This is a genomic window from Acinetobacter sp., from assembly GCF_041919735.1.
Lineage (GTDB): Bacteria > Pseudomonadota > Gammaproteobacteria > Pseudomonadales > Moraxellaceae > Acinetobacter.
Window position 1 is genome coordinate 57,672 of record NZ_JAYRTF010000009.1, and the last position, 54,555, is coordinate 112,226.

The window sequence follows — 54,555 nt, forward strand, 5'->3', positions numbered from 1 at the left end:
AACTGGGCAGGATGGTTTGGCCTGCTTCTTTGTCCCGCGCTGGCTGGAGGATGGCAGCAAGAACACTATTCAGATCCAGCGTCTTAAAGACAAAGTTGGCAACCGCAGTAACTCCAGTTCCGAAGTCGAATTTAAAGAGGCGTGGGGCATCATGATTGGCGAGGCGGGACGCGGCATCCCGACCATTATTGAAATGGCGAATTACACCCGTTTAACCTGTTCTGTGGGTTCAAGCGCGATGTTGCGTCAAGCCTTGGTGCAATGCATTGCCTATACCCGCCAGCGCAAAGCTTTTGGCAAACATTTGGCAGAACAGCCGTTAATGCAAGCTGTACTGGTAGACCTAGCTTTGGAAAGTGAAGCCGCCACTCAGCTCAGTTTCCATTTGGCACAGTGCTATGCACAAGATGATGCGCTGTCTGTGGCATGGAAACGCATGATGACGCCGGCTTCAAAATTCTGGATTTGCAAACGCGCGGTGGAATTGAGCGGCGAAAGCATGGAGGTTTTTGGCGGCAATGGCTATGTCGATAACGGCATCATGGCGCGCATTTTTAAAGAAGCGCCAGTGAATACCATTTGGGAAGGTTCAGGCAATGTCATGTGTCTGGATGTGCTGCGCGCGATTGCGCGTGATCCTGAATCAATAGAGGTGTTGTTTAAAGATTTGGCCTCGACCGCGCTGGAGGATGACACCTTGAAACAGGAACTGCAAAGTTTATTTACGTTGTTTCAGCAATCGCCAGATGACTTACAGTTTATGGGGCGCAGCTTGGTCAGCCGTTTAACGATTTTGGCACAAGCCGTTTTATTAAAACGTTATGCGCCTGAATTTGTGGCGGCTGCGTTTATTCAAACGCGTTACAGTGCTTTTCATGGCCGTGTGGTGGGGATGATTGCAGCTCAGCAGGTGGATGTGGAGCGATTATTGGAGCGAGCATTGGCTTCGGACTAGACCTTTCTCTTTGCGAAGTCGTATTTTCATCCTCTGAAAGGAGAGTATTTATTGGATTTAGCTTTGCCTCTTTCTAGTTCTTCTAAAAAGAAAAGGACAGTAGAGGCAGCTAAGTTTTCATCTCTAAAATCAAAGAAGGCCAGCATGTGTTGGCTGGCCTTCTTTTTTCCGAAACGGCTTGAGTTAAAGCTCAAGCTTGAACGGTGTAATCGAAATTACTTTTGTTTTTTCAGCTTTTTTTGGAGTTTTTTCAATTTACTTTCGTGTTTTGAAATCTTATCCAAACGCGCTTTGATTTTTTTCTTTAAAGATTTAACTTGCTTTGACATCATGTTACTCCTTTGTTTGAGTATCCGCTGGCTGATGTTTTTTGATAAAACTACGGATAAATTTTCTTAATTCACGCGCTGCACTGGTGTCCAGCATGTCGCAGAGCTGGACAAATTCATCCCGCTCAGCACTGTTAATGCGAATCAAGAGTTGGCCATCTTTTTTATTCACCTTGGTCTTTTTGGGTAATTCAGCCATAACGTATCTATCGCCCAAAGGCGATGATTAAAAATGTATATACAATGTATATGTGTTTTAAAATTAAAGCAAATTTAAATGATTGAAAATATTTAATAATTTTGTATTTTGTTGAAAGTGTTTGTAAGAAAACTAGTTTTTTGGTCAATAAACTGTTGTTATCCCGATCCTTATTTTTATATTTTTGATTGACGTTTTTAGGTTTGGATGGATTTTATCTCAGCAAAATTTAAAGATCGAAAATAACTTTTTATCTCAAACTCGTATTAATCTGCTTGTAATTTATGCAAAATAGCCCAATATAGGCACTGCATCAACCAGATGCCTAAACTGAAAAGAGAGCGGCGAAATGGCGAAGAAAAAAGCCCTGCCAGAAGTTGAAGTTCGCAACTTTGTGGCAAAGCACATGAACGATTTTAACAAAAGCCAGACTTTTGTAGATCGAAAGAAAGATGTAAAACGCGGCTACAGCAAGCACAAAAAAGGGAGATACTCAAATGATTATCTCCCTTTTTTAATGGCGGCATAAAGGCTGGCGCGTTTATTTCTTATTGCTGAATAAATTATTGAATAACTTGTTTAAATCTTCTTTTTTAAATTCCTTTCCTGAGCTTTTTTGCGGCTGTGCTGCGGCATCCATTTGCTGGGCTGCTTTTTCAATCTGCTGTCCAATTTTATCCAAAAATGAAGGTGCGCCGGAGTGCGCATAGCGCTGTTTGGCGCGGTTGGCCGCCAAGACCGAGGGATCATTTTTTCCTAAACGGCGCTGCTGTATGGGGGTAATCTCAATGCCGAGCAGCACTGGCGCGCTGGGCCGAGAAGGTGAGTGAAGCGCGCTGTCAACAGCAGGCTGCCTATGGGCCGGCGGCTTCGGCTGGTTATGCTGCACTGAGTCCTGCTGCGGTATATTTTGCGGCGCCCGGTTTGGAATCGGCTGATGGCGCCCAGCTTGAGCGTGTGCCTTGGCCCGCTTAAACGGTTTATTGCTGATGATAAAAATAATGCCAGCAAAGAGCAGAAATAAAATGAAATCCATACATACCTCCTCAACAGGCGGCAAGCCTTAAGTTCATGCGCGGTCAGGATTTGTCATCTTGTCCATGCCGATGCAGCGTTAATAGCAGGCTGCCCACAGCAGGATCAGGCGCTGACCACCCGCGTGGACGCCTTCACCATATCGCCGAGACCGTGGGTCTTAAAATAATATTCCATCCAGCTTTTCACCATCAGCGGATTATTCGTTTTCAGCACATGCTCCAGCAGCTCTTGCGCATCGCTCATCGGCACATGGCAAATGGCTTTGCGCACCCGCAGAATGTTGCTTGAACTCATCGACAGGGTATTAAAGCCCATCGCCATCAGCAGAATGGCAGACAGCGGATCTCCCGCCATTTCCCCGCAAATGCTGACGGGCTTATCATATTTATGGCACTCTTTGACCAGGCGTGTCAGCGCGCGCAGCACTGCTGGATGCAGATGCGAATAGACATTGGCGACCCGCGGATTGTTACGGTCGACCGCCAGCAGGTATTGGGTCAAATCGTTGGAGCCGACAGAGAAGAAATCGACCAGCTCAGAAAATTCCTCAATCTGCAGCAGAATGCTCGGCACTTCCACCATAATGCCGATTTTCGGCTTGGTGATTTTGACTTGCTCTTCTTCCTGCACGGCTTGCCAGTCGCGGTCGAGCAAATATAACGCTTCCTCGACTTCACTGACGCTGGTCACCATCGGCAATAAAATATGCAGGTTGTTCAGACCGATGCTGGCTTTCAGCATAGCGCGGATTTGCGAAGAAAAAATTTCAGGATGATCCAGCGTGAAGCGGATGCCGCGCCAGCCGAGCGCCGAGTTTTCTTCCTCAATCGAGAAATACGGCAGGTCTTTGTCTGCGCCAATATCGAGGGTGCGCATCACCACCGGCTTGTTGGCAAAATGGCTCAGCTGCTGGCGGTAAATCAGGCGCTGTTCTTCTTCGCCCGGAAAACGGTCACGCAGCATGAATGGAATTTCTGAGCGGTACAGCCCGACCCCTTTAGCGCCGCGCTGCACGCCGCGCACCACATCAATCATTAAGCCGGTATTGACATACAGTTTAACGGCAACGCCATCCGGGGTAATGGAATCTTTGGTTTCGTACTGCTTGAGGTCTTTGGCCAGCAATTCTTCTTCTTTTTGAATTTCTTTGTATCGGCTGCGCAGGCGGCGCGGCGGATTGATAAAGACGCGGCCTTGGTGCGCATCGACAATCATTTCCACATCATCCAGCGTATTGATCGGCAGCTCAGTGACCCCGACCACCGTTGGAATGCCGAGTGCACGCGCCACAATCACCATATGCGAGTTCATCGCGCCTTCGGTGGTGACAATGGCCGCAATTTTATCGACAGGCAGTTCGACCAGCGCCGCGGTGGAAATATCATCGCCAATGAGAATGCTTTCATTGGTAATCTCTCGGTGGCTGGCGTCAGCTTCCTGTAAAAACGCTAAAATGCGGCGGCCTAAATCTTTCAGATCCGAGACGCGTTCACGCAGATAGTCATCTTCCATCTGCGCAAATAAGGCAATGTGCTTATCTATGACAATGCGCACAGCGCCTTGCGCCCAGTTGCCATCGCGGATTTCGCTTTTAATTTCGGCTGGCAGGGCATTTTCATCCAGCATGCGCAGGAACACGCTGAACAAGGCGCGCTCTTCAGCCATCAAAGCATCCTGCATTTTATCATCTAGAGACTGAATCTCTTGACGCACGGATGCCAGTGCATTGTCCAGCAGCTCCAGTTCTTCACTGATGTCATCCGCTTCGCGGTCAGGCACGGCAGCTAAATCGGCTGGAGGATACAGAATCACAGCGCGGCCGAGGGCAATGCCGCCGGAACCGGAAACCCCTTGGAAGGTTTTATAGGCCGGCAGATTGCTTGGCTTGCGGAAGACATCAATATTGCCGACCGCATGCGCATGCGCGATCACGCCAGAGAGCTGCGCGCACAGCGTGACCAGAAATGACTCTGCGGCTTCGCTGAAGTCTTGCGGCTCTTTGTTTTGAACGACAAGCACGCCCATGACTTTGCGGCGGTACATAACCGGCACGCCAAGGAATGAATTATAAAGTTCTTCGCCTGTTTCAGGGAAATACATGAAGCGTTCATGTTTTGGCGCATTGTCGAGGTTGACGATTTCCTCGCGCTGGCCGACCAAGCCGACCAGGCCCTCGCTGGTGTGCAAAGAGACATTGCCGACCGATTCAGGGTTCAGGCCTTTCGAGGCCATGAGCAGGTAGCGGTGGTTGCGTTCGTCCAGCAGGTAAATCGAGCAGACATCGACATGCATGGCCTCAGCCACTTGCTTGACCATAATGTCTAAAGATTCATGCAGGCTGGCGGACGCATTAATCTCTTGGACGATGCGTCTTAAGGTATCCAGCTGCATATTCGACATCGTGTCTGCTCCTGCTTAAATATTTTGCGGCTAAGGTTTAATGTATAACTAATTTATAGCAATAGTTATCTCAAAAATCTGCATTTTTTATGCGATTTTTTTATGTTTTCTGCGGCAGCTGCGTGCACAGCTCCGTCATCGCTTTGCGGTACACATCGCGTTTGAAATTGACCACTTGACCCAGCGGATACCAATAGCTTACCCATTGCCATTGATCGAATTCAGGCGGATCTGATAAATCCAGCTGAATATGCTGCACTGAAGCGGTCAGCTTCAGCAAAAACCACTTCTGTTTTTGACCTATACATACGGGGTCAGAGTCTGGCCGTATATATCGATTTGGCAAACGGTAACGCAGCCAACCTTTAGTTTGCGCGATAATCTCGACATGTTCGGGCAATAAGCCAACTTCTTCTCTCAGTTCACGGAAAAGTGCCTGTTCGGGGGTTTCACCATACTGAATACCTCCTTGCGGAAATTGCCATGCATTGTGACCAATGCGTTTTGCCCATAAAACCTGACCGGATTCGTTTGCCAAAATGATCCCGACATTGGGTCGGAAACCTTCTGAGTCGATCATTTGGCTACCTAAATATTGTGTAATTTATGACTTTGCATCCGGGGATTGTTATTTCTGCATCCAACTCGGATAAAGCAAAGTGTAAATAATGTTAAAATTGCTATGATCTTAACGAATTTCTATCGACTAGCGGAGATAGATTTACAAATTTTTTCTTAAATTTAAGCTTTTACGAGTATTTTCATGAAATTGGCGCTGTTTGACTTAGACCACACCTTATTAAATACCGACTCGGACCATTCTTGGGGGGAGTTTTTAGTCAATGAAGGCCTGGTTGACCCTATCCGCCACCGCGCCATGAACGATAAATTTTATGAAGATTACAAAGCTGGCCAGCTCGATCCGATTGCCTATAATGAATTTGTTTTTGAATTTCTAACTCAGCATGACAACGCCTATTTGACTGAGCTGCATCAATTATTCATGCAAAAAGTGATCCGCCCGCAAATGCGCCCTGAAGGCTTTAAAGCGATTCAGCGCCATCAGGAAGCGGGCCATGCTTTGGTGGGCATTACAGCCACTTCGGATTTTATTACCGCGCCGATTTTCCGTGAATTCGGCATTACCGAAATCATCGCCACCAATGCTGAAGTGGTGGACGGCAAATACACCGGCAAAGTGATTAATATTCCCTGCTATCAGAAAGGCAAATTGGCGCGTTTGGATCAGTGGCTGGAAGGCCGTGATGTGACAGAGTCTTGGGCCTATTCAGATTCCATCAATGACCGTTTCCTGCTGGAATATGCCAACCATGCAATTGCCGTGAATCCGGATGAGCGGCTGGAGGCTTTGGCTCAGGAACAAGGCTGGGCCATTCAGGACTGGTCGATCTGAACCTGAAAGCGTGGGCAACGCCTTTGAGGCGGCTGCCGGCCGCAATCTCTTGGTGTGATGATTTAAAATGATCCGTGAAAATTGATCTGCAGGACGTTCTGAAGCGGAATGGACTGCATTTTTTATGGGCCCGCGCGTTTCCTCTTATTTGAATCTTCCGCAAAATGGTGGACTGGCATTCAGCTGGGCCGGATTCCGAATCTGATCTTGGGCGGTCTAGGCATGCTGATGATGCTGACTATGCCTTTTTTGAAATATTGAGCGTTGATTTAAGCAGTTGAGCGCCGTGCGCATCCATGTTATATCCTTAAGTTAAAACATAATTGCCAAGCAATCATGAGTAAAGCAGAAGGAGATGAGCAATGAGTGTACGCCCAAGAATGACCAACCTTTTTGAACAGCTGGGCTTGGATTCGAGCGAGAAAGCGATTGAGCTGTTTATTGCAACGCACCAGCTGAATGCGCAAACGAAAATTACTGAAGCGGATTATTGGACGGAAAGTCAGCGCCAGTTTCTAGCGGAAAAAATAAAATCGGATGGCAGCTGGGCAATTATTGTCGATCAGCTCAATGAATCGCTGCATGAAGATTCATTGAATTAATCAGCGCATGCATGCAGCCAAAGCTGCCGGACTGTGTTCGGCCGTAAAAAAACCGCCTCAAGGGCGGTTTTTTATTTGCATTGCTGCGGTTTTTACAGCGATTTCATGCTGTCGACCAGCGCTTCTGCCGCTTTAGACTGCGTGCGTCCCGGATGCCAGACCATGCCCAGCTGGCGGTTCATTTCTAAATTAATATCCAATTGCTTTAAATCCGGATTCAGCAGGGTTTGAGGCAAGACCGACCAGCCCAAGCCAATTGAGACCAGCATGCGGATAGATTCCAGCGGGTTATTGCTCATGGTGATTTTGGGTTTGACGCCTTGCTTTTCAAATTCCGCCAAAGTGATCTGGCTGGTATAGGTTTGCGAAGCCGGCAGCAGGCTTGGATACTGGATTAGATCTTCCAGGCTTAAATTCTGTTTTTGCGCCAGCGGATGAAAAGGCGCGGCCACAAAAACCAGCGGATCATTCCAAATGGTGACATATTTCAGGCGGTCATCCAGCTGCGGCGGCAGGGTGAGGAACGCCAGTTCTAAATCGCCGGCCAGCACTTGCTCATGCGCCTGCTCAGAATCGACAAAATGCACATCCAACGTGACTTCAGGATAATGCTGCACATAGCTGCGCAAATGGCTTGGCAAATGATGCAGGCCCAGATGGTGGCTGGTGCCGATTTTCAGCTTGCCGCGCACTTCGCCTTGTTCATGGCTCAAGGTATTGTGAATATCCCCCAGCTCATTCAGCCAGTTTTTGACTTTCGGCAGCAAAGAGTGCGCAGCATGCGTCGCCTGCACGCCGCGTCCGGCAGACTCAAACAATTTGACGCCAAAATATTCTTCAAGGCTGTGAATGCGCTTGGTGACGGCAGGTTGGGTAATAAAAAGCTGATCGGCGGCCAGAGAAATCGATCCTGTTTCCATGACTTTTACAAAGGCTTCAAAGGCGGCGAGATTCATCTTAAATTACCTATAAAGATTTTTTATGGTAATTTTATTATTCAGAAATTTTAAGAATTAATCAAAGGAAATGTTGTATCTATTGATGTAAATATAAGCATTTACGGCTCATTCATGCATTTGGCAGCTGAAGGCCGGCAGAAACCGCATTGATGCAGGATGCTGTGTCAAAAATCTTGTGATGCATTTCAGATCAAGGGCTTGCAGTATGATCATCCAATGCCGTATGAATGCCGTTGCTGAGCGCATGAGAGGGAACTGTGTAAAAATCAGCGTCTTGGCCTTAGACTAAAATCGTATCCTGCAGCGCCGGGTTGAAAGGCTGAAATCAAGCATTATATTCCAGTCCGTCCGTAAATCGGGCGGCCGAGGTCAAAGCAAAACCGCCCGCAGGCGGCTATAGAGGAACTGCAGTAAGCATGCAGCCATGGCAGCTGAACGCGTACGGTTTTACTGCGCTGCTTTACGTTCCCAGAGTTTTTCGTGAAAGAAAAATGCCACGGCCTGTACGGTCGGTTCCAGCAGGCTCAGGGCAATCGCCATCGCTAAACTGCCTGTTACAAAGTAGCCTACCAGCATGGCGACAGTGATGTGCATAATGTAATAACTGAAGGTCTTTTTTAAGGTTTTTTGGTTGCAGTCAACAAACTTTTGAATATTCGCCATAGGTCGTTCCTCTATCATTGCTTTAGAATGCTTTTAAATGATAATAAGTCTCATTATAAAAGTAAAAGCGGAATTTGGATTATTTTGCATCGGTTTCATAAATGCTGAATTTGGGGGAAAGGGTGCGGTAAACGCTCTTTCCTGCAGGGTGAGTGCAATGGATATCAAACATGTTAAATATCTTTTAGATATATTCGAAGGCACAGTCGAACGGCGTTCCGCTGTGTATGAGCTGGCGGATGATGAAGACGATGAAAACCAGGCGGCTGCAGAATGCGGCGCCGCCAAGGCTGAACTGATTCGGGCCATTGAACAGCTGGCAGGGCATCAGGAAGATTCATCGGTATAAAGCCGGTGTTGAGGCTGTACGGTGCGCATGCTCTAAACCGGCTCTTCGATTGAAATGCATTTGGCGCAGTTTCAGTGCTGTGCGGGTTCTGCTTGCCTGAAGTTAAGGCGGCATGGCTGATGAACTACCAAAAAACCGCAGCCATCGCTTGCGCATGAGCAAGCCCGTTCTGGGAAATTTGCCTGTTCCAAGGCATGGGCGAATGCATGGTTTTTGCGCCGGTTGAAAGGCTGGAAAACCAATAAAATTGCAGGCTCAAAGAATGCCATGCAGAACGATGCAATTGTTTTTTGAATGCTTAAATTGTAATTCCAAAAAGTTTTCAAACTAATAAAAATGATAAATTAGATTTATGTGAATACGTGGTTATAATCAATTTAACGAAAGAATTTACCCAGTCCAGTGGAGCATATCGACATGGCAGGCGAAACCCCAAAAGCAGAAATCCAAACTAAAAAAACCTTATACGATAAATTGTGGGATGACCATTTAGTCAAACAGCGGGATGATGGCTCTTCATTATTGTATATCGATCGTCATTTATTACATGAAGTGACTTCACCACAAGCGTTTGAGGGTCTTCAGCTTGCGGGTCGCAAACCTTGGCGCTTAAGCGCTAACGTGGCAACGCCTGACCATAACGTACCGACTTCTAAAAAAGAACGCTCTGAAGGGATTGCCGGAATTGAAGATGATACTTCTCGTATTCAGGTACAAACTTTAGATGACAACTGTAAAACTTTTAATGTGGTGCAGTTTGATATCAATGATGTACGTCAAGGGATTGCACACGTGGTTGGGCCTGAGCAAGGTTTAACCTTGCCGGGCATGACCGTTGTTTGCGGCGACTCACATACCGCGACACACGGTGCATTTGGCTGCTTGGCGCACGGGATTGGCACATCAGAAGTTGAACATGTATTGGCAACCCAATGCTTAGTTCAAAAGAAAATGAAAAACATGTTGGTACGCGTAGACGGTAAATTGGGTCAAGGCGTCACCCCGAAAGATGTGGTTTTGGCCATCATTGGTAAAATCGGTACTGCAGGCGGCACCGGTCATGCGATTGAATTTGGCGGTCAAGTGTTCCGTGATATGTCGATCGAAGGCCGTATGACGGTCTGCAACATGGCGATTGAAGGCGGCGCGCGTGTCGGCATGGTAGCAGTAGATGAAAAAACCATTGAATACGTGAAAGGCCGTCCTTATGCACCGAAAGGCGAGCAGTGGGATGCCGCAGTGGCCTATTGGAATACCTTGCATTCAGATGAAGATGCGCACTTTGACACAGTCGTTGTATTGCAAGGTGAAGAGATTGAGCCGCAAGTGTCTTGGGGCACTTCACCTGAAATGGTCATTCCTGTTTCTCAGGCCGTGCCAACCTTAGAACAAGCCAAAGATGACGTGCAGCGCAATGACTGGACACGTGCGTATCAATACATGGGTTTAACTGCGGGTCAGGCGTTGGCAGACATTCAGTTAGATCGCGTATTCATTGGTTCATGTACCAACTCACGTATTGAAGATATCCGCGCGGCTGCTGAAATTGCCAAAGGCAAAAAAGTGGCGGCAAGCATCAAACAGGCGATGGTCGTGCCGGGTTCAGGTTTAGTGAAAGCGCAAGCGGAAGCGGAAGGCTTGGACAAAATCTTAATCGAAGCCGGTTTCGAATGGCGTGAACCAGGCTGCTCAATGTGCTTGGCAATGAATGCCGACAAATTGCAGCCGGGTGAGCACTGTGCTTCAACGTCGAACCGTAACTTCGAAGGCCGTCAAGGCAATGGCGGACGTACGCATTTGGTCAGCCCAGCGATGGCAGCCGCAGCAGCGATTGCGGGTCATTTTGTTGATGTGCGTACATTCTAGTTTAAGCCCTCATCCCAGCCTTCTCCCAGAGGGAGAAGGAGTTTCCTATCTTCGTAGGAGATGAGCATCCTCAGAATAATTCTGAGTTCGCAAGGGAGAGGTTACGGATTCAGTGAGAAATAAACATGAAAAAATATATCGTTGAACAAGGTATCGTTGCACCCTTAGACCGTGCCAATGTCGATACAGATTTAATCATTCCAAAACAGTTCTTGAAATCAATCAAGCGCACCGGTTTTGGTGATAACTTATTTGATGAATTACGCTACTTAGATGAAGGTTATTTGGGGCAAGATATTTCAAAACGTCCTAAAAATCCGGATTTTGTCTTGAACCAAGCACGTTATCAAGGTGCGAGTATTTTAATCTCACGTGCAAACTTTGGTTGTGGTTCAAGCCGTGAGCATGCACCTTGGGCCTTAAATGAATACGGTTTCCGTACTGTAATTGCACCAAGTTATGCCGACATTTTCTTTAACAACAGCTTTAAAAACGGCATGTTGCCAGTGATTTTATCTGAAGAGATTGTTGATCAATTATTTAAAGAATGTGCAGCAACGGAAGGCTATCAGCTAACTATTGATTTGGACGCGCAAGAAGTGCGTACCCCATCAGGTGAAGCCTTTAAATTTGAAGTTGATCCATTCCGTAAACACTGTTTATTGAATGGTTTAGATGACATTGGTTTAACTTTACAAGCCGCAGATGATATTCGCGCTTATGAAGAAAAAACCAAAGCAGCGCGCCCTTGGGTATTTGCTGAAATTAAAGGCTAAGTGTTTGACGCATTGAGCTATAGTCAGGCTGAAGAAGACTTGCTAATATCAGGGAATAATTATAGTCACATATTGCCAGATTTTGTCAGGTTGGATTCCGGTCATGAATAAGCGTTTTGGACGATTTGCTTTGCTCGGGGCATTGGCGGCTGCATTGGCAGCCTGCCAAAGTGTCAACACTGCACGGTTAAACAATGTAAAAGAAACCGAAATTACAAAAAATCATGCGTTAATTTTTTGTGCGGGGCCATCGCATTGTGAGTTTGAGCGTTTGGATCAATTAACAGTGATTGATGCAGACAGACATCAAGTGCAGCGCGGCGCCATAAAAGCCGGGATTGTCCGTTTAAGCGGGCATTCGCTTTCTGAGCCTAATCCAGTGTATCTCTCTGTGCCTCCGGGCCAGCATGAAGTGGTGATCCGCTTTTATCCCATTTCACAGGATAAAGCAGAGAGCCTGCATGTGATTCACAATTTCAGGCCGAAGCAAGCGTACAGTTTTAACATGTACCGTGATCGTTCGAAGCGGCAGGGCAGCTTATTGAATGTTTCTGCGCCGGATCCGCTGTGTGTGGATTTGATGCAGGAAAAGAAAATTATTCGGCGTTTTTGCAAACCGTACAATGTTTTGAATGGACTTGGCGAGTTTGTAGAAAAAAAATTGTAAAAAACTAGTTGGTCAATACTGGCCATTATAAATGGAACCCCTCATGTCAAAACAAATCTTGATTTTAGCTGGCGATGGCATTGGCCCTGAAATTGTTAAAGCTGCAGAGCAGGTGCTGACCCGCGTAAATGAAAAATTCAATTTGGATTTGACTTGGGAACAAGGCTTGCTGGGCGGTGCGGCAATTGATGCGCATGGCTCACCTTATCCAGCTGTGACTGCTGCGCAAGCAAAAAAAGCCGATGCGATCTTGTTAGGTGCTGTGGGCGGTCCAAAATGGGATACGATTGAACGCTCAATCCGTCCAGAACGTGGCTTGTTGAAAATCCGTTCAGAATTAAACTTATTTGCCAACTTGCGCCCAGCAATTCTTTATCCGCAACTTGCAGATGCTTCAAGCTTGAAACCTGAAATTGTGTCGGGCTTGGATATCCTGATTGTCCGTGAATTGACTGGCGGTATCTACTTCGGTCAGCCGCGCGGCATCCGTGAGCTTGAAAACGGCGAAAAACAAGGCTTCAACACAGACGTTTATGCTGAATCAGAAATCAAGCGCATTGCCAAAGTCGCGTTTGAAATGGCGAATTTGCGCGGCGGCAAAGTATGCTCTGTGGACAAAGCCAACGTGCTTGAAGTGACTGAATTGTGGAAGCAAACCGTAACGGCGCTGAAAGAAGAGCAGTATCCAGAAATCAACTTGTCTCATATGTATGTGGACAATGCGGCAATGCAATTGGTGCGTGCGCCGAAACAGTTTGACGTGATCGTAACCGGCAACTTGTTCGGCGATATTCTGTCAGATGAGGCGGCAATGTTGACCGGCTCAATCGGCATGCTTCCATCTGCCTCTCTCGATGAGAACGGCAAAGGCATGTATGAGCCTTGCCATGGTTCTGCACCGGACATCGCAGGTCAAAATATTGCTAACCCATTGGCGACGATTCTGTCTGTGGCGATGATGCTGCGCTATACTTTCCGTGAAGAAGCGGCAGCGAAAGCGATTGAAGATGCGGTGGGCAATGTCTTGGATCAAGGCTTGCGTACTGCGGATATCATGTCAGAAGGCATGCAGAAAGTCGGCACAGTGGAAATGGGTCAAGCTGTTGTTGCGGCCTTGAACTAAGCCCGAACTGAACGGAAAAACGCAGCATTTCAGCTGCGTTTTTTTATGCTTAAAATCATGCATGCTCAGCGCGGAATCAGCAGGTCCGGCCGGTGAGCCGCACATCAGTGGCAATGCTGTTTTTTAGACTGAATTCAATGATGCAGCTGAGATCCACGTCATAGCTGTTTGCGCTGCTCGGAATCGGCACAGCTGAGCCGCTCCCGAGCCCGAGGGCGGGATTGTCAGCCATCGGGATAGGAATGCTGATCGGGCGCGCGACACGGTAAGTCAGGCGGTCAGGCGATAATTTTCCAGCACTGATGTTCTGATAGCCCAGCTGGCTTAAATTAAGCTGGGACTGAATGGTTTCGCTTGATTTGCCGATAAACGATTCCAGATAGCGCTGACGCTCAAATGCGGAGCTTGTGGGTGCCGTGGTGCAGCTAGCCAATATGATGGCGCTTAACATGGATAAACATCCCAATTTAAGCGTGAAATGCATTTTGCTTAATTTCATGGGTAAATTCCTCACGAAATAAGTTTAGTTTAAGCAGATTCTCCGCAGTAATACTGTAGTCATTTGATACACGGTGAATCAGTCGGATCCATTCAATATCTTAAATGCGGTTTGATCAGCAGGCCTTTCCGGCAAAATGGATCGATTCAACCCGGTTATCCCGGAGCATGAAGTCGATTTGATATTTCAGATCAATAATCAGATGGCCATGGGATAGCGTAGGAAGAGGCGCGCCCATGGCTGTGCTGGTGCCTAGATTGGGCGTTCCGATCGGAAGAGGCATATTGCGCAAAAGGGTATAGCTGAGCTTTTCTTGAGTCTGTACGGGGGCGCCGGAAACTTTATTGCCCAGCTGATGCAAATGAAGCCGTTTGAACCTGATCTGCAGATTGCCCGATATCGTGCCGCAGTGATCGGCTGAGTTTATTCGGGCTGCTTGTCGAAAAGGCGCTGCACAGGATTGGCGCAAGCAAAACCAGGGTTTTCATATTGCTGAATTTCATTGTTATTTGATTTTGAATTCATTGAATTTTTATGATTTTACCCTGTAAATGAAAGCGGATTTTGAGTCAATTTTTCATCCTTATTTTCAAAAGGGCATAAAAAAAGCCACTTGATCAGCGGCTTTTCTGCTTCTGCTAAAACTTAACGCGCACGATAAGTGATGCGACCCTTAGTTAAGTCATAAGGTGTCATTTCAACTTTAACACTGTCGCCAGTCAAAATGCGGATATAGTGTTTGCGCATTTTGCCAGAGATGTGAGCAATCACTTCATGACCGTTTTCTAAACGTACACGGAACATAGTATTAGGAAGCGTCTCGGTGACAACGCCTTCGAACTCGATGAGTTCCTCTTTATTGGCCATAGCCTACCTGAATGAATAAATTGGAAAGGCGCAAATTATAGTCAATTTTTTTGCTAAAAACAAGATGAAATGGGCGTCAGAATAATCATCTGTGAGTAAAATTGCGAACACAACGGTTAAACTTTTTCTACAAAAAAACGCTTAAGCATGTTGTCAGTTCGGTCAATCGCAGTTAATCTAATTTGAATCTTTTTGGGTATAAATGAAGTACATACAAGGAAGGTTTTTGAGTGAGTCAGCTAACCGATGCATCCGTAGTACTGCGATTGGGTTACCAGGCGATTCGTCGAGCCGGTTTGCCAACAGAAGAAATATTAACGAAAGCAGGCGTGGCCTTAGGGCAAGTGGAAGCCAATGACCGTACGCCTTTAAATGCGCAGTATGCGTTTTGGGTGGCGGCTGAAGAAGTCAGTAAAGACTCAGATATCGGCCTGCATTTAGGCGAGCACCTGCCGCTGTACCGCGGCCAGGTGATTGAGCATCTGTTTGTTTCATCTGAAAACTTTGGTGAAGGGCTGAAACGCGCTTTGGCTTATCAGCGCCTGATCAGCGATGCTTTTCATGCCACGCTGGTGGTTGAGGATGACCGTTGCTATTTGACCAACGGCATACAGCCGTGGTCAGAGAATTTAGTCAATCGCCACTTTTCTGAATGCGCGATGTCAGGCGTATTGCGCTTTTTTAAATTCATTACCGAGGGGCGTTTCCAGCCGCTGTATATCGACTTCAACTACAGCCAAGGCGCGCCGGATGATGAGTATTTCCGCGTGTATGAATGTCCGGTCAGCTTAGGGCAGAAAGAAACCCGCCTGTACTTTGATCCAAGCATTCTGGAATACCCGCTGTGGCAGGCGGAGCCTGAGCTTTTGCAGCTGCATGAACAGCTGGCGATTGAAAAGCTGCAGGAATTGGCGCGTTATGATTTGGTCGGCGAAGTGCGCCGTGCAATTGGTTCAACACTGGAGAGCGGTGAAACGACTTTGGAAACAGTGGCTGCGCAGCTGAGCATTACGCCGCGGCGCCTGCGTACGCAGCTGTCGGAAGCCAACACCAGTTTTCAGCAGATCTTGTCGGATTACCGCTGCCGTTTGGCGAAAAAGCTTTTGGCCAATACCAGTGAAAGTGTCGAGCGGATTGTATATTTGACCGGCTTCTCAGAGCCAAGCACTTTCTATCGGGCCTTCAAGCGCTGGACCAATGAAACACCGGTGGAATACCGTAAGCGCAAGCAGCGTTAAAAAATCCCTCCTAAGCTCCCCTTTAAAAAAGGGCGGAATTCCCCCTCCTTTCAGGAGGGGTTCGGGGAGGTAAATATTATGAAAATAAATTACTCAGGCATATTCAGCCAATGCGGCCCCAAAGGCACTTTCGGCAATGCATACTGTTCAGGATAGTCGGCGTGAATGAAGTATAGGCCATCCGGCGGAGCGGTAATGCCGGCCGCTTTGCGGTCTTCAGCTGCGAAAATCTCGTCAATATGGTCAATGCCATACATGCCTTGGCCGATTTCCAGCAGGCATCCCATGATGTTGCGCACCATATGATGTAAAAAACCGTCTGCCTGAATATCCAGCACCAAATAGCAGCCGTGGCGGATCAGGCGGCAGTGGCGGACATGGCGGACAGGCTGATTGGATTGGCAGGCCGCTGCGCGGAAGCTTTCAAAATTATGCGTGCCTTCAAATTTTTTCGCCGCTTCAATCATTTTATCGACATCCAGCGGATAGTAGGCGTGAGTGACCTGCTTATGCAGCAGCGCCGGGCGCTGCGGATTGTTGTACACCACATAGCGGTAGCGGCGCGCCTGAGCCTTAAAGCGCGCATGGAAGTCCTGATCCATTTCCTTGATCCATTGAATGGCAATGTCTTTCGGCAGGGTGCTGTTGGCGCCCATCAGCCAGCCGCGGATCGGGCGGATGGCTTCAGTATCAAAATGCGCCACCATATTGGTGGCATGCACGCCCGCATCGGTGCGGCCTGCGCCATGGAGAACAATGGGCTCATTGGCGATTTTGCTGAGGACTTTTTCGAGAGTTTCCTGCACGCTGGGCACGCCCGGCTGCTGGGTTTGCCAGCCTTTATAGCGCACACCGCAAAACTCTATCCCAATCGCAAAACGCTGCATATTTACCTCAGTTTGATTTTAATCTTGCCAATGCAGATGCCATTGCTCTGCATCATCGTATTGTAAATACATTTTTAAAGCTTTTGCATAAAGATCTGCATGGCTGCGGCTATTGCTGAGCAAAATTTTCGCCTCTGCCATCCATTGGCTGACGGCATAGTGCTGATTCATGCTGCCAAAAGGGACTTGGGTGGTGACAATCACTGCGCAGCCGCGCTGCGGCAATTCACGCAGCAGGGTCGAAATTTCGGCATTGACAGCAATATTGCCCGTGCCAAAGCCCTGCAGAATCAGCGCGTGCGGAGGACGGGCCGCAATCGCCTGCAGATTGTGCAGGAGCTGCTCTGGCGCAACCGGCTGCATCATGAGGCTCAGGCAATTGAAGCTGCGCGCTTTGGCAATATGCCGCTCATTCACGATAAAGGGCTGTCCGAGCGGTTCCAGCTCCGATTCGACCGTTATTCCTGCAAAGGCATTGAGTTCTGTCGTATGGGTTTTCAAAGCCGTAGAGGCATGCAGCAGCTGATGGTGGAAGGCTAAATACACGCCAGCAGGGGCTTTGATCACCGAATCCAAGGCAAAGTTTAAATTGTCGATGGCATCGGTAAATTCGCGGCTGTCGGTGCCTTGCGCAGTTAACAGCGGGTATTGGCTGCCGGTCAGCACCACATGCGCCGATTGGCCGATGAAGCGCGATAAAACGGCGCTGGCATAGCTGAGGGTGTCTGTGCCATGAATGATCACAAAATGCTGATACTGCTGCAGCTGCAATTGCTGAATTTGATCCAGCAGCTGCAGCCAGTCGCCGGCGGTGCAGGCGCTGCTGTCGCGTATGTCAGGCGCAGTCAGGCATGTGATGCTGAGATGCACGGGCAGAAGATGCTGCAGCTGAGGAATGAACTGTTCAGCGGGCATTGGGCTGAGCGGCTCACCAATGCAGCCAAAGGTGCCGCCCATATAAATCAAGGCTATTTTTTTCATCATAAAAAAAGCAGTCAAGGATGACTGCTTCAGTGTAAAGCGATTCGGATTAAGAAGCGATTTGATTCAGTAACAGATCCGCTTGCTGGCGCTGTTCGGTGGAATATTCAGCCTCTTTTTCAGCCAGCAATTCGCGGGCGGCATCATAAGCGCCCAATTTAATGTATTGCTGAGCCAATTCCAGATTGACTGCAATTTCAGGGCATTCAGACAGTTCCGGGAAGGATTGAACCAGCGGATCACTGCTGTCTGCAGGCGCTGCAGCGGATGCGCTGGTGCTGCTGATGTTGAAGCTCACCCCAGTAGATGCAGGCACAGCCGGTTTTTCCGCTGCAGGCGTGTCTACTGCAGGTGTAGCAGAATCAAGCGAACTTAAATCAAAACTCAGTGCCGGTTCGCTGGCTGGCTGTTCAGCCGGCGGCGGCGCATCTAAAGAGAACGAGAAATCCAGAGGCTTGATGTCTTCTGGCGCCGGAGCTTCAGGCGCGGCGGCATTTTCCGGTGTCAATTTCAGCGAGAAATCTAAAGGCTGAATTTCTTCCTGTGCAGGCGCTTCAGAAACAGCTTGGGCTGCCGGTTCCGCTTCTTCTAAAGAGAATGAACCGAAATCAACAGATGGCGCAGCGTCTTGAACCGGCTCAGCAGTTTCAGTTTTTGGCGCAGTGTCAAAAGAAAGATTAAATTCCAGCGGTTTAATTTCTTCCGCAGCGGGCTGTGCTGCAGGTTCAGCTGCTGCTTGCAATTGCTCAAAAGCAAGATCGGCTTTAGGTGCAGCGGCAGGTGCAGAAGAATCAGCCATCAAGGCGTCAAAATCAGCATTATTCTGCGCTTTAGGCGCCGCCGCCGGCTCTGGCGCAATGACAGGGCTGACAAAGTCGATAACGTCATCAGACTTTTGCTGTGATGCTTCGTACTCTGATTTTTTCGCTTCCGCCTGCTCTAGAATGTCTTCCAGTTCCAATGAACGCACATGGTTCAGCAGCTGGCTGATGGCAAATTCATCTTTTTGCAGAATATGAATATCTAAAAGATACAAATACAGTTCGTGCTGCGAGTTGTCTTTTTTCAGCGCCTGATTAATCTGCGCTTCAGCAGAGAAAAAATTGCGCTCTTGAATGAGGCTTTCAATTTTATTGCGGATATCAGCCGAAAGCGCAGTGGTCTGCTTTTTTTCAACCGCAGCGCTTTGCACGGCCTGTGTTTTATTCGGGGCAACTTTGGCTGATGAACTGGCTTTTTTGGCCTTGTTTTTTTGTGTTGCCGCGGCTGCAGAAGATTTTTCAGAACCTTGAGCATCTTGACGTTTTTTCAGTACGACCAATACGATCAGCAAGATCACAAATGGAATTACATACAGCATGTTTTTACCCCTTGAGGATAGAGCATAGAGAAATTGCGCTCATCCTTTTCAATCATCATATGTAACGTTTTAGTTGATTGGCTTCTTCTCTGCCTGACGCGCTTTCAGCTGCTGCTCAAGTTGCGCAAGACGAGTGTTTAATAATTGAATTCTATGATCCTTTTGATTTAGCGCCAATTCTAATTGGGTTACGTTTCTCTGTAATTTAACGGTTTTTTCGCGAGATGTCATAATTTTTAATGACAACTCTTTCGAGGTTTTGTTTTTTTCTGTGCTTTTGTTGGCGGAAGCTTGATCTGAATCTTGCGCTTTCTCCGCCACGAGGCTCATTTCTGCGTCATTGATGCGGTATTTGATTTTGCCGGATTGAGTGGACGGCGTATTTTTCAAGGCTTCCGCAGAAATTTTTGCGCGCTCTTTTGAGATGGCGGCGCTGTTTAAATTGAGGGCTGCGCCGCGTTTTAAGCGGTTAGCATCCCCCTGAATAAAAGCATGTTCATTGTTGGCCTTGATCTGCTTCATGACATCGCCAACAGGACGGTTTTCTGAAGCCGCAATACGGGCTGCAATGGCCCATAAGGATTCATTGGATTGCACCACATATTTCTGTGCAGTACTGCCCGATGCCGGTTTGGCTGGGGCTGCTGAGGAGGGTTCCGGCTGATGCTTGGCGGCAGGCGCCGGCGCTGCGGAAGCGGATTGCCGCGCTGCCTGTTCAGCGGCATATTTTTGCGCCAAAGGATCGCGGGAGCTTTGCGCGTTTGCGGCAGACTCCTGCGGCATGGCCTGCGCTGGACTGGCCAGTGAAGACGCAGCAGCGGCACTTGAAAAGGCTGCAGGGGCGGCCATCGCTGCTGGCGCATGCTGAGCGCCTAGAGCAGGCGGCAATGCTGGATTGACCGTCAGCAGCGTTTCTTGGGGTTTTGCGGCTGGAGCCGCTGCGGCAAATTGGGTGCTGACTGGAAGATTCAGCGCAATATCTTTTTCATTGCTGATAATAATCGGTGACAGTGCGCGTTCGTTGCGCGCGGCATTCATTTGCGGACTCTGCGGCATGCTGCGTTTCAGTGGGGTTTTAATATGCTGCAGGCGGGATGAATTGCCTTCAGTAATTTTAACAATGACATTCAGTTCAGCATCGGTGAGCGGGCGCGAAGAGGTAATCGTAATCACGCCTGAGCCTGAACCGTCTTTACGCGTAAAGAAGTTTAAATGGCCTGGCGGCTGATGGCCGGCCCCCATGCTGATCAAGTCTTCCGCAGACGCTAAGCCGGCACGGATAGAGGCATTGGGATCCGCATTGCGGAAATTGATTTCTGCATACAGCAGCTCCCCAGGCGCTGACTGAATTTGAATTGGGTCAAGCGTAATCGCATGAATGTTCTGCGACGCAATAATGGCTAAAATGGCAAACTTTAATTTATTATATACATTCATCTTAATCTTTAGCTCAGGCGAGGCCGCATAGCGAAAACAATAGATTAACGGTATGTTGAAGAATTGTAAAACAATTACAAGACTGCTACACAAAAAAGCCGATCAATTGAGATCGGCTTTTCAGATTTTAAAATGTCTGCATCACATTAAGCAGGCAAATTAAGGATTTTTATAGTCAATCAGAATGCGCAGCATGCGGCGAAGCGGTTCAGCAGCGCCCCAAAGCAATTGGTCACCCACGGTAAATGCGCCCAGATATTCTTTACCCATGTTCAGTTTGCGCAGGCGGCCCACTGGAACAGATAAAGTGCCTGTGACAGCCACTGGAGTCAGGTCAGTCATGGACGCTTCGCGCGTATTTGGCACCACTTTGGCCCATTGGTTCGCGCTGCGCAGCATATCTTCGATTTCATCCAGCGGCACATCTTTTTTCAGTTTCAATGTCAGCGCCTGTGAGTGGCAGCGCATAGCGCCGATACGCACGCAATGGCCGTCGATCGGCACGATTTGCTGATTGCCCAGAATTTTGTTGGTTTCAACTTGGCCTTTCCATTCTTCTTTTGACTGGCCGCTTTCCAGCTGCTTGTCAATATATGGAATCAGCGAACCAGCTAAAGGCACACCGAAGTTTGCAGCAGGGAAGCCTTCACTGCGCTGCAGCGCGGCAATTTTAGAATCGATATCTAAAATTGGCGATTTCGGGTCATCCAGCAAATCTTTGGTATTGTTGTACAGGTAGCCCATGCCGTTGATCAGCTCACGCATGTTTTGCGCGCCGGCGCCAGACGCCGCCTGATAGGTCATTGAAGTTGCCCATTCCACCAAATTGTTTTGGAAGAGGCCGCCTAAGCCCATCAGCATCAGTGAAACCGTGCAGTTGCCGCCGACAAAAGTTTTTGTGCCTTTTACCAGACCGTCTTTGATCACGTGCATGTTGACCGGATCCAGCACGATGATCGCTTCATCATCCATGCGCAGCGTCGATGCTGCGTCAATCCAGTAACCGTTCCAGCCTTCAGCTTTCAGCTTAGGGAAAACGTCAGTCGTGTAATCGCCGCCTTGGCAGGTAATAATGACATCCATTTGCTTCAGACTGTCAATGTCTGATGCATCCATAAGTGCTGGGGCGGTCTTGCCGCCAAACGCAGGCGCTTCACCGCCAGCATTACTGGTAGAAAAATAAAATGGCTCAAAATGAGCGAAATCATTTTCTTCAACCATACGTTGCATAAGGACGGAACCAACCATCCCGCGCCAACCGACCAGACCTACTTTCATGTCACTTTGCCTCGGTGCGTTAAAAAATAAAAAGGGGGTTCGAGTGTATCAAAAGAGCGCATAACTGCAAGCGCTGCAGAATGAAAACAGCAATTATATTGTGCAATATAACTTGTTTATGTTACATGCAAAATTGATATAAATTTATGAATCAATAAAAAATTAAGAATATAAAACGGAGGCGCGGATGATTTGGATAGAAGTGCTGTCTGCCGTTGTGATTCTGCTGAGCGTGTGGTCATTGATCCGGCGCTATGAATGGTGGTTCCGCGGTGCGGATTTTCTCCGGCTGCAGATTTTGGCGCTGGGCCTGCTGGCCTTGGTGCTGATGCTGTTCTGGCCTGGGCCTTGGGATATTGGGCGCACTGTCATTTTAGCCGGGCTGGCCGCTGCGGTTGCCTTTCAATTGAAAATGGTGCTGCCTTATACCTTTGTCTGGAAAAAGCAGGTGAAGAAAGTCCGTGGGCATCAGCTGAACCCTGAACGGCAGATCTCGGTGATCGTTTCCAATGTGCTCACGCCTAATAGCAAATATCATCTCTTGATTGCCGAAATTGAAAAATATCAGCCGGATGTGGTGCTGACGCTGGAATCGGATGAAGCCTGGCAAAAAGCGCTGGGCGTGATCGAAGACGATTATCCCTACCGCGTTGCCGTGCCGCTGGATAATTTGTACGGCATGCATTTGTTCAGCCGGCTGCCGCTGCATGATACGCAGGTCAAATTTATTTTAAGCGATGAGATTCCGTCGATTCATACTGCGGTAACCTTGCGTTCCGGTGAGACTGTGCAGCTGCATTGCCTGCATCCGAAACCGCCGAGCCCAACCGAAGCCAAAGATTCCACCTTGCGCGATGCGGAGCTGCTGATCGTTGGCGATTAGCTCAAAGACCGGGATCAAAGCTGCATTGTGATGGGGGACTTGAATGATGTGGCCTGGTCACGCACCACGCGGCTGTTTCAGCGCATCAGCGGGCTGCTGGATCCGCGGGTCGGGCGCATGTACGTCAACACTTTTCATGCGGATTATCCCTTGCTGCGCTGGTCGCTGGATCATATTTTCCACAGCACCGATTTTGCTTTGGTGGAGATGAAGCGCTTGCCGCATGTGGGCTCAGACCATTTTCCGGTCTATGTGGCGCTGCAGACCGGCCAGATCTTTGAACAGCTTCAGCCGGAGCTGGAGCAAAGCGCTGTCGATGAAGAAGACGCGCAAGAGGCGATCCGGGACGGTATTGAAAAAGCGGAGCAAGAAGAAAAACCGGTGACGGATGACCTTGCGCAGGATTATAAAGAAGATTCTAAACAAGAGCATCAACAGGATGGGAAGGCGCAATGATGGGCGGAGCGCCGGATGGACGCGATTTAAGAGAAAAGTGTACGAAATAGCTTACATTGATTTCGGCTGATGGCGCATAGGCAAGCTGAGGAAAACAGCCTATTCTACATTCATCGGCAAATGGAACAGGGAACGGATTATCCCACTAAGGAAGACGGCGCTGATGGTAATCATCAAGGAGATGATGCAGGAAAGGAAAGCCACCCGAAAAGAATAATAAGACTTGTGAAAGCACAACCTCATCAACCCGAGTTTTGCAGGATGCAGAACTCGGGTTTGGTTTATCTGACGTTTACAACTTTGATTTTGCATGGTCTGCGCGGCATTGTAGAGCAGCGCGCAGAACAGCAATGCATCTTAAAAAATAAGAGAGTTTTATGGGCACTTCTATGCTGTCTGAATGGCGCAATACTTTTCTGCAGGCTTCTCAGCTGCCGCATGATGCGCTGCTGATTTACAGCGGGCTGCTGATTTTTTTTATTGCGGCGCTGCTGCATCAGCGTCAATTAAAATCCAATTATGCCATCGGGGCCGTGGTGGTGATTGCTGTTGCTGCTGAATTGTTCGGCGCGCGGCATGATATTTTGGACCGGGGCTATTGGCGCATCGGCGCCAGCCTGCGCGATATGCTGAATATGATTGTGCTGCCGCTGCTGCTTTGGCTGACCGTCAAGTACCGGGTTTGGAAGGGCTGACAGATAACTGAACAAAGCTAGATGAAAATGATCTCTAGCTTTGAATATTAAAAAAACTCTGATCTCAGTTCATGACTTTAGATGCAATTTTGATAACGGTGCCGCCGCCAGGGACAACAGTGCTGGCTAATTCAGCCGTTAAATCAATCAGATTGTCACGAGTGAATGTTTGGTCGAAGGTATTCTTGAACCAATTGCCATTTTCAATAATTTCCCCAGTTAAACCATCGACTTCTATCACACCAATTTTGTCTGCATTAGACCAATGATATTCAAATGCATATACAGGACGGAAATATAAATATAACGACGTAATCTCTTCTGAATCGTCTTCAATATTTGAGGCATTGATAATCTGATTTTGCAATGTCGAACGGACCAAGCTTGTTAAAGAGTCCAAAGACAGCAGCGGTTTTAACGCATTTTCGACATCGACTTCATTCACTTCGGTGTATTCAAATTTTTTGAGATAGTCATTGAAAACCAATGGTTTGATTTCCCTTTTTAAACCATCCAAATACTCTGAAAACTCGATGGTGCGGTGGCATTTTTCAACCACTTGAACATCGATTTTGGCTTTATCGAGCTGGCGCATTACAGGGTATGCTTGCCCGGCTGGAATATTATTATCAATTTGAATTGAGGTGGCATGCGGATTGTGAACTGGAACGGGATACGTGACGACACATGTGTAATTCACCGTTCTTTTGCTGGCTACATACCAAAATGGCTCATAGCGCAGAATTTGTTTACTCAGCAATACGCTCTCTTCTGTTGGGCGTTTTAATGGATTGAATTTAGCAAACATACCAAATGCATTGAGTTTCTTTTTTTCTGCTTGCTGTTTGGCCGATTCAAATTCAAAAATTTTTTTAAAGATGAATATTTTCTGACTTTCTCTTCTGACTTCTAATTTTGACATAATTCAACCGTTGAATATTTGTAAAATATGATAAAAAACATCTTATCTAAATTTTTGAAAAAATTCATTGGTAAAAAATAGTTATTTAAAATTAAAAAGTTAATTTTATTAAGTTGTATTTTGTTAATCGGTTTTAAATTACACATCACTTGAAACTGCAAGCGATGTGTAAATAGAGATAGCTTAGAGAACAGATGTATATAAATCTAAAGTCTGATCACACATCTCTTTTAAGCTGAACTCTTGCACAGGTGCAACCTGCTGCGGCGTATCAATATGCTTTTTCACAGCAGCTTGCAGCGCGCTTTGATCATCCACAGCAATTAAGCCCTGCGGATAAAGATGCGACAGAATTTCTGCAACGCCGCCGCGGTTCCAGCCAATGACTGGCGTGCCGACAGACAGTGCTTCCAATGCGGTGCGGCCAAAGGTTTCCGCCTGATTCGACAAAGACAGCACGGCATCGCTGAATGCCAGCCATTCGCGGATATCGGAACGGTGGCCGGCAAAGGTGATTTTCTCACTTAAGCCTTTGGCTTGAATGCTGTCCTGCATTTCTTTTAAATAGGCGGCCTTTTTTGGGTCGGCGCCGCCGACCACCACGGCATGCAGCTGCGGATATTGGGCAGTCAGCTGCTGCATCAATGCAATCAGGGTCTCATGGCCTTTTAAGCGGGTGATGCGTCCCGGCAGGCAGAGCAGGAATTTATTTTCCAGCTCTGGATAATCTTTGAACGTGTGATTCAGCCACTGCGCGGAAGGCTGATAGCCATGCGGAAACGCCTGCGGGTCAATGCCGCGGTAAATGCGCACAATATCTTCCGGCGGGCAATTTTTATAGTTCTCGATGATGTATTTCACCACGCTGTCCGAGACCGCAATGACTTTTTCCGCCTGCGTCATAATTTGGCTGTAGCGGTTAATGGAATAAAAACCATGCACGGTCGAAATCAAATGCGGACGCTGCGCTGCCGGAATGCCTTTCAGCGCAAAATGGGTCAGCCATGCGGGCACGCGCGAACGCACATGCACAATATCCGGCCGATGCTGCAGAATCAGTTTGCGCAGCGGACGGATTTGCCATAGCGAGGACAGCGCTTTTTTATGCACAGGCAGGGTCAAATGGGTAGAGCCTTCTGCTTCCAGCTGCGCCACCATGCGTCCGCCGTTCGACACCACCAAGGACTCATGCCCATCCGCAATCAGCGCGCGGGCAATTTCCAGCGTGCCGCGTTCCACACCGCCGCTGTTCAGTTCAGGCAAAAGCTGCATCACTTTCATTGCGCATCTCTCTATCATTTTATTGGGTGTTTAGCATTGTGCGGCCTGCTGCGCCGGGCAGGGCTCAGTAAATTTCTTCATAGCCGTCTGGACGGGTTTTAAAACGGCGGTGGAACCACATGTATTGAGTCGGCGCAATGCGCAGCTGGTTTTCAATAATTTTGTTGACCCGAAGGGCATCATCCAGCTCGTTTTCACTCGGCAGATTGTCCACCACCGGTTCAATCAGCACATGATACTGCGGGTTCCGAATATCGCCATGACGGTAAAAATACAGCGGAACGGCGCCGGCTTTGGAAATTTTCAGCAAACGGCGGTGCGCCGTCACGGTCGCGGCCGGCACGCCGAAAAAGGGCGCCATCACCCCTTGTTTGAGGCCAAAGTCCTGATCCGGGCTGTACCAGATGGCATGGCCATTTTTGAGGTTGCGGATCAGTCCGCGCATATCGTCATGGTCAATCTGATGGGCATAAATCGTTGCGCGGCAGCGGTAGATCAGCATGTCCAGCAGCGGATTATTCTGCGGGCGGTAGACCACATCCGGTTCAAAAAATTGAGAACATAAATAGCCGCCGGCATCCAATAAAGTGGAATGCGTGCCCAGCAGCAGCACGCCTTTACCTTCAGCCTGCACATTTTGAATATGCTCAAGGCCTTCAATGCTGACACGGCCTTTGAACCACTGCGGGCAGTACCACGCATTCAGCGTTTCAAAAATGCCGATCATCTGATCCACAAAAACTTGGCGGGCATTGTCCTGAACTTGTTCAGCGCTCCATTCGGGAAAGCAGACTTCTAGATTACGAATGGTGGTTTTACGGCGTGATTTTAAATGCTCAAAGGCGCTGTTGCCGATGGCGGTGGCCAAACGGTGCTGAATGGCCCAAGGCAGAATTGCCAAGATCATCAGAAGAACAATGCCGATCCAAATGCCCCAATACTGCGGCAGCAGGAAAGACCATTGAAATTCACCGGGCTGATAATCTGGCTTTTGACTCATAAGAACTAAATCAAATCTGGAAAAATAGCGCTCAGTTTAGCATGAAGCTGAAATGAAAGAGAAAGTTCCCGTTTCATGCGTACTGGGCGGAAACAGAATCGCTGCTCACTCAGCCTTTGACTAAACCGCCATCCACAATCAGGTTTTGCCCTGTCACGGCGCGTGAATAAGGTGACAGGAACATCATGATGGCTGAGGCGAATTCTTCTGGCGTAGTCACGCGGCGCAGCGGTGTTGATGCGGCAATCAAATCAAAGACCGCATCAGGTGTGGCTTTGCTGGCATCGGTGGTGTGCAGCAGGCCGCCAGAGAGCATATTGACATTGATGCCGTACTGGCCTAAATCGTGCGCAGCCGTCCGGGTGAACGCCAGCAGCGCTGCTTTGGCTGCGGTATAGTCATGATAGGGTACAACTGGGTTTTGCACGAGGTTGGTGCCAATGTTGACAATGCGGCCAAAGCCTGCTTGCTTCATCTCCGCCAAGCCTGCCTGTGTGGTGTTGATGGCGGCCAGTACCGCGCCATCAAACTGCTGCAGCATGGTTTCAGCAGTTAAGTCTTCAATTTTAGGACGGGCATCACCATTGAATTCGAAGCTGATCAGCGCGTTATTCACCACTGAGGTGATGGCGGCGCCGAAATGGCTTTTGGCTGCGGCAAATAAGCGGCTGACTTGGGCTTTGTCGGTGACGTCGGCTTGGCAGGCAAATACTTGCTGCGGATGCTGCTGAGCCAGCTGTTCCGCCTGTGCCTTGCTGCTGTGATAATTCACCACGACACGCGCGCCTTCGGCAATCAGGCATTGGCTGATGGCAAGGCCTAGGCCGCGCGCGCCGCCAGTCACCAAGACAATTTGATCACGAATCTGCATTTGGACCATCCATATAAATTTGCATGACTATTTGCCTAGCACCTTAGCAAGCTTTTATTGAAAAAGCCAAGCCGATCAAGACCGAAGAACTGCGCTGAGCCGATCTTAAAACAGCATGCATATTTTTAGAGGTAAACTGGCATGTGGAGCATGTTCCAGCAAGGAGGGCAATGGATTATAGGCGCTCTCTATTTTCCAGCCTGTCTCCGCTGTCAGTTCAGCGTCCGATATTTTTGGATGAAATACAGTGAGGAATATTCTACGGCATAAGCAATGAAACAGCCGGTGAGGCAATAGGCGATACGCAGCAGCGCGCCGTCAATAGTGTGATGGCCGACATCATAGACCGTGACGATTAAAAAGCTGGACAGCGCAATACCGGTATATTTTGCGGCTTTGAAGCTCACGCAGATGATGGCGGTGAGTACAATGCCCAAGACTAAAAATAAATATTCTAAATTGATGTAATACAGATGCAGAAAGCTGGCTTTGGACATGCTGACCCAGATCAGGATGCCGACTGCAGAACCGATAAAATTGCCGGTGACTTGGCTGAAATTGATCTTCTGATTGAGATCATGCTGCAGGGTGAAAAAGGCGGTCAGTGACGCCCAAAGGAAAAAATTGGTGTCTTTATCTTTATCGAAAACCACGGCTAGCAGGACAGCAAGAACGGCGCAGCAGAGAATTTTGATCACGTAGGCGGTATTGGCAAAGTCTTTTTTATGCATGAAGGCGGTTCAAATTTGGATAAAGGCGGCAGCGCAGGCTGTATTTTCGGGCAGAAGAATAATGCATGCCGCGATTTTATAAAATGCCTCCGGCGATGTCATCAATCGCATCAAAAATGCCGCAATCAATTGCGGCATTTTTTAAGTTTGAGCATTGAGCGGTCTAATGCATCAGCCTTGGCTTAAATTTTCCAGCTCTTCCAAGCGTTCCATTTTTTCCAGCATTTGATCATCAATTTCCGCCAAACGCTGTGACGCTTTGGTCGCGGCATCGGCATCCGTCACAAACCAAGAACCATCAGCCAATTTCTCTGAAAGCTGCGCCTGCTCTTGTTCCAAGGCTTCAATTTCCTGCGGCAGCTGGTCTAAAGCGCGCTGATCTTTATAGCTGAGTTTGGCTTTTTTCGGCTGCGGTGCCTGAGCGGCTTCAGCTTTGGCCATGGCTTTTTTGACAGCGCTTTTTTGATCGACCGCAGTTTGGTCTGGACGCTGCTCCAGATAATCCTGATAGCCGCCAATATATTCATCAATATTGCCTTTGCCGTCAAAGACCCAAGTTGAAGTGACCACGTTATCCATAAAGGCACGGTCATGCGAGATCAGCAGCAGGGTGCCTTTGTAGCCGCCCAGCATTTCTTCCAGCAGTTCCAGCGTCACCATATCCAAGTCATTGGTCGGTTCATCCATCACAATCAGGTTGGATGGTTTTAGCAATAATTTGGCCAGAAGAATACGGTTGCGTTCACCGCCAGACAAGGCTTTGACCGGCGTGCGCGCGCGTTCAGGAGAGAACAGGAAATCCTGCAGATAGCTGTAGATATGGCGGCGGCTGCCGTTGACATCGACATGATCTGAGCCTTCCGATACGTTGTCTTTGACGGATTTTTCTAAATCCAGCGCATTGCGCAATTGGTCAAAGTAAGCCACTTCCAGCTGTGTGCCGGTTTTGACGCTGCCGCCGTGCTCCTGTTCGCCCAAAATGGCTTTAATCAGAGTGGTTTTACCGACACCGTTATCACCGACTAAGCCAATGCGGTCACCGCGCAGCACCAATGCAGAGAAATCTTTAATAATCGGTTCGCTGTTGCCGAATTTAACCTGCAAATGTTCAATCTCGAATACCACTTTGCCTGAGCGCTGCGCATCTTGCGTCGCCATGCTGACCTTGCCTTGCTGCGAACGGCGCGCGCGCGATTCTTCACGCAGCGCTTTCAATGCGCGGACGCGGCCTTCGTTGCGGGTGCGGCGGGCTTTAATGCCTTGGCGGATCCAGACTTCTTCTTCAGCCAGTTTTTTATCAAACAAGGCATTTTGCTTTTCTTCCGCTTCCATCTGCTGCGCTTTCAGATCGAGGTAGCGCGAGTAGTTGCCGTCGTAGCTGCGCAGAATGCCGCGGTCCAGCTCGACAATGCGGGTGGCGATGCTGTCGACAAATGAGCGGTCATGTGAAATGAACAGCAAGGTTAAATTGTTTTGATCCAGCAGGAATTTTTCCAGCCATTCAATGCTTTCAACGTCTAAATGGTTGGTCGGTTCGTCCAGCAGCAGCACATCGGGCTGCGTCAGCAAGGCGCGCGCCAGCAGCACCCGGCGTTTCCGCCCGCCGGATAAATCCGCCAGATCCGCTTCCGGGTCGAGGCCCATTTTGCTTAAGATTGAGTTGACTTTGGTCTCTAAGGCCCAGCCATCCAGCTGATCCATTTTATGCTGCAGGTTGCCCATGCGGTCACAGGCGTCCATATCGCCCAGCACGCAGGCGTCACTGGCTTCGTGATAGGCTCTGAGCACTTCAGCGGCTTCACCTGCGCCATCAGCGACAATATCGGCCACTTTGCCTGAATCCATCGGCACGTCTTGCGCCAGCATGGAAATGGTGATGCCGTTTTGCAGAGAAACTTCACCGCCATCCGGCAATAAGCTTCCCTCAATCAGTTTAAGTAAAGTAGACTTACCTTCACCATTACGGCCAATCAAACACACCCGTTCGCCGCGTTCCAAGCTAAAATTCGCGCCGTCGAGCAAGGCAGGTCCGCCAAACGCAAGCTGGACATCCCTTAATGTAATATAGGCCATACTGTTTCCTGAAAAATCTCAAATGAGGACTTAAAATGACTAAGCAACAAAATATTGATAATCAGGCGTCATTTTCCGCACCCATTGAAGATTTGCAAGTCCGAATTGCATTTTTAGATGATTTAGTTGAACAGCTGAATGATCAGGTGGCGCGTCAAGGCGCTGAAATTTCAGACTTAAAGGAGCAAATGCAGCTGATTTACCAGCGCATTGAATCTGCAGATTTATCTGAAGGCATCGCGGCCTTTGACCCGATGACCAACCGCCCGCCGCATTATTGATTGATTGCGCCGCATGGCTAAAAGCCATGAAAGCGCTTTTAGTTGTTGACCTTTTTGCCGCTAAACGCTGTAATGCACAGCAACCGCTTATTTGCCAAACACTTCACTTTTTATGACTGCCAAAGCTGTATTGCTCGATCTTGAAAATAATATGCCGGCCGCGCAATTATTCAGAGATATTGTTGAACATTACCCGGTGCTGTATCTGTTTAATTGCCAAGGAACATTTGAATATTCTTTGGAAGATTTAACTGAATTTTCCAGCTGGATCAGCAGCGGGCAGATTGTGATTTTAGAGACGCCGGACACGCCGCAAAAAGAATTTGAATATGCGGTGGTGGTGGGCCAGCTGATGGCGCTGCTGAACGAAGGCGCGCATGTCGAAGTCATTTCAGCCATGCCGGACAGCGAGATGCTGCTGGCGATGATGCAAGGCTCGAATATCAGCTGCAGCCTGATTCAGGTGCAGCCTGAACAGCCGGAGCCTGCTCAGCCGAAAAGCGGACGGCCAAAATATCAGCTGCCGAGTTTGGCGAAAATCAAAGCGGCGCCGTATTTGCAGATGGTGAAAAAATACTGTGACGCCATAGTGAAATCTTCCGGCAAGCCCAGTTCTTTGGATTCCTTGAAAAATTCTGTGGCGAATATTTTGCAGCTGCTGCCGGAACATGCCCAGCATGTGGTGGGCATGCTGATCAGCCTGAAAATCGTCAAGCGTGAAGAACAGCTGGTGAATTTCCGTAAAAAAGTGCTGAAGCAATGGGCGCAGCTGAATTTAGATGAAGATGCCGCGCCGCTGGCAGAAAATATGCAGGACGCTGTTGCCCAGCTGGACCTGCCGCAGCAAAAGGCCGATGCGCCTGCTGAGGATATGCAGAATCCGCAGCAGGAACTGTTTGCCAACTTTCAGAAAATTGACCCGGTGCAGCTGGAAGTGATTAAAAAGCTGCATGAATTGAAACAGGAAAAACCCAAAGATATTTACGCGCTGCGGGATCTGCTGGAACAGCTGTTTCCCAAATCGGACATCCGCCTGCTGCTGAAAGAGCTGATTGATAAAGGCTATATTTACTGGAACGGCCACGAAGTGCTGTACAGCCACGAGATGTTCCTGAATTAATTTTTCGTCGCCGCAACTTGCCTTTTCTATGGCGCTTATGCAACTCTAATAAAGGAACATAAAGGTTGTACTATGGAAAATACTGGAATTTGGGTTGCAGTCGTTATTGTGGTTTTTGTTTTGGGCTCTATTTTTGGACTTCGCGTCAGCCCAAGAGAAAAAGCCTTAGGCATCATGCGCGAAAAAGCGCGCAAGATGGGGCTGCATCCGCGTTTGGTGGTGGCGCCGGACTGGACAAAAGTCCCGATGGCGACTGAAAAGCGCGCCAGCATGGTTGCCTATTACAGCATTTTGCTTCCAGATGCCCGCTTGCCTCTCATGCGCGCGCGCGTATCTGATCAAAAATTAGAGCTTGTTCATGGCGATGACAAGTTTAAAGATTTGCCGATTGCATTAAAGGGCATTTATGCTATTGATATGCAAGCCAACTGTGTAGGACTCTATTGGGACGAAGAATCCGATTTGAGAGCCACCCAGCTGGATGACATCAAAGCCTATCTGAATTCTTTGGCTGAACTTTAATTTTATAGACCCATTAAAAAACAGGATTAACGGTTAATTATGGCGAACGCTCCTCGGTCCACATCCAAAAGCGCGGCAGCAAAAACTGATGCTGGGAAAAAACGTGCCTTAGTGATTGTGGAGTCGCCTGCAAAAGCGAAAACAATCAATAAATATCTTGGTTCAGACTACATTGTGAAGTCATCAGTAGGTCACGTCCGTGACTTGCCGACTGGCGGTTCAAGTAAAACGGCAGAAAAGAAACCTGCAGTGCGGGTCAAGCTGACCGATGAGCAGAAGGCTGAAAAAGCCCAGCAAGCATTGGTCAACCGCATGGGGGTTGACCCTGAGCACGACTGGAAAGCCAAATATGAAGTGCTTCCGGGCAAAGAAAATGTAGTCTCGGAACTGAAAAAGCTTGCTTCGCAGGTTGACGAGGTCTATCTCGCAACGGATTTGGACCGCGAAGGGGAAGCTATCGCCTGGCACTTAAAAGAAGTGATCGGCGGCGATGACTCACGCTATCAGCGCGTGGTGTTCAACGAAATTACCAAAAATGCCATTCAGGAAGCCTTTAAGCATCCGTCACGCTTAGATACCAATAAAGTCAATGCTCAGCAGGCACGCCGTTTCTTAGACCGCGTTGTCGGCTTTATGATTTCACCATTGCTGTGGGAAAAAATTGCCCGCGGCTTGTCGGCTGGCCGTGTGCAGTCGGTTGCAGTCAAGCTGGTGGTGGAGCGTGAGCGTGAAATCCGCGCCTTTATTCCAGAAGAATACTGGCAAGTGTTTGCAGACACCAAGTCTCAAAAAGATGACATCCGTCTTGAAGCGGTGAAGCAGGGCGGCAAAACCCTGAAACTGCGCAACAAGGCTGAAACCGATGCGCTGCTGAACCTGATTAAGGACGCCGACTATACGGTGTCGACCCGTGAAGATAAGCCGACCAAGGTCAATCCAAGCGCGCCGTATATCACTTCAACCCTGCAGCAGGCTGCCAGCACCCGTCTGGGCTTTTCGGTGAAGAAAACCATGATGCTGGCGCAGCGTCTGTACGAAGCCGGTTTCATTACCTATATGCGTACCGACTCCACTTTCTTGAGTGATGATGCGGTGAACATGGTCCGCGGCCATATCGAATCAGAATTTGGCGCCAAATACCTGCCGGCGAAACCGAACCGCTATGGCAACAAAGCCAATGCGCAAGAAGCCCATGAAGCGATCCGTCCTTCAACGGTTGGCTTAAAAGGTGACAGCTTAGTCGGTGTGGAGCGCGATGCGCAGCGCCTGTATGACCTGATTTGGCGTCAGTTTGTGGCCTGTCAAATGACACCGGCAGAATATCTGTCTTCAACCATTTTGGTTGATGCTAACGGCGTCGAGCTGAAAGCCAAAGGCCGTACGCTGGTCTTTGACGGCTTCACCAAAGTGCGCGGTCAAAACAAATCTGATGATGATGTATTGTTGCCTGCAGTGAAAGTCGGTGAAGTGCTGAAACTGGAAAAACTCGATCCATCGCAGCACTTTACCAAACCACCTGCACGTTTTACTGAAGCCTCTTTGGTGAAAGAGCTTGAGAAAAAAGGCATCGGCCGTCCGTCAACTTATGCGGCGATTATTTCGACCATTCAAGACCGCGGTTATGTGAAACTGGAAAACCGCCGCCTGTTTGCCGAGAAGATGGGCGAGATCGTGACCGACCGTCTCGATGAAAGCTTCAACAACTTGATGAACTACGACTTTACCGCAGACCTTGAAGGCCAGCTGGATAAAGTGGCTGAAGGCGACCGCAACTGGAAAGAGCTGCTGAACAGCTTCTACGGCGACTTTAAAAAACGCCTGACCAATGCGCAGGGTGAAAACGGCATGCGCCGCAATCTGCCTGTGGAAGTGGCTGCGGTGCATTGCAAAGAATGCGACCGTCCAATGCAGATCCGTACCGGTACAACCGGCGTGTTCTTGGGCTGCTCAGGCTATAACCTGCCGCCAAAAGAACGCTGCAAAGGCACGCTGAACTTGACTCCGGTGGAGTCATTGGCCGCCCTGTCCGATGATGATGCCGCTGAAACGGCAGATCTGATGTCGAAAAAGCGCTGTCCAATTTGCGGCACCGCGATGGACAGCTACGTGATTGACGGCGGGCGCAAACTGCATATCTGCGGCAACAACCCAGACTGCAGCGGCTTTGAAGTTGAAGAAGGCGAGTTCAAGATTAAAGGCTATGACGGCCCGACCATTCCATGCGATAAATGCGATGGTGAAATGCAGCTGAAAAATGGCCGTTTTGGTCCATACTTTGCCTGCACCAGCTGTGAAAATACCCGCAAAGTTTTAAAGAATGGCCAGCCAGCGCCGCCGCGTGTCGATCCGATTAAAATGGAACATTTGCGTTCAACCAAGCATGATGATTTCTTTGTGTTGCGTGACGGCGCTGCAGGTTTATTCCTTGCAGCCAGCAAGTTCCCGAAAATCCGTGAAACCCGCGCGCCGAAAGTGGCTGAACTGCGCAGTGTTGCGGAACAGCTGGATCCCAAATACCAGTTTATTTTGCAGGCGCCGGATACCGATCCTGAAGGCAACCCGTCTTTGGTGAAATTCAGCCGTAAAAACCAAGCGCAGTATATTGGTTCTGAAAATGCTGAAGGCAAGCAAACCAAATGGTCGATGGTGTATCAGGACGGCAAATGGGTTGAAGCTTAAGCTTTGATTGCTGAGAAAAATTAAAAAAATGCTGGCGGATGCCGGCATTTTTTATATGCTGAGTAATCATTATTATTCAGCATTATTGAGCTGGAGATGATTCCGATCCGTTCACTAAGATTGATGGCCAGTTTAAAAGATTGCTGATGACACGGGTGAAAGGCAATTTCTGGCCGTATATTTGAGGAAGAGTAGGGCAAACTCGCGGGCCGAACGGTGATTTGTGAACTATTTGAAGAAACGAGTGTTCAGATCAACCAGCTGTACAGCGCGGATGATCTCGGGTAATTTTATGAACCGAATTGAAAGGTGATTGAAATTGCGTCCGTTTTTATGGTTTATTGCATTCCGAATAATCGGTACTCTGGGTGCAGAACATAGCGGATATGATTGGTTCAGTTTGGCCGCAGCGTGCTTCAAGGCGGAATTGAACAGCCAGCGCCTGCTGTATCAAAATATTTGGGATCACTTTGTGCATCGCCAGCCTTCTGTGCATTTAAAAATAACGAAAACGGCATTGAGTTGAATCTATGTGGAAAAAAATTCGGATTGCCTGCCTGCTGCTGATTTTGCTGATCGTAGCGGTCAACGCATGGAAAGATAAAAATCAAGATTGGAGCAAGCCGGTTTTTGTGCTGCTGCATCCGATTAATGCAGATGGCTTAGCCACTACGCAAAAATATATTCAGCAGCTGTCCATTCAGGATCTGCAAGGGGCGCAAGCTTATTTGCAGGATCACGCCCAGCAGTACCGTGGACAGCCGACGTATTTCTATTTCACCATGGGCCGTGAGCTGAAAGCGCTGCCGCCCAAAGTGCCGGAGCATGCTCAGCTTTGGGATGTGATGCTGTGGAGCTTGAAATTCCGCTATTACGCGTGGCAGCAGTATGAAAAGGCGGATGGCGCGCCGAGCTTGATCTTATTTTTGAATTATTATGATCCAAAACAAACCCGTGAGTTAAAGCATTCAACCGCGCTGGAAAATGGCCGCATTGGCTCAGTAAATCTATTTGCTTCAAAAAAGCAGGCTGAGCAAAACAAAGTGGTGCTGGTGCATGAGCTGCTGCATGCCTTTGGCGCAACGGATAAATATGAAATGGCCACGGGCCAGCCTGTTTATCCGGCTGGCTATGCTTATCCGGATCAAAAACCTTTATTTCCGCAGGCCAAAGCCGAACTGATGGCGGGGCATATTCCCGTTTCGCAAACAGCAAGCAAGATGCCGGATGGCTTGGCGCAAACCTTGATTAATGCGCAAACGGCAAAAGAAGTCGGCTGGATCAAATAGGCGCTATTGGGGATAACGCAGAACTTATCCACAGCTGCAGCAGCCAATGTGAATAACTTTGGCGCTTTTGCTTCGCGCCAGATCGTGTTAAAACTAAGGCATCCTTATGTAAGACTTGAGAATAAGCATGAAAACTGTAGGAAATGATTTAGTGCGCAGTCAGCTGCACCAGAACCGTAAGTGGTATATCGGTTTGGGGATTTTGCTGATGATTTTCGGCATTGTTTTGCTGGCGTCACTGCCTTTTGCCACATTGTCCGTAGTGTTTATTTTTGGCATGCTGATGATGATCGGCGGCATTCTGCATTTTATCGCAGCATTTAAGATTTTTAATGGCGGATTCCGCTGGCTGTGGGCGCTGTTTGGCTTGCTGTATTTAGCTGCGGGCTATTATGCATTCACGACGCCAGTAAAAACGGCCATTGTGCTGACCAGCCTCTTGGCTATTGTTTTAATTATTGCCGGTGTAATCCGTATTGTTAACGCGATTCTATTCCGGACTTTGCGCGGCTGGGGCTGGACCTTGCTTTCAGGCCTGCTGACGCTGGTTACTGGCATCATTATCTTAAAATCACCTGATGCGCCGTTTTGGGTGCTGGGGCTGTTCCTGGCTGTGGATATTCTGTTCCAGGGCATCAACTATTTAACTTTTGCGTCTTACATTAAGCATGATGTGCCGCAAAGTTCAACGGATGCTTAAAGCCTTTGAACGGCAAAAGCCGAAGCCATGCACTTCGGCTTTTTTCATGGATTTTTTGACATTCAGCGCTTAGGGCTTAACGCTGTAGCGGCTGCTGATGGCAATGCGGTTCCATGCATTAATCACAATCGCCAGCCATTCCACAGCGGTAATTTGATCATCCGTCAGGAAAGGCAGCGCATCTTCATACACGGCATCGGGCACTTGGCCTTCTGCAATCAAAGTGATGGCTTTCATCAAGCTAAGCGCAGCGCGTTCAGACTGATCATAATATTCGGTTTCACGCCAAGCATTCAGCAAGGCAATCCGCTCAGCTGTTTCACCTGTTTTCAGCGCATCTTGCGTGTGCAGGCGGATGCAGAACGCGCATTGATTGATTTGCGAAGCGCGAAGTTTCAGCAGGTGCGCAAAGCCTTCATTCAGCTGGGCCTGCTGTACTTTTTGCATTGCCAGCGCATCCAGTTCGGCGACTTTTTTATATAAATCCGGGGCTGCCTGAGCTAAATTAATTCGGGACATCATCTTTTTTCTGACCTTAAATTTTGAGCTTGATTTTATTTAGTCTAAAGGAAAAGATCGATGAAACATGCTTCACTTTGCAGGATGAATAAAAAAAGATCCAAAATGAAAAGATTTGTTTTAGCGCCGGATTCATTCAAGGAAAGCCTGACTGCACAGCAAGCCTGTGATGCCATGCAGCGCGGCATTTTGCGGGTTTTCCCCGATGCGCAGTGCATTCAAGTGCCTATGGCAGACGGCGGAGAGGGCACAGTAGATGCGCTCATCGCGGCCTTGGCTGGACAGCGGGTGGAATGTGAGGTGAAGGGGCCGTTGGCGGGGCAGAGGATCAACACTTATTGGGGATTGGTCGACAGCGGCAAAACCGCGGTGATTGAAATGGCTAAGGCCAATGGCATTGATTTATTAACGCCCGAACAGCGTAACCCTTTAAAGACTTCAACCTTTGGCACGGGTGAAATGATCGTGCAGGCACTGGATTTAGGCGTGACGAAGATCATTCTGGGTTTAGGCGGCAGTGTGACCAATGACGGCGGCGCAAGCATGGCAGAGGCGCTGGGTGCAAAATTTCTGGATGTGCAGGGAAATCCTGTACACGCTTGCGGCGGCAGCCTGAACCGCATTCAGAGCGTTGATTTAAGCGGCTTAGATGTGCGTTTAAAGCAAACAGAGGTCATGATTGCCAGTGATGTGAATAACCCGCTCTGTGGGCCAAATGGCGCGTCTTATGTGTTTGGGCCGCAAAAAGGCGCAGATGCAGAGATGGTCAAGCTTTTAGATCAGAATCTCAGTCATTTTGCCGATATCGTTGAAACAGGAATTGGCGCTTCATATCAGCATATGGCAGGTGCGGGCGCTGCAGGCGGTTTGGGTTTTGGCTTGCTGGCTTTTACTGGTGCTAGTATTCGTTCTGGTGTGGAATTGGTCATTGAGCAGTATCATTTGGCGGAAAAAATGGCGCAGGCGGATTATGTGCTGACGGGTGAAGGCAAAATTGATTTTCAAACGCAGTTGGGCAAAACGCCTTATGGGGTTGCGCAGCTGGCAAAGCATTTGAATAAGCCTGTGATTGCTTTTGCGGGATTGCTGGGCGAAGGCTTTGAGGCGCTGTACGATTTAGGCTTTAGTCAGATGATAGGGATTAACCCGTCAGGCTGTACTCTGCAGGATGCTTTGGACAATGCGGAAAGAAATTTAGAAGAGTCTGTTGTTCTTTTCTCTTTACTTTTGAAAGATCAAAAGTAACAAAAATCTTTTATTGCGCTGAAGGTATATCCATATACCTTCAGCGCAAAAGCGACATCCATGTCGCTATTGTGTATCTGATTTTTGGAAAATTATAAAAAAGAGGTAGGTATTTAAATGACCGATATATTATTGAGCTTAGTCACAGGGGTGATATCAGGGATTATTTCTGGGCTTTATACAGCGATAATTGGTGCTAAATATACAGCCTTCTAAGAAAATAAAAGAGAAATTTTGAAAGTGCTAAGAAGTATTCATTATGATGAAAAATATTTGAAAGGTCATGAAGATAGTGAATTAAATAGGATATTTTTAGCATCTTCAGACTTATTAACAATGAAACAAATAGATGCAGGAAAAGTAATTCGATTCCATTATGGAAAATTGGTGAACGATATCGATGGAAAATCTGATAAAAATATTTTGAGTGAAGGAATTCTTTTAGATTTTCAGAAAGCAGTAAATGAGCTTAAGGTGAATAAGCTGGAATTATTGAAGTTTTGGTAGGCAGCTCTGTTAAACTAGCCGTCTCCCTAGCGCGATGAGACACCATGAGTTTAGCCAGCCTGATTGATGAATTAAATCCTCAACAACGACAAGCCGCCATTACAGAAACCCAGCACAGTCTGGTCTTGGCTGGCGCGGGCTGCGGCAAAACCAAAACCATTGTGGCGCGTGCTGCTTACCTGATTGATCAAGGGGTACCGGCCAACCAAATTCAAATTCTCACCTTTACGCGCCGCGCGGCCAGCGAAATTGTAGCGCGGGTGGAATTGGCGCTGGGCGATCAGGCCAAAGGCCTGCGTGCATCGACCTTTCACACCTTCTGCATGTACTTGCTGCGCCGCATTCCCAATGCCTTTGGCCTAGAGCAGTTTTCGATTATCGACCGTGATGATCAGATGATGCTGTTCCGCTTGATCCGCGGCAAAGACGATAAAAAGAATCCGAATCAGCTGCCGAAACCGAAAGAACTCTGCGACCTGTATTCTTTTGCGCGCAATACCCGTCAAAAACTCAGTTTGGCGCTGGAAAAACAGCTGCCTGAATTTTTGGACATGAAAGACGAAATTGCGGAGATCATGAAAGAATATGAAAAACGCAAGCATGACCGCAGTTTTTTGGACTATGACGATATTTTAGCGGTGGTGGCATCGGCTTTGGCGCAGTCCGAGGGCTTGGTGGATTATGTCTCTTCCATTTGCCAGCATATGCTGGTTGATGAAATGCAGGATACCAACCCTTTGCAGTGGGCGCTGCTGGAACCGCTGAAAGATAAAGTGCATCTGTTCTGTGTGGGCGATGATGCGCAGTCGATTTACGGTTTCCGCGGGGCAGATTTTGAAAATATCCATCATTTTAAAGAACGGGTGCCGAATGCGCAGATCTTTAAACTGGAAAAAAACTACCGCTCGACACAGGAAATTTTAGACCTGTCGAACTGGCTGCTGGATCAAAGTCCGATCAAATACGATAAGCATTTGGATGCGTACCGCGGCGACGGGATCAAACCGAAAATGCATATTTTCCCGAATGAATTTGATGAAGCTAAATGGATTGCGGTCGATATTAAAGAACGCCACTACCTGCAAGGCGCGAAATGGAATGAACATATGGTGCTGGTGCGTTCCAGCTTTGCCGCGCGCCATATTGAGGCCGCCTGCATCGCCGGCAATGTGCCGTACCGTTTTATTGGCGGCATGAAGCTGCTGGAAACGGCGCATGTAAAAGATCTGCTTAGCCTGCTGCGCGTGGTGGCGAATCCAATGGATGATATCGCCTGGATGCGCTTTCTGACTTTATGGAACGGCGTGGGCGATGTTGGCGCGAGCAAGCTGTCGCATCAGCTGCTGCTGGAGCCTGAAATGGATGCCATTGCGCAGAAATTGGAAAAATTCGGCAAAGTGCCGGATCAGGCCATTCTGATGATGAAGCAGATGATGGTGATCCGTCAGGAAGTCAAAGAATGCGTCAGCCTTGCGATTCAAGCCATTGAAGAACAGCTGTCGGAAAATTACAAAAAAGACTGGCACCGCCGTCAGGGCGATTTTGAGCTGGTGAAGCAGCTGGCATCTAAACATGGCCAGCTCAGCGAATTTTTAGAAGAGTATGTGCTCGATCCGGTGTCGATTTCTGAAATTGAACGCCAGTCCGAAGATGATGTGGTCACGCTGATCACCATCCACTCCGCCAAAGGCACAGAGCAGAAAGTCTGCTATGTGGCGAATGTCTCTGCCGGGCAGTATCCGCATGCGCGCGCGCAGGGCAATTTTGACGAAGTGGAAGAAGAACGCCGTGTGCTGTATGTGGCGCTGACCCGTGCGCAGAATGAACTGATCTTGACCAAGCAGAATCTGAATATGTGGGCGCGCGATACGGTGGATGAGCAGGGCCGCACGGTGCAAAGCTATTTTCTGAATGATTTGACCCGCAATTTATGCACCAGCGAAACGCATTACCGCCCGCGGGAACAGACGGTGAAAAGCGCGCTGATTGAACGCAAGTCGATTAATTTAGATTTTGGCATCGATCTCGATTAAAATAGCCCTTTGGCGTGAGACCTCGCGCAAGTTCAAAAAGCAAAAATAGGCAAATGCTTTTTGATGATGCTGCCTATTTGGAAACATAAATGAAAATTTTAGTACGTAACTTAGAGCGTTCGATCACTGAAGCGGAGCTGACTGAGCTGTTTAAGCCTTTCGGCAAAGTGGAATCAGCCGTGGTTGTCATGGATCAGGAAACGAACAAATCAAAAGGCTTTGGTTTTGTGGAAATGCCGAATGGCCGTGAAGCTGTAAAAGCGATTAAAGGCTTGAACACCCTGAAAGTGAAAGGCATGGGCATCCGCGTAAAAGCTGCGGAAGATAAGCCGCAAGCTTAAATACAGAAAAAGGAGCAATGGTTGCTCCTTTTTTTAGGCCTGCATGGCGGGCAGGCTGAGATCGATATTGATAGATTCCGCTTTAAAAACGGTGAAGAAGAATGTCCATGAAAACTGTGAAAGTCAAACGCAAAATCTATTTAATTGAAATCGATCGTCCATAATATTTATTGTGATTTAGCCAAAATAAAGTTTAAGCTTAATCGTGTAGCAAACGCCCCAATTTAGGAAATTCAGAATGTCCCGTGTCCCCCGTTTCCATGCTGACCGCACCAATCAAAAACTGTATTTTGCCCGCCTTGCCTGCCAGCAGGCCGAGCAGGTCGATCATGTTCAGCAAGCGCAGGCGCTGCGTGAGTCTGCTGTATTTCATCTGCAGGGCGCAGTTTTGGCTTTTCTGCAGGAATTGGTGCGTTACTACCGCTTAAATGATCCTGCACCCACTTTAAAATCAATTGAAGACACTATGGCGGCCAAAGGCCAGGTTTCTCCAGAAGTCTCAGTGATGCAGCAGCTGGCGAAACAGGGTTTTATTGCAGAATTGAAGCGCGCGTACCGCATGTGCCAGTATGCGCCTGAACCGTCAGCGCCAGAGCCGGAAGATGAGACCTCATCCAACTTGATTATTAAAGTGACGCAAACGCCGCAGGCTTGGCTGCCGGATACCAAAATCCTGCGTGAATGGCATCGTGAACTGACTCAGCTGATTGACGGTTTCCGCAATGAAATGGTGGAATTCTAAGCCAATGCGCGGCGCTTGAAATTATAAAATCGGCCCCGATATATAATTATCTAAGCAATGCAAAGCGCATGTGCCTTTGCCGCCATGTAGCGCATGGAGGAACTATGTCTATAGAGCAATTGAAAGAGTTATTTGGAAATCAGGAAGCGGTTTTGGAACTGGTTCAGCTGGAAAGCGGTGAATTGGCGTTGCGCAATGCTGGGTCTGAAAAAGAGCCCCTGGTCACAATTCAGTTTAATGAAGAAGTGAAAGCTTTATTGGGGGATCAAACTCCTGTGGTTGCACAGCAGATGATTCAGGCTGCCTTGTTCAGCCTGCTGGAAAAGCAGGTCAATGAATGGCAGGCAGAAGTAGTTGATGAAAAACCGCAGTTTATGAGTTAAAAGAATCGAATCTAAAAGATAAAAAAACGCGCTGAATAGCGCGTTTTTTTATGGCTGAAAATGGGCATTTAATGCGTCGGCGCTTCATGATGCGCAATTTGGATTTGGTTCAAAATATGATTGCTCATGTTTTTCGCCATTTCCTCTTTGGCAAAATACACTTCGCCAATATTGTCTTTGCGGATCACTTCGGCTTCTTCCTTGCTTTCTGCACAGACCAGCACTTGAATTTTCGGGTTGAGGGTTTTGGCGATATCGACAATTTTATGAATATCCAAAATATCCATCGGCGACAGCACCAGCAGGCGCGCATGCTGAATATGCGCTTGAATCAGCACGCTGGGTTCGGTCGCGAGGCCGCACACGGCCGCAATGCCTTTTTCACGCAGGGTTTCAACAATTTCACGGTTTTCTTCCGCGATGACCACTTTAATCTCTTCATCCATCAGGCTGCGGGTAATGCGGCGCCCGACTTCACCATGGCCCACAATCACCACCTGATCGCGCAGGTAATCCTGTGAGACCTCATCGGGCAGCATGGCCAGGGGGTCAGCGCTGCGCTCCAGCAAACGGGCCAAATTCGAGCGTTCACGGATCCAGTTTTGAATCGGCTCCACGGCAGAAAAGACAAAAGAGTTCAGGGTAATGGAAATCAGCGCGCCGGCTAAAATAAGGTTCTGTCCTTCCATTGACAGCAAATTCAGCGAAACGCCCAGCGCTGCTAAAATGAACGAGAACTCGCCAATCTGCGCCAGGCTGGCGCCGACTGTCAGCGCGGTATTGATGGGATAGCGGAAAAACAGCACCAGCGCCATGGCGGCAATGGTTTTGCCGATCATAATGATGGCGATTACCGCCAATACATGCAGCGGCTGCTCAATGATAATGCGCGGATCAAACAGCATGCCGACAGAAACAAAGAACAAAATGGCGAAAATTTCACGCAGCGGCAGGGTTTCTTCTTCCGCGCGGTGGCTGAAGTCAGACTCTTTCACCACCATGCCGGCAAAGAATGCGCCCAAGGCCATCGAGACGCCAAAAAACTTGTAGGCACCAAAAGCGATGGATACTGCCGCGGCAACAACAGTCAGCGTAAACAGTTCGCGTGAACCTAAGCGCGCCACAATCTGCATGATCATCGGCACAAGGCGCTTGCCGATAATCAGCATAAAGGCGATAAAGCCGGCGACTTTCAGCAGGGTGATGCCCAGCATCAGCCAAATATTTTCATCCGCGCTGCCTGCCAAAGCTTGCCCGCCCAGCAGCACCGCTGTTGCCGGCAGCAGCACCAAGGCCAAAACCATGACCAGGTCTTCGACCAGCAGCCAGCCGACGGCAATTTTACCGTTGACGGAGTTCAGCAGGCCGCGGTCACCTAAGGCTTTCAGCAGCACTACCGTACTGGCGCAAGACAGGCTCAGGCCAAAGACTAAGGCAGAACCAAAATTCCAGCCCCACATCATGGAGACGCCCATGCCCAGCAGGGTTGCAACAGCAATTTGCAGAATTGCGCCCGGCAAGGCGATGCGCCGTACCTGCATTAAGTCATTCAGGGAGAAATGCATGCCGACGCCGAACATCAGAAACATGACGCCCAGTTCGGCCAGCTGGTTGGCAAGGTGGATATCCCCAACGATGCCAGGGGTGTTGGGGCTGATAATGATGCCGGCAACTAAATAGCCAATCAGCGGCGGAAGGCGCAAACGGGCCGCTACATAGCCAAAAATTAAAGCTAAGCCAAAACCGACAGCCAGCAATATGATGAGTTCTACATCATGGGGCACTAAGAACTCCTTAAGCCAAAGTTAAGGGGAATGAAAATAAGCACAAAAAATGCCAAAAATATGAAGAAAGTGTAGCAAGCAGAGTAAAAAAAATGCAAAAAAAAACGGCCTGGTTGGGCCGTTTTTTCTCAAAAAGCTAAAATTATTTGATTTTAGCTTCTTTGAAAATTACGTGTTGACGGATTTTTGGATCAAATTTTTTGATTTCCATTTTTTCCGGCATAGTACGTTTGTTCTTAGTAGTGGTATAGAAATAACCTGTACCAGCAGAAGAAACTAGGCGAATTTTATCACGCATGGTTCAGACTCCTTAGATCTTTTGACCTTGAGCACGAAGGTCAGCAACAACCTTTTCAATGCCCAATTTGTCGATGATACGCATACCTTTAGTGGTTAAACGAAGACGTACGAAACGTTTTTCGCTTTCTAACCAGAAACGGTGGTGGTGCAGGTTCGGCTCGAACCGGCGCTTAGTTTTGTTGTTGGCGTGTGAGACGTTGTTACCAACGACTGGACGCTTGCCGGTAACTTGGCAAACCTTAGACATGGTGTAACTCCATTGATTTAGCCAACAGCAAATCTGTATGGCCAGTCAAAATAAACGGATGAATTCATTCAAGGGGCGTTTTATATCAAAAATACGCTTAAAAGACAAGCGATTTAATCGAAAACGGAGCATCAACTGGTGTGACCGCTCATGCCTTGATCATTTATCGAAGAAGAGTCTTCGAAATCAGTTTGTGAATCGGCTTATTGAACGGCGGCAGAATGAATTTCAAGCTGTACAGCTTTGGATTCGACATTACTGAACGTTCATGCGACAAACTGAAGAAACCTTCGGGACCATGATATTTCCCCATCCCAGATGCGCCGACGCCGCCAAATGGCAAGTCATCCTGTGCAACATGGGTAAGTACAGTATTCTGTCCGAAATGCCCTGAATGGGTACGCTGTGCGACATAGTCGGCACGCGCCTGATCAAAGTCGAAATAGTATAATGCAAGTGGGCGCGGACGGCTATTAATAAACTCAATAACATCGTCAATTTGATCATATTCCATGATTGGAAGGATCGGCCCGAAGATCTCATGCTGCATAATCTGCATGTCTGGCGTGACGCCGGTCAGCAGGGTTGGCGCAATTTTGCGCACAGCGGCGACATCTTCTTGCTGCGGGTTGATTTCAATGATCTGCGCGCCCTGATCGCGGGCATCTTCCAAATAGCCCTGCAGGCGCTTGTACTGCTTGTCATTGATAATCGAGGTGTAATCCTGATTGTCAGCAAAACGCGGATACATGCTTTCTGCGCAGGCCTTAAAGCGGTCGATAAATTCTGCAGTTGCGCCGCGCGGCAGGAATAAATAGTCCGGAGCAACGCAGGTTTGGCCGGCATTCCATAATTTCCCGACTGCCAGGCGTTCTGCGACATCCTGCAAATCGATAGACGGATGCACCAGCACCGGGGACTTGCCGCCCAGCTCCAGAATAACCGGCACGAGATTTTCAGAGGCAGCCGCCATCACGGTTTTGCCGACATTGGTCGAGCCGGTGAAAATCATCTTATCGAAAGGCAAATGGCTGAAAGCGTCCGAAATCGCGCCGCCGCCATTCACAACCGCAACCAGTTCCTGCGGGAAAGCTTCAGCCAGGGCTTTTTCCAGCACTGCGCCAAAAGCCGCCGATGAGCTGGAAATTTTGATCATGGCGTGGTTGCCGGCGGCCAGCGCGCAAATCAGCGGGCCAATCGACAGCAATAAAGGATAGTTCCACGGCGCAATAATGCCGACAACGCCTAAAGGCTGATATTGCACCCAAGCTTTCGCCGGCTGGTGAATAATGCCGACGTGGCGCTTTGATGGTTTCATCCATCCGCTTAAATGCTTGCTATAATACTTAATGTGTTCCAAACAGGTCAGCAGTTCGCCAATTTTGGTTTCGCTGACGGAACGGTTGCCGTAATCTTGATTAATTGCGTCGGCAAATTGATCTTGGTACTTAACTAAGATACGCTTAAGCCGCGCCAAGCGGTCAATGCGCTCTTTTGCCGTTGGCAAAGGGTAGCGCAAATAAGCGTATTTTTGCTGTTCGAGCACTTCACTCAAGTGCTGAATTTCAAATGAATGTGGTGTCATAGCTGTTGTTTTTGTTTGACTGTTCATGCCGCGCTGCCATATTTTGAATAAGCGATTAAGTAATTTTTAGAGTAAATGCTCTAATTAGTCAAGCCACTTTATGTGTTAGTCATTTAACTCATTGAACTCATGGTTATTTTAGAATGTCCCAAACGAAGACGCTGAAAACAAAAGAACGCATTTTGCAGCTCAGCCTGCAGCTGTTTAATGAGCGTGGAGAACGTTCTGTTACGACCAATCATATTGCCGCCGAATTGGGGATGAGCCCTGGAAATCTGTATTATCATTTCCGCAACAAGAGCGAAATCATCAAAAAGCTGATGGAGCAGTACCAAAAGGAAACATTGGAAATGCTCGCACTGCCGGATGACCGCCAGCTGGATGCCAATGATAAAATCCGTTATTTCCAAGTGCTGAGCAGCCAGCTGTGGGCTTACCGCTTCCTGCACCGCGATGTCTATCATCTGGTGGAAAACAATATTGATTTCCGCAAAATGTATCCGCGTTTTGCCGGTCAGGTGATGCAGCAGGGGCAAAAAATTTACCGCGCCTTTGTGGATGCCGGCCTAATGGAAATGACCAATTCGGAAATTGAAGCCTTGATCATTAACCTGTGGATCGTGCTGACCAACTGGACCAATTTCCTGTACATGTCTGGCCATATTACCGATTCCAACCATCTGGAAGAACGCTGGGTATGGCAGGCGCTGCGCCAAATGGTTTTCCTGGAAGGCGCGTATTTGCGCGGTGAAAGCCGTCAAACCTATGAGCATCTGCTGGAAACCATGGGCGAATCCGAGCTGTTCGCCAGCTTATCCTCGCATAAAGCGGCGGATAGTGAATAGCTTCAGCCCATTCCCGGCGTGCGCAGAATCATCAAAAAAACCGCTCTCAGGGAGCGGCTTTTTATTGGGCGGCGCCGTTTTTTAGCGCTCTAAGGCCAGCCAGGCAGGGCGCTGATGAATGTTTTGCCCGGGCTATTTAGTCTGGGGGTAAAACGCGTTAGAATACTCGGCTTGTTTTTAATTAATTAGATTTAGCGATACACATCAAAATGAATATGTCGACTGCAAATACTGCACGCTTGCTCATTACCTGCGAAGATAAGCCGGGTATTGTGCAGGCTGTATCGAGCTTTTTGTATCATCATGGAGCAAATATTACCGCACTTGATCAATACGCGACTGAAGCTCAAGGCGGGCGCTATTTCATGCGTGTTGAATTTGAATTGGACAGTCTGCAAAGCCGTAAAGAAAATTTGCTGCAGACTTTTGAAAATAACGTGGCTGCCCGTTACAGCATGCACTGGCGTTTGGCTTTGGTCAGCGATGTGAAAAAAGTCGGAATTTTGGTCTCGAAAGTCGATCATGCGCTGCTGGAGCTTTTATGGCGCCATTCACGCGGCGGCTTGCCATGTGAAATCACCAAAGTGGTGTCCAACCATGACGATTTGCGTGAATCGGTCGAAAACTTCGGCATTCCGTTTGAAGTCGTACCGGTGAATAAAGAAAACAAGCGTGAAGCCTATGCAAAAATTGATGAATTGATGCAAGGCAATGACTTGCTGGTGCTGGCCCGCTACATGCAGATTCTGGACGAAGAATTTGTGAAGAAATGGGAAATGAAAATTATCAATATTCACCATTCCTTCCTGCCGGCCTTTGTGGGCGCAAACCCATATAAGCAGGCGCATGAGAAAGGCGTGAAGCTGATTGGCGCAACTGCGCACTATGTGACTGCCGATTTGGACCAAGGCCCGATCATTGAGCAGGATGTCGAGCGCGTCAGCCATGACTTTACCGTTGAGCAGCTGCGTGAACTGGGCCAGGACGTCGAGCGCAATGTGCTGGCGCGTGCAGTGAAATGGCACTTGGAAGACCGCATTATTGTCGATGGCAATAAAACCGTGGTGTTCCAGTAAGCATTTTGAATTTTGAATGAAAAAGGCATACTCAAAGTATGCCTTTTTATTTTTGCGCGCTGCATTTGAAAAAGCCATAAAAATAGCCAAATTAATAGTTGCAAATGAAAACACTTCTCATTTATCATTGAGCCACTTTATTGCGTTAAACGATGCGCTTGATTGCAAATCTAAATGCTGGTTGAATTTTTCAATTTGCAGCGCAATTGCTTCTTCAAGGTAACTGATTTTAATGAGTCAATCTTCTGCCCCCATGATGCCTGCTCCAAATCCAATGAAAAAGAAAGTGATCACTGCGCTGGCAGCGGTCGTGATTGGGCATGCCGGTGTGCTGTGGGCCGTTGGTCAAATGAAGACTCCTGAACTCAAGCCTGTAGAAAAAAAACCGATTCAGGTCCGCTTTGTCAAATTGGAGGAAGCGCCAAAGCCTTTGCCGCCAAAACCAAAGCCAGAACCTAAAAAAGAACCGCCTAAACCGAAAGAAGTGAAAATTGTCGACAAGCCTTTGCCGCCGCCGCCTAAAAAAGTGGAAAAAGTCGAGCAGGTGAAGAAAGCGGAAAAACCGAAACCGGCAGCTAAACCGGCAGAGGCGCCTAAGACTAGCCCGATTGTCTCCTCGGCTATTTCTGAAACGCGCCGTCCAGCGCCAGAACCGGCGCCTGCGGTTAAGCCTGCAGAGCCGCCAGCCCAGCCCGCAGCGCCTCCAGGCCCGAAGAGCCCTTCTTTGGGCGGCGGGGTTTCTTGGCAGCAAAAACCGCAGATCCGCTTTGCGCGAGGCGAGCTGAAAGCATCTTGTTCATTGGTGGTGGTGATTGGCGCCGATGTAAACGGCAAAATTACTTCGACTTCGGTCAAAAATTCCAATTGCAGCCCTGCGGTAGAGCGCAAAGTCGCATATTCTATAAAACGCAGTGGCGCATTGACTAAATATGTCGAAAATGGAGTGGCTTATCCGCTAGTCAATGTGGAAGCGCCATTCGATTTTCAGCTTAAATAACCGGCTAACCCTTTAGGAGTTCGAGTATGAACTTTTCAGTTTATTGGCAGCATGCCGATGCAGTCAGCAAAACACTGTATTTTGTGCTGCTGGCCATGTCGATTGCAACGTGGACTATTTTTGCCTTGCGCATTATGGGCACACGCCAATTGAAGCAAGCGGCTTATCAGCGCTTGTCCGATGCATTAAGCGCATTGAAAGCGAAATGTGCGCCGCTGAGCTTTGAACAGCGCAAAGCGGTTGCTGAACAGGCGCTGCTGCGTCAAATTTCGGCGGAAAAAGCCAATGCGGAAAAGGGTGTCTCTGTTTTAGGCACAATCGCTTCTCTTGCGCCATTTGTCGGTTTGTTCGGCACCGTATGGGGCATCTTCCATGCCTTGGTTGCTGTCGGCAAAAGCGGGCAGGCAGGCCTTGCGCAAGTGGCGACACCGGTCGGCGAAGCGCTGATTATGACGGGCTTAGGTTTGGCTGTGGCGATTCCAGCGGTATTGGCTTACAACATTGCCGTGCGTTTTAACCGCACCCTAAGCAATGAGTTGCAAGATCAGGCGCATGGTCTACTCATCGATACTATGCTACAGCAAGACTCTGCAAAAAAAGCTGAAGTGAAAACAGCGCAGGAAAGTTTAGTTGGAGGTCAAGCTTAATGGCTTTTCAATTGGGTGAAGATAACGATTCGGGCATGACTGAGATGAACCTCATTCCGCTCATTGATATTATGCTGGTATTGATGATCATCTTTTTGGTGACAGCGACCGTTGCCAACCCATCAATTCCATTAACCTTGCCGAAAACCACTGCGGATATTGTTGATTTGCCGCCGCAAAAGGTGCAGGTCAGCATTAATGCCAATGGCGACGTTGCTTGGGATGACCAAGTGATTACGCTGCAAGAGCTGGAAAAGCGCTTTGCTGAAGCAGGCAAAGCGCCGCGCCAGCCCACAGTGATTTTAAAAGCAGACAAAGAATCACGCTATGATACTGTAGCGCAAGTGATGTCACGCGCGAGCGAAGCCGGACTCAGTGATATTGCCTTTGCAACAGACAATTGACAGACAGTTGATGAGATTAAAGCATCAGTTTGATGCGGATAAAAAAGTGGCCCTTTCGGCCACTTTTTTTGCTTTCTGACTGGAGATTTGCGCAGCGGCGGCTGCGCTTCGCCATTTCAGCCGGGAAGGCGTTAATCTTTCAGCAAGTCTTGGAATTTGCTGTGCAGCTTCATCAATTTGGGCGGAATGGCAAAATTGCAGTAGCCTTGTGATGGATTGCGGGCAAAGAAATTCTGATGATAGTCTTCGGCGGGATAGAAAATCGGCGCCGGACTGAGTTCGGTCACAATCTTCAGGCCTTCCGCTTTGAGCGCGTCAATGGCCTGTTCCGCCTGCTGCTGCTGCGTGTCATTAAAATAATAAATCACCGAGCGGTACTGCGTGCCGACATCATTGCCTTGGCGGTTGAGCGTGGTGGGATCATGGGTTGCAAAGAATACATCCAGCAGTTGCGCGAAGCTGATCTGCGTTTCATCATACTGCACTAAAATCACTTCGGCATGCTGCGTATCGCCATTGCAGATTTGCTCATAGCTCGGCTGCTGCACATGCCCGCCGGCATAGCCGCTAGTGACTGCGCTGACGCCTTTTAATTGTAAGAAAACAGCTTCTGTGCACCAGAAGCAGCCGCCGCCGAATAATGCATGTTGCATAATTTTTCTTCCTATTTTTTATTTATGAGAAATATATCGGGGCATTTCTGCCAGCTGCAATGCTGGGATGCCGGAAAAAGCAAAGCCTGCATGGATGCAGGCTTTGTGAATGATCAGCGCGGCTGTACTGCGCTTTCATATTGAATCAGCAGGTTGCCGTGGCGGTCCATCAGTTTCAGTGTTTTGCCGAACACTTGATAATGTGTGACCTTGGACAGCGCTTCATTGTACTTTTGCGCAAGATCGCCGTTATTCAGGCACGCCATGCGGGTGCTGGCCAGCTGGCTCATATTCAGCGTATCGTTGCCGGCAGCATAGGCGCCAGTCAGGCGGTTGCAGCCGTCAGAACCGGATACGCGCTTGGTGGCTTCATCAAATTGGATGCTGGGAATATTCCGGCTGGAAGGCGAGGTTTGAATTTCGGTATTGCCGATCTGGGTGGCAATCCAGGTTTTATTTTGCAGCAGCTGTAAATTGTCGCTGACGCGTTGCACCGTTTGAACACTTTCACATCCGCTGATGATGACAGCAGAACCAAGTGCCGCAGCTAAAAGCAGCTTTTTAAGCATGGTCGGATTCTCTTGTTCTCAGTAAGTATCGTTTATATAAACAAATATTTAGCCAAATCACCAGCCGTATTTGTATCTTTATTTTAATGCCTGGGTTTTTGCAGAATTGAACTTATAAAAATCGGCCTGCTAAAAATGGGCAGTTCAAGCAATCAAGGCATTGATGCTTCCGGCTGAATGCAGGCGTACTTTGATTATCCAGACGCAGTATTATTCAGGTGTATTTATTGTCCAGGTGCAGGCAGCCCTTTGCGGGCAAGCCGTGAAAAATCTGCGCTGCTGATCTGCTTGAAGCCGCTGACGCGCGGATTGATATGCGCGCGCTGATACCAGGCCTGCATATTCCATTGCTGTGAAATGGCGTGCAAATCATACAGATAATTCGGCAGATAGCCGGAAGCGAATAAGCGGTAATCCATCGGCAGTTTCTGCGGTGAAACGGCCTGCACCATATCAAAAACCAGCGTTGTGCAGTTGCTGGTCAGCGTGTTGTACCATTTCGGATGGGCGGCCAGATCATCGGCTTTATGCAAATATTCTTTGAACAGTTCCTTGCGTTCAGATGGCGGCATATTCACTGGGAAAAAATAAACCTGTTCTCCGCGCACATTGCTGCGGGTATAGACAATGTCCTTTTCATCAGCAGCCACTAAGCTGAGCTCATATTTGCGGAAAAAACCGCCAATGGCTGAAAATTCTTCATTTTTTTCTTTGCGGATTTCAATAGAAAAAGTCAGCGGCCGGCTGTGGGCAAAATCAAAACTTACCAGGGTATGGGCAATTTTAGGCCCCATCCAATAGGACGTGATGATATTGACCCCGGTGATTTGATTCAGGTCAAATTGGCGGGTTTCCCAGCGCTTGGTATAAGTGCCGTCGGCATGCCAGTCAAAGTTGCGGATATTATGCAGCGTGATGATGTCGCCGCGCTGTTCATAATGCAGCATTCGGGATACTTCAGGCGCCCATTCACGGTCTTGTTTGGCGGGCAGCCCAAAATACCAAAACAGGCTGCAGAGAAAGCCTAAGATATAGATGATGATGTCTTTTTTGCGGCTGAAAAAATGCCGAGATGCATAAATGCCTAAAATACTGAGGGCAAACGCGGCCCATGCGCCGATCAGGATCCGGCTCCAGAGCCAGCTGACCGGCTCTTGAATCCACAGCGCCATGCAGAGCCAAATGGATGAGCAAATGACAAATAAGCTGAATGCGCCATGCAGCATGTTCAGCCCGATTGTTTTGATCATTTGCCGTGTGTCCTGCTGCAGCATCATTATTCTTTTATGTCGATATTTTCTTTATTTTCGGTAGGTTGCAAACTCAAAAGCAATCCCTGTTTTGTCGTCAATATGTTGCTCTGAGGCTGCTTTAGTGAATTCAGCCGGAATGGCCGGATAGTGCGCATCGCCTTGGACATCCAGCTCAACATGGGTCAGTTCCAAGCGGTCTGCAATGTCCATTGTTTGCTTGAAAATTTCGCCGCCGCCAATAATAAAAATACTGTTTGGCTTTTCAGAGGCCTGAACATCGGCTGCCGCTTGAGCCAAGGCGTCGTCGATGCTGTGCGCCACTTTGGCTCCTTCATAATTCCAGCTGGCGTCGCGGGTAATCACCCAATTGACGCGTTTAGGCAGAGTGCGCCCCATTGATTCTAAAGTCTTGCGGCCCATAACGACAACACCGCCTTGGGTGATCTCTTTAAAGTGCTTCAGGTCAGCGGAAATATGCCAAGGCAGGGCGTTGCCTTTGCCGATGCAGCGCTGCTGATCCATTGCGACCACATGAACGACTTCTAAATTTTGAAATGACATTTTACCGTCCCTTGTCTTTTGAATCCCGCTCTTGCAGCGCCATGTCCCTCAGCTTGAAAAAGCGGGGCTGGGTTTGTTTTTAAAGCAAGAGCGGGATGAAAATTGTATTTAAACGTCCTGTGCCTTAATCGGGTCAGAACGCTCATTGGCCAGAAAGCGCTTCAAGCTGCTTCCCTGATCTTCTCTTGCACTGAGCTTTAAGGCAAGGCTTAAAGCGTGCAGAGGAGAGGGTGCAGGATCAGTTTAAACCGCGACCGGCGCTTTAATGCCGGGATGGGATTCATAGCCGGTGATTTCAATATCTTCAAACTTGAAATCAAACAGGTCTGTAATGCCTGGATTGAGCTTCAATTGGCACAGCGCCATCGGCTCACGGCTGAGCTGCAGTTTGGCTTGTTCAAAATGGTTGATATATAAGTGCGTATCGCCGCCAGTCCAGACAAAATCGCCTACGCCGAGGCCGCAGACCTGCGC

Annotated in this window: 61 protein-coding genes and 1 pseudogene (2 of these 62 running past the window's edge); 32 read left to right on the forward strand and 30 right to left on the reverse strand. The window is 48.5% G+C overall.

What is annotated here, in order from left to right:
- On the forward strand, positions 1 to 955 hold the 3' portion of the coding sequence (locus ACE3T3_RS07115) for an acyl-CoA dehydrogenase family protein (RefSeq protein WP_374665414.1). It extends 707 nt beyond the left edge of the window; only the last 955 of its 1,662 coding nucleotides appear in the window; its start codon lies beyond the left edge, outside the window; it ends in the stop codon at positions 953 to 955.
- 333 nt (positions 956 to 1,288) lie between these two features.
- On the opposite strand, the gene ACE3T3_RS07120 is transcribed toward ACE3T3_RS07115, so the two are convergent.
- Positions 1,289 to 1,483, reverse strand: coding sequence for a hypothetical protein (locus tag ACE3T3_RS07120; RefSeq protein WP_374665416.1), 195 nt, complete (start codon positions 1,481 to 1,483; stop codon positions 1,289 to 1,291).
- Between the two features lie 349 nt (positions 1,484 to 1,832).
- Here ACE3T3_RS07120 and ACE3T3_RS07125 point away from each other — a divergent pair, with 349 nt between their 5' ends.
- Positions 1,833 to 2,012 (forward strand): hypothetical protein, encoded by a 180-nt coding sequence (locus ACE3T3_RS07125; RefSeq protein ID WP_374665418.1) that lies wholly within the window; start codon positions 1,833 to 1,835, stop codon positions 2,010 to 2,012.
- Between the two features lie 12 nt (positions 2,013 to 2,024).
- On the opposite strand, the gene ACE3T3_RS07130 is transcribed toward ACE3T3_RS07125, so the two are convergent.
- The 3 genes from ACE3T3_RS07130 to ACE3T3_RS07140 all read right to left on the reverse strand — a co-directional run bounded on the left by ACE3T3_RS07130 (position 2,025) and on the right by ACE3T3_RS07140 (position 5,501).
- Positions 2,025 to 2,519, reverse strand: coding sequence for a hypothetical protein (locus tag ACE3T3_RS07130; RefSeq protein WP_374665420.1), 495 nt, complete (start codon positions 2,517 to 2,519; stop codon positions 2,025 to 2,027).
- 104 nt (positions 2,520 to 2,623) lie between these two features.
- Positions 2,624 to 4,921 carry a phosphoenolpyruvate--protein phosphotransferase gene (gene ptsP / locus ACE3T3_RS07135; RefSeq protein ID WP_374665422.1) on the reverse strand — a complete coding sequence of 766 codons (2,298 nt, stop codon included), beginning with the start codon at positions 4,919 to 4,921 and terminating at the stop codon, positions 2,624 to 2,626.
- A 100-nt stretch (positions 4,922 to 5,021) separates the two neighbouring features.
- A complete protein-coding gene (locus ACE3T3_RS07140; RefSeq protein WP_374665424.1) occupies positions 5,022 to 5,501 on the reverse strand; it encodes an RNA pyrophosphohydrolase in 480 nt (159 codons plus the stop codon).
- A 183-nt stretch (positions 5,502 to 5,684) separates the two neighbouring features.
- On the opposite strand from ACE3T3_RS07140, the gene ACE3T3_RS07145 reads away from it, so the two are divergent.
- The 3 genes from ACE3T3_RS07145 to ACE3T3_RS07155 all read left to right on the forward strand — a co-directional run bounded on the left by ACE3T3_RS07145 (position 5,685) and on the right by ACE3T3_RS07155 (position 6,937).
- Positions 5,685 to 6,335 (forward strand): HAD family hydrolase, encoded by a 651-nt coding sequence (locus tag ACE3T3_RS07145; RefSeq protein WP_374665426.1) that lies wholly within the window; start codon positions 5,685 to 5,687, stop codon positions 6,333 to 6,335.
- A 108-nt stretch (positions 6,336 to 6,443) separates the two neighbouring features.
- Entirely contained in the window at positions 6,444 to 6,596 is a 153-nt protein-coding gene (locus ACE3T3_RS07150) for a hypothetical protein (RefSeq protein WP_374665428.1), read from the forward strand.
- Between the two features lie 101 nt (positions 6,597 to 6,697).
- Complete coding sequence (locus tag ACE3T3_RS07155) at positions 6,698 to 6,937, forward strand: DUF2789 domain-containing protein (protein WP_374665430.1); 240 nt, start codon at positions 6,698 to 6,700, stop codon at positions 6,935 to 6,937.
- A gap of 92 nt (positions 6,938 to 7,029) precedes the next feature.
- Here the strand turns inward: ACE3T3_RS07155 and ACE3T3_RS07160 are convergent, their stop codons facing one another.
- Together ACE3T3_RS07160 and ACE3T3_RS07165 are read right to left on the reverse strand one after the other, a co-directional pair.
- The gene (locus tag ACE3T3_RS07160; RefSeq protein ID WP_374665432.1) at positions 7,030 to 7,893 is read right to left on the reverse strand and encodes a LysR family transcriptional regulator; all 864 of its coding nucleotides are present in this window, start codon (positions 7,891 to 7,893) and stop codon (positions 7,030 to 7,032) included.
- Between the two features lie 450 nt (positions 7,894 to 8,343).
- Positions 8,344 to 8,559, reverse strand: coding sequence for a DUF2061 domain-containing protein (locus ACE3T3_RS07165; RefSeq protein WP_374665434.1), 216 nt, complete (start codon positions 8,557 to 8,559; stop codon positions 8,344 to 8,346).
- Between the two features lie 157 nt (positions 8,560 to 8,716).
- Here ACE3T3_RS07165 and ACE3T3_RS07170 point away from each other — a divergent pair, with 157 nt between their 5' ends.
- The 5 genes from ACE3T3_RS07170 (at position 8,717) to leuB (ending at position 13,340) form a co-directional block, all read left to right on the forward strand.
- On the forward strand, positions 8,717 to 8,908 hold the full coding sequence (locus ACE3T3_RS07170) for a hypothetical protein (RefSeq protein WP_374665436.1): 192 nt from the start codon (positions 8,717 to 8,719) through the stop codon (positions 8,906 to 8,908).
- Between the two features lie 417 nt (positions 8,909 to 9,325).
- The gene (gene leuC / locus ACE3T3_RS07175; protein WP_374665438.1) at positions 9,326 to 10,774 is read left to right on the forward strand and encodes a 3-isopropylmalate dehydratase large subunit; all 1,449 of its coding nucleotides are present in this window, start codon (positions 9,326 to 9,328) and stop codon (positions 10,772 to 10,774) included.
- 125 nt (positions 10,775 to 10,899) lie between these two features.
- Entirely contained in the window at positions 10,900 to 11,550 is a 651-nt protein-coding gene (gene leuD, locus ACE3T3_RS07180) for a 3-isopropylmalate dehydratase small subunit (RefSeq protein ID WP_374665440.1), read from the forward strand.
- Positions 11,551 to 11,653: 103 nt separating this feature from the next.
- Positions 11,654 to 12,217 carry a hypothetical protein gene (locus ACE3T3_RS07185; RefSeq protein WP_374665442.1) on the forward strand — a complete coding sequence of 188 codons (564 nt, stop codon included), beginning with the start codon at positions 11,654 to 11,656 and terminating at the stop codon, positions 12,215 to 12,217.
- Between the two features lie 43 nt (positions 12,218 to 12,260).
- Entirely contained in the window at positions 12,261 to 13,340 is a 1,080-nt protein-coding gene (leuB, locus tag ACE3T3_RS07190) for a 3-isopropylmalate dehydrogenase (RefSeq protein ID WP_374665443.1), read from the forward strand.
- A 76-nt stretch (positions 13,341 to 13,416) separates the two neighbouring features.
- Here leuB and ACE3T3_RS07195 read toward each other — a convergent pair whose 3' ends face one another.
- The 3 genes from ACE3T3_RS07195 to infA form a co-directional block, all read right to left on the reverse strand.
- Positions 13,417 to 13,791 carry a hypothetical protein gene (locus tag ACE3T3_RS07195; protein ID WP_374665445.1) on the reverse strand — a complete coding sequence of 125 codons (375 nt, stop codon included), beginning with the start codon at positions 13,789 to 13,791 and terminating at the stop codon, positions 13,417 to 13,419.
- Positions 13,792 to 13,954: 163 nt separating this feature from the next.
- Positions 13,955 to 14,122, reverse strand: a complete 168-nt coding sequence (locus ACE3T3_RS07200; protein WP_374665447.1) for a hypothetical protein — start codon at positions 14,120 to 14,122, stop codon at positions 13,955 to 13,957.
- Between the two features lie 362 nt (positions 14,123 to 14,484).
- Complete coding sequence (infA, locus tag ACE3T3_RS07205) at positions 14,485 to 14,706, reverse strand: translation initiation factor IF-1 (RefSeq protein ID WP_001284370.1); 222 nt, start codon at positions 14,704 to 14,706, stop codon at positions 14,485 to 14,487.
- 230 nt (positions 14,707 to 14,936) lie between these two features.
- Between infA and ACE3T3_RS07210 the strand changes: the two genes are divergently transcribed.
- A complete protein-coding gene (locus tag ACE3T3_RS07210; RefSeq protein ID WP_374665449.1) occupies positions 14,937 to 15,944 on the forward strand; it encodes an AraC family transcriptional regulator in 1,008 nt (335 codons plus the stop codon).
- An 89-nt stretch (positions 15,945 to 16,033) separates the two neighbouring features.
- On the opposite strand, the gene truA is transcribed toward ACE3T3_RS07210, so the two are convergent.
- The 5 genes from truA to asd form a co-directional block, all read right to left on the reverse strand.
- Positions 16,034 to 16,831 carry a tRNA pseudouridine(38-40) synthase TruA gene (gene truA, locus ACE3T3_RS07215; RefSeq protein WP_374665451.1) on the reverse strand — a complete coding sequence of 266 codons (798 nt, stop codon included), beginning with the start codon at positions 16,829 to 16,831 and terminating at the stop codon, positions 16,034 to 16,036.
- An 18-nt stretch (positions 16,832 to 16,849) separates the two neighbouring features.
- Positions 16,850 to 17,815, reverse strand: coding sequence for an asparaginase domain-containing protein (locus ACE3T3_RS07220; RefSeq protein WP_374665452.1), 966 nt, complete (start codon positions 17,813 to 17,815; stop codon positions 16,850 to 16,852).
- 46 nt (positions 17,816 to 17,861) lie between these two features.
- On the reverse strand, positions 17,862 to 19,172 hold the full coding sequence (locus ACE3T3_RS07225; RefSeq protein ID WP_374665454.1) for a fimbrial protein FimV: 1,311 nt from the start codon (positions 19,170 to 19,172) through the stop codon (positions 17,862 to 17,864).
- Positions 19,173 to 19,241: 69 nt separating this feature from the next.
- The gene (locus ACE3T3_RS07230) at positions 19,242 to 20,609 is read right to left on the reverse strand and encodes a hypothetical protein (protein ID WP_374665456.1); all 1,368 of its coding nucleotides are present in this window, start codon (positions 20,607 to 20,609) and stop codon (positions 19,242 to 19,244) included.
- A 159-nt stretch (positions 20,610 to 20,768) separates the two neighbouring features.
- The gene (gene asd, locus ACE3T3_RS07235; RefSeq protein ID WP_374665458.1) at positions 20,769 to 21,887 is read right to left on the reverse strand and encodes an aspartate-semialdehyde dehydrogenase; all 1,119 of its coding nucleotides are present in this window, start codon (positions 21,885 to 21,887) and stop codon (positions 20,769 to 20,771) included.
- 187 nt (positions 21,888 to 22,074) lie between these two features.
- Here asd and ACE3T3_RS07240 point away from each other — a divergent pair.
- Both ACE3T3_RS07240 and ACE3T3_RS07245 read left to right on the forward strand, forming a co-directional pair.
- Positions 22,075 to 23,226, forward strand: a pseudogene (locus ACE3T3_RS07240) (endonuclease/exonuclease/phosphatase family protein).
- Positions 23,227 to 23,603: 377 nt separating this feature from the next.
- Positions 23,604 to 23,921 (forward strand): hypothetical protein, encoded by a 318-nt coding sequence (locus ACE3T3_RS07245; RefSeq protein ID WP_374665460.1) that lies wholly within the window; start codon positions 23,604 to 23,606, stop codon positions 23,919 to 23,921.
- Positions 23,922 to 23,985: 64 nt separating this feature from the next.
- Here ACE3T3_RS07245 and ACE3T3_RS07250 read toward each other — a convergent pair whose 3' ends face one another.
- The 6 genes from ACE3T3_RS07250 to ACE3T3_RS07275 all read right to left on the reverse strand — a co-directional run bounded on the left by ACE3T3_RS07250 (position 23,986) and on the right by ACE3T3_RS07275 (position 30,799).
- Positions 23,986 to 24,843, reverse strand: a complete 858-nt coding sequence (locus ACE3T3_RS07250) for a hypothetical protein (RefSeq protein ID WP_374665461.1) — start codon at positions 24,841 to 24,843, stop codon at positions 23,986 to 23,988.
- 183 nt (positions 24,844 to 25,026) lie between these two features.
- Entirely contained in the window at positions 25,027 to 26,124 is a 1,098-nt protein-coding gene (locus ACE3T3_RS07255; RefSeq protein ID WP_374665463.1) for a glycosyltransferase family 4 protein, read from the reverse strand.
- Positions 26,125 to 26,188: 64 nt separating this feature from the next.
- The gene (locus ACE3T3_RS07260) at positions 26,189 to 27,124 is read right to left on the reverse strand and encodes a lauroyl acyltransferase (protein ID WP_374665465.1); all 936 of its coding nucleotides are present in this window, start codon (positions 27,122 to 27,124) and stop codon (positions 26,189 to 26,191) included.
- Between the two features lie 109 nt (positions 27,125 to 27,233).
- Positions 27,234 to 27,995, reverse strand: coding sequence for a 3-oxoacyl-ACP reductase (locus tag ACE3T3_RS07265; protein WP_374665467.1), 762 nt, complete (start codon positions 27,993 to 27,995; stop codon positions 27,234 to 27,236).
- Positions 27,996 to 28,207: 212 nt separating this feature from the next.
- Positions 28,208 to 28,726, reverse strand: a complete 519-nt coding sequence (locus tag ACE3T3_RS07270) for an FUSC family protein (protein WP_374665469.1) — start codon at positions 28,724 to 28,726, stop codon at positions 28,208 to 28,210.
- 171 nt (positions 28,727 to 28,897) lie between these two features.
- Positions 28,898 to 30,799 (reverse strand): ATP-binding cassette domain-containing protein, encoded by a 1,902-nt coding sequence (locus ACE3T3_RS07275; protein WP_374665471.1) that lies wholly within the window; start codon positions 30,797 to 30,799, stop codon positions 28,898 to 28,900.
- Positions 30,800 to 30,834: 35 nt separating this feature from the next.
- Between ACE3T3_RS07275 and ACE3T3_RS07280 the strand changes: the two genes are divergently transcribed.
- From ACE3T3_RS07280 to ACE3T3_RS07310, 7 genes are all read left to right on the forward strand, one after another.
- On the forward strand, positions 30,835 to 31,080 hold the full coding sequence (locus tag ACE3T3_RS07280; protein ID WP_374665473.1) for a SlyX family protein: 246 nt from the start codon (positions 30,835 to 30,837) through the stop codon (positions 31,078 to 31,080).
- 112 nt (positions 31,081 to 31,192) lie between these two features.
- Positions 31,193 to 32,200, forward strand: coding sequence for a hypothetical protein (locus tag ACE3T3_RS07285; protein ID WP_374665475.1), 1,008 nt, complete (start codon positions 31,193 to 31,195; stop codon positions 32,198 to 32,200).
- 72 nt (positions 32,201 to 32,272) lie between these two features.
- Positions 32,273 to 32,722, forward strand: coding sequence for an ammonium transporter (locus tag ACE3T3_RS07290; protein WP_374665477.1), 450 nt, complete (start codon positions 32,273 to 32,275; stop codon positions 32,720 to 32,722).
- A gap of 39 nt (positions 32,723 to 32,761) precedes the next feature.
- Complete coding sequence (topA, locus tag ACE3T3_RS07295) at positions 32,762 to 35,401, forward strand: type I DNA topoisomerase (protein ID WP_374665479.1); 2,640 nt, start codon at positions 32,762 to 32,764, stop codon at positions 35,399 to 35,401.
- Positions 35,402 to 35,720: 319 nt separating this feature from the next.
- The gene (locus ACE3T3_RS07300) at positions 35,721 to 35,927 is read left to right on the forward strand and encodes a hypothetical protein (RefSeq protein ID WP_374665481.1); all 207 of its coding nucleotides are present in this window, start codon (positions 35,721 to 35,723) and stop codon (positions 35,925 to 35,927) included.
- A 4-nt stretch (positions 35,928 to 35,931) separates the two neighbouring features.
- Positions 35,932 to 36,690 (forward strand): hypothetical protein, encoded by a 759-nt coding sequence (locus ACE3T3_RS07305; RefSeq protein WP_374665482.1) that lies wholly within the window; start codon positions 35,932 to 35,934, stop codon positions 36,688 to 36,690.
- 127 nt (positions 36,691 to 36,817) lie between these two features.
- Entirely contained in the window at positions 36,818 to 37,390 is a 573-nt protein-coding gene (locus ACE3T3_RS07310; protein ID WP_374665484.1) for an HdeD family acid-resistance protein, read from the forward strand.
- A 69-nt stretch (positions 37,391 to 37,459) separates the two neighbouring features.
- Here the strand turns inward: ACE3T3_RS07310 and ACE3T3_RS07315 are convergent, their stop codons facing one another.
- Complete coding sequence (locus tag ACE3T3_RS07315; RefSeq protein ID WP_374665581.1) at positions 37,460 to 37,909, reverse strand: carboxymuconolactone decarboxylase family protein; 450 nt, start codon at positions 37,907 to 37,909, stop codon at positions 37,460 to 37,462.
- Between the two features lie 105 nt (positions 37,910 to 38,014).
- Here ACE3T3_RS07315 and ACE3T3_RS07320 point away from each other — a divergent pair, with 105 nt between their 5' ends.
- The 6 genes from ACE3T3_RS07320 to ACE3T3_RS07345 all read left to right on the forward strand — a co-directional run bounded on the left by ACE3T3_RS07320 (position 38,015) and on the right by ACE3T3_RS07345 (position 43,160).
- Complete coding sequence (locus ACE3T3_RS07320) at positions 38,015 to 39,154, forward strand: glycerate kinase (RefSeq protein WP_374665486.1); 1,140 nt, start codon at positions 38,015 to 38,017, stop codon at positions 39,152 to 39,154.
- 234 nt (positions 39,155 to 39,388) lie between these two features.
- Positions 39,389 to 39,661, forward strand: coding sequence for a hypothetical protein (locus tag ACE3T3_RS07325; protein WP_374665488.1), 273 nt, complete (start codon positions 39,389 to 39,391; stop codon positions 39,659 to 39,661).
- Positions 39,662 to 39,705: 44 nt separating this feature from the next.
- Positions 39,706 to 41,694, forward strand: coding sequence for an ATP-dependent helicase (locus ACE3T3_RS07330; protein ID WP_374665490.1), 1,989 nt, complete (start codon positions 39,706 to 39,708; stop codon positions 41,692 to 41,694).
- Between the two features lie 89 nt (positions 41,695 to 41,783).
- Positions 41,784 to 42,035 (forward strand): RNA recognition motif domain-containing protein, encoded by a 252-nt coding sequence (locus ACE3T3_RS07335; RefSeq protein WP_374665492.1) that lies wholly within the window; start codon positions 41,784 to 41,786, stop codon positions 42,033 to 42,035.
- A gap of 238 nt (positions 42,036 to 42,273) precedes the next feature.
- Positions 42,274 to 42,777, forward strand: coding sequence for a DUF6586 family protein (locus ACE3T3_RS07340; RefSeq protein ID WP_374665493.1), 504 nt, complete (start codon positions 42,274 to 42,276; stop codon positions 42,775 to 42,777).
- A 104-nt stretch (positions 42,778 to 42,881) separates the two neighbouring features.
- Positions 42,882 to 43,160 carry a hypothetical protein gene (locus ACE3T3_RS07345; protein WP_374665495.1) on the forward strand — a complete coding sequence of 93 codons (279 nt, stop codon included), beginning with the start codon at positions 42,882 to 42,884 and terminating at the stop codon, positions 43,158 to 43,160.
- 68 nt (positions 43,161 to 43,228) lie between these two features.
- Here the strand turns inward: ACE3T3_RS07345 and ACE3T3_RS07350 are convergent, their stop codons facing one another.
- The 4 genes from ACE3T3_RS07350 to ACE3T3_RS07365 form a co-directional block, all read right to left on the reverse strand.
- Positions 43,229 to 44,944: a cation:proton antiporter gene (locus ACE3T3_RS07350; protein WP_374665497.1), complete on the reverse strand. Its 1,716-nt coding sequence runs from the start codon at positions 44,942 to 44,944 to the stop codon at positions 43,229 to 43,231.
- A 142-nt stretch (positions 44,945 to 45,086) separates the two neighbouring features.
- Positions 45,087 to 45,242 (reverse strand): 50S ribosomal protein L33, encoded by a 156-nt coding sequence (gene rpmG / locus ACE3T3_RS07355; RefSeq protein WP_001205031.1) that lies wholly within the window; start codon positions 45,240 to 45,242, stop codon positions 45,087 to 45,089.
- Positions 45,243 to 45,254: 12 nt separating this feature from the next.
- Positions 45,255 to 45,491 (reverse strand): 50S ribosomal protein L28, encoded by a 237-nt coding sequence (rpmB, locus tag ACE3T3_RS07360; RefSeq protein WP_000048256.1) that lies wholly within the window; start codon positions 45,489 to 45,491, stop codon positions 45,255 to 45,257.
- Between the two features lie 163 nt (positions 45,492 to 45,654).
- A complete protein-coding gene (locus tag ACE3T3_RS07365; RefSeq protein ID WP_374665506.1) occupies positions 45,655 to 47,103 on the reverse strand; it encodes a coniferyl aldehyde dehydrogenase in 1,449 nt (482 codons plus the stop codon).
- Between the two features lie 116 nt (positions 47,104 to 47,219).
- Between ACE3T3_RS07365 and ACE3T3_RS07370 the strand changes: the two genes are divergently transcribed.
- From ACE3T3_RS07370 to ACE3T3_RS07395, 6 genes are all read left to right on the forward strand, one after another.
- Positions 47,220 to 47,921, forward strand: a complete 702-nt coding sequence (locus ACE3T3_RS07370) for a TetR/AcrR family transcriptional regulator (RefSeq protein ID WP_374665508.1) — start codon at positions 47,220 to 47,222, stop codon at positions 47,919 to 47,921.
- Positions 47,922 to 48,130: 209 nt separating this feature from the next.
- Positions 48,131 to 48,997, forward strand: a complete 867-nt coding sequence (gene purU / locus ACE3T3_RS07375; RefSeq protein ID WP_374665510.1) for a formyltetrahydrofolate deformylase — start codon at positions 48,131 to 48,133, stop codon at positions 48,995 to 48,997.
- A gap of 16 nt (positions 48,998 to 49,013) precedes the next feature.
- Positions 49,014 to 49,220, forward strand: coding sequence for a hypothetical protein (locus tag ACE3T3_RS07380; protein ID WP_374665511.1), 207 nt, complete (start codon positions 49,014 to 49,016; stop codon positions 49,218 to 49,220).
- A gap of 9 nt (positions 49,221 to 49,229) precedes the next feature.
- Positions 49,230 to 49,994: a TonB-dependent receptor gene (locus ACE3T3_RS07385; protein ID WP_374665513.1), complete on the forward strand. Its 765-nt coding sequence runs from the start codon at positions 49,230 to 49,232 to the stop codon at positions 49,992 to 49,994.
- A 26-nt stretch (positions 49,995 to 50,020) separates the two neighbouring features.
- Positions 50,021 to 50,641, forward strand: coding sequence for a MotA/TolQ/ExbB proton channel family protein (locus ACE3T3_RS07390; RefSeq protein ID WP_374665515.1), 621 nt, complete (start codon positions 50,021 to 50,023; stop codon positions 50,639 to 50,641).
- Positions 50,641 to 51,045 (forward strand): ExbD/TolR family protein, encoded by a 405-nt coding sequence (locus ACE3T3_RS07395; RefSeq protein WP_374665517.1) that lies wholly within the window; start codon positions 50,641 to 50,643, stop codon positions 51,043 to 51,045. Before ACE3T3_RS07390 ends, ACE3T3_RS07395 begins: the two co-directional genes overlap by 1 nt.
- 131 nt (positions 51,046 to 51,176) lie before the next feature.
- Here the strand turns inward: ACE3T3_RS07395 and msrA are convergent, their stop codons facing one another.
- The 5 genes from msrA to thyA all read right to left on the reverse strand — a co-directional run.
- Entirely contained in the window at positions 51,177 to 51,698 is a 522-nt protein-coding gene (gene msrA / locus ACE3T3_RS07400) for a peptide-methionine (S)-S-oxide reductase MsrA (protein ID WP_374665519.1), read from the reverse strand.
- A 113-nt stretch (positions 51,699 to 51,811) separates the two neighbouring features.
- Entirely contained in the window at positions 51,812 to 52,267 is a 456-nt protein-coding gene (locus tag ACE3T3_RS07405) for an META domain-containing protein (protein ID WP_374665521.1), read from the reverse strand.
- Between the two features lie 224 nt (positions 52,268 to 52,491).
- Positions 52,492 to 53,517: a DUF4105 domain-containing protein gene (locus ACE3T3_RS07410; protein WP_374665522.1), complete on the reverse strand. Its 1,026-nt coding sequence runs from the start codon at positions 53,515 to 53,517 to the stop codon at positions 52,492 to 52,494.
- 51 nt (positions 53,518 to 53,568) lie between these two features.
- Positions 53,569 to 54,081, reverse strand: coding sequence for a dihydrofolate reductase (locus tag ACE3T3_RS07415; RefSeq protein ID WP_374665524.1), 513 nt, complete (start codon positions 54,079 to 54,081; stop codon positions 53,569 to 53,571).
- Between the two features lie 243 nt (positions 54,082 to 54,324).
- Positions 54,325 to 54,555, reverse strand: partial view of a thymidylate synthase gene (gene thyA, locus ACE3T3_RS07420; RefSeq protein WP_374665526.1) — the 3' portion only. Its footprint extends 612 nt past the window's final position; the window shows 231 of its 843 coding nt (coding positions 613-843); the start codon falls outside the window, past its right edge — the gene reads right to left on this strand; the stop codon is at positions 54,325 to 54,327.

Bases quoted from the DNA above. Each gene is read 5' to 3' on its own strand.
- ACE3T3_RS07120 (WP_374665416.1), bottom strand. From the start codon at position 1,483: ATGGCTGAATTACCCAAAAAGACCAAGGTGAATAAAAAAGATGGCCAA.
- ACE3T3_RS07125 (WP_374665418.1), top strand. From the start codon at position 1,833: ATGGCGAAGAAAAAAGCCCTGCCAGAAGTTGAAGTTCGCAACTTTGTG.
- ACE3T3_RS07130 (WP_374665420.1), bottom strand. From the start codon at position 2,519: ATGGATTTCATTTTATTTCTGCTCTTTGCTGGCATTATTTTTATCATC.
- ptsP (WP_374665422.1), bottom strand. From the start codon at position 4,921: ATGTCGAATATGCAGCTGGATACCTTAAGACGCATCGTCCAAGAGATT.
- ACE3T3_RS07140 (WP_374665424.1), bottom strand. From the start codon at position 5,501: ATGATCGACTCAGAAGGTTTCCGACCCAATGTCGGGATCATTTTGGCA.
- ACE3T3_RS07145 (WP_374665426.1), top strand. From the start codon at position 5,685: ATGAAATTGGCGCTGTTTGACTTAGACCACACCTTATTAAATACCGAC.
- ACE3T3_RS07150 (WP_374665428.1), top strand. From the start codon at position 6,444: ATGGACTGCATTTTTTATGGGCCCGCGCGTTTCCTCTTATTTGAATCT.
- ACE3T3_RS07155 (WP_374665430.1), top strand. From the start codon at position 6,698: ATGAGTGTACGCCCAAGAATGACCAACCTTTTTGAACAGCTGGGCTTG.
- ACE3T3_RS07160 (WP_374665432.1), bottom strand. From the start codon at position 7,893: ATGAATCTCGCCGCCTTTGAAGCCTTTGTAAAAGTCATGGAAACAGGA.
- ACE3T3_RS07165 (WP_374665434.1), bottom strand. From the start codon at position 8,559: ATGGCGAATATTCAAAAGTTTGTTGACTGCAACCAAAAAACCTTAAAA.
- ACE3T3_RS07170 (WP_374665436.1), top strand. From the start codon at position 8,717: ATGGATATCAAACATGTTAAATATCTTTTAGATATATTCGAAGGCACA.
- leuC (WP_374665438.1), top strand. From the start codon at position 9,326: ATGGCAGGCGAAACCCCAAAAGCAGAAATCCAAACTAAAAAAACCTTA.
- leuD (WP_374665440.1), top strand. From the start codon at position 10,900: ATGAAAAAATATATCGTTGAACAAGGTATCGTTGCACCCTTAGACCGT.
- ACE3T3_RS07185 (WP_374665442.1), top strand. From the start codon at position 11,654: ATGAATAAGCGTTTTGGACGATTTGCTTTGCTCGGGGCATTGGCGGCT.
- leuB (WP_374665443.1), top strand. From the start codon at position 12,261: ATGTCAAAACAAATCTTGATTTTAGCTGGCGATGGCATTGGCCCTGAA.
- ACE3T3_RS07195 (WP_374665445.1), bottom strand. From the start codon at position 13,791: ATGTTAAGCGCCATCATATTGGCTAGCTGCACCACGGCACCCACAAGC.
- ACE3T3_RS07200 (WP_374665447.1), bottom strand. From the start codon at position 14,122: ATGCCTCTTCCGATCGGAACGCCCAATCTAGGCACCAGCACAGCCATG.
- infA (WP_001284370.1), bottom strand. From the start codon at position 14,706: ATGGCCAATAAAGAGGAACTCATCGAGTTCGAAGGCGTTGTCACCGAG.
- truA (WP_374665451.1), bottom strand. From the start codon at position 16,831: ATGCAGCGTTTTGCGATTGGGATAGAGTTTTGCGGTGTGCGCTATAAA.
- ACE3T3_RS07220 (WP_374665452.1), bottom strand. From the start codon at position 17,815: ATGATGAAAAAAATAGCCTTGATTTATATGGGCGGCACCTTTGGCTGC.
- ACE3T3_RS07225 (WP_374665454.1), bottom strand. From the start codon at position 19,172: ATGCTGTATGTAATTCCATTTGTGATCTTGCTGATCGTATTGGTCGTA.
- ACE3T3_RS07230 (WP_374665456.1), bottom strand. From the start codon at position 20,609: ATGAATGTATATAATAAATTAAAGTTTGCCATTTTAGCCATTATTGCG.
- asd (WP_374665458.1), bottom strand. From the start codon at position 21,887: ATGAAAGTAGGTCTGGTCGGTTGGCGCGGGATGGTTGGTTCCGTCCTT.
- ACE3T3_RS07245 (WP_374665460.1), top strand. From the start codon at position 23,604: ATGGGCACTTCTATGCTGTCTGAATGGCGCAATACTTTTCTGCAGGCT.
- ACE3T3_RS07250 (WP_374665461.1), bottom strand. From the start codon at position 24,843: ATGTCAAAATTAGAAGTCAGAAGAGAAAGTCAGAAAATATTCATCTTT.
- ACE3T3_RS07255 (WP_374665463.1), bottom strand. From the start codon at position 26,124: ATGAAAGTGATGCAGCTTTTGCCTGAACTGAACAGCGGCGGTGTGGAA.
- ACE3T3_RS07260 (WP_374665465.1), bottom strand. From the start codon at position 27,124: ATGAGTCAAAAGCCAGATTATCAGCCCGGTGAATTTCAATGGTCTTTC.
- ACE3T3_RS07265 (WP_374665467.1), bottom strand. From the start codon at position 27,995: ATGCAGATTCGTGATCAAATTGTCTTGGTGACTGGCGGCGCGCGCGGC.
- ACE3T3_RS07270 (WP_374665469.1), bottom strand. From the start codon at position 28,726: ATGCATAAAAAAGACTTTGCCAATACCGCCTACGTGATCAAAATTCTC.
- ACE3T3_RS07275 (WP_374665471.1), bottom strand. From the start codon at position 30,799: ATGGCCTATATTACATTAAGGGATGTCCAGCTTGCGTTTGGCGGACCT.
- ACE3T3_RS07280 (WP_374665473.1), top strand. From the start codon at position 30,835: ATGACTAAGCAACAAAATATTGATAATCAGGCGTCATTTTCCGCACCC.
- ACE3T3_RS07285 (WP_374665475.1), top strand. From the start codon at position 31,193: ATGACTGCCAAAGCTGTATTGCTCGATCTTGAAAATAATATGCCGGCC.
- ACE3T3_RS07290 (WP_374665477.1), top strand. From the start codon at position 32,273: ATGGAAAATACTGGAATTTGGGTTGCAGTCGTTATTGTGGTTTTTGTT.
- topA (WP_374665479.1), top strand. From the start codon at position 32,762: ATGGCGAACGCTCCTCGGTCCACATCCAAAAGCGCGGCAGCAAAAACT.
- ACE3T3_RS07305 (WP_374665482.1), top strand. From the start codon at position 35,932: ATGTGGAAAAAAATTCGGATTGCCTGCCTGCTGCTGATTTTGCTGATC.
- ACE3T3_RS07310 (WP_374665484.1), top strand. From the start codon at position 36,818: ATGAAAACTGTAGGAAATGATTTAGTGCGCAGTCAGCTGCACCAGAAC.
- ACE3T3_RS07315 (WP_374665581.1), bottom strand. From the start codon at position 37,909: ATGTCCCGAATTAATTTAGCTCAGGCAGCCCCGGATTTATATAAAAAA.
- ACE3T3_RS07320 (WP_374665486.1), top strand. From the start codon at position 38,015: ATGAAAAGATTTGTTTTAGCGCCGGATTCATTCAAGGAAAGCCTGACT.
- ACE3T3_RS07330 (WP_374665490.1), top strand. From the start codon at position 39,706: ATGAGTTTAGCCAGCCTGATTGATGAATTAAATCCTCAACAACGACAA.
- ACE3T3_RS07335 (WP_374665492.1), top strand. From the start codon at position 41,784: ATGAAAATTTTAGTACGTAACTTAGAGCGTTCGATCACTGAAGCGGAG.
- ACE3T3_RS07340 (WP_374665493.1), top strand. From the start codon at position 42,274: ATGTCCCGTGTCCCCCGTTTCCATGCTGACCGCACCAATCAAAAACTG.
- ACE3T3_RS07345 (WP_374665495.1), top strand. From the start codon at position 42,882: ATGTCTATAGAGCAATTGAAAGAGTTATTTGGAAATCAGGAAGCGGTT.
- rpmG (WP_001205031.1), bottom strand. From the start codon at position 45,242: ATGCGTGATAAAATTCGCCTAGTTTCTTCTGCTGGTACAGGTTATTTC.
- rpmB (WP_000048256.1), bottom strand. From the start codon at position 45,491: ATGTCTAAGGTTTGCCAAGTTACCGGCAAGCGTCCAGTCGTTGGTAAC.
- ACE3T3_RS07365 (WP_374665506.1), bottom strand. From the start codon at position 47,103: ATGAACAGTCAAACAAAAACAACAGCTATGACACCACATTCATTTGAA.
- ACE3T3_RS07370 (WP_374665508.1), top strand. From the start codon at position 47,220: ATGTCCCAAACGAAGACGCTGAAAACAAAAGAACGCATTTTGCAGCTC.
- purU (WP_374665510.1), top strand. From the start codon at position 48,131: ATGAATATGTCGACTGCAAATACTGCACGCTTGCTCATTACCTGCGAA.
- ACE3T3_RS07380 (WP_374665511.1), top strand. From the start codon at position 49,014: ATGAAAAAGGCATACTCAAAGTATGCCTTTTTATTTTTGCGCGCTGCA.
- ACE3T3_RS07385 (WP_374665513.1), top strand. From the start codon at position 49,230: ATGAGTCAATCTTCTGCCCCCATGATGCCTGCTCCAAATCCAATGAAA.
- ACE3T3_RS07390 (WP_374665515.1), top strand. From the start codon at position 50,021: ATGAACTTTTCAGTTTATTGGCAGCATGCCGATGCAGTCAGCAAAACA.
- ACE3T3_RS07395 (WP_374665517.1), top strand. From the start codon at position 50,641: ATGGCTTTTCAATTGGGTGAAGATAACGATTCGGGCATGACTGAGATG.
- msrA (WP_374665519.1), bottom strand. From the start codon at position 51,698: ATGCAACATGCATTATTCGGCGGCGGCTGCTTCTGGTGCACAGAAGCT.
- ACE3T3_RS07405 (WP_374665521.1), bottom strand. From the start codon at position 52,267: ATGCTTAAAAAGCTGCTTTTAGCTGCGGCACTTGGTTCTGCTGTCATC.
- ACE3T3_RS07410 (WP_374665522.1), bottom strand. From the start codon at position 53,517: ATGATCAAAACAATCGGGCTGAACATGCTGCATGGCGCATTCAGCTTA.
- ACE3T3_RS07415 (WP_374665524.1), bottom strand. From the start codon at position 54,081: ATGTCATTTCAAAATTTAGAAGTCGTTCATGTGGTCGCAATGGATCAG.